This is a genomic window from Paraburkholderia sp. SIMBA_030 (assembly GCF_046535245.1).
Classification (GTDB): Bacteria; Pseudomonadota; Gammaproteobacteria; order Burkholderiales; family Burkholderiaceae; genus Paraburkholderia.
In genome coordinates this window covers 228,301-285,971 of the sequence record NZ_JAWRXB010000009.1, presented here as the reverse complement: position 1 = coordinate 285,971, position 57,671 = coordinate 228,301, and the positions used below count along the sequence as shown (strand labels likewise).

The following is a 57,671-nucleotide window of genomic DNA, read 5'->3' as shown; positions in this document are numbered from 1 at the left end:
GATCCGGGCGCTGGGGCTTCCATTTGGATACTGGGCAACCATGGCGACGCTGCTGATACTGCAACCGTCCATCGCCGCGACGTGGCCGAGGAGTATCGAGCGCGCCGCAGGAAGCATCGTCGGCGGCGTGTTCGACTCAATGCAGACTCTCAAGCTGTCGTCGCTGGAGGCTGATGCTGTCGGGGAAATCGCCCTTATGCATCGACTGTTGACTGAGCGGATGCGTGAGGCGAGGGGTTAGTTGGCGCGGATGAGCATCGAGCCACGCAGGCGGCGTTCGCCACGTGAGCGCATCGCTGTGCGCTATGCACTATGAAGCGCTGGCTTCGTCTTGCGCCGCCGCTTCTTCAAGCGCGGGCAAGGGCAGCACCGACTCAAGCGTGCACAACCCCGCGGCCAGCGCCCGCTTTTCGGCCGGCGACAAGCGCTTGACCCAATACTCGGCCCGCGACGCGACCGAGCGGTCCGCCAGTTCGAACGAGGCCAATATCCGCACCGGCTTGCGCGAACGCGTATAACGCGCGCCCGCGCCGCTGACGTGTTTGTCGAAGCGCGCCTGCACGTCGGTTGCGATGCCGGTGTAGACACTGCCATCCGAGCATTCGAGCAGATACAGATACCACCCCATCGTGTGCTTCAGCCTTTTAACGGATTATGTTCACGCAGCTCGTCCGGATTTCAGACCCCATGTCCACAACAGCCTGGATCACCTTCAGTCGGTCGAGTTCGCGCATGTTCAATGTCACCAGTGTCGCTGGATGCATGGCCGGCTCCGTAGTCCCACGAGGAACCGGCAAGCATAGCGAGGTCGAAACACGACATTTCTATAAAGCTACTACAGTCCAGGTAGGGCTTACGTGCATTTATGTCTAATCTTTTCGAAGGCGATCGCAGGGAGCCGAGGGCTTTTAGGTTGAGGGTAAGCGTGCCCGAAACCGGGTGGGGGTCCGGGGAGGGGAGCCCAAACAATCATGTAAGTCCATGAAAATAAATATTTTTTTCACAATTTAATTGGTCTAGATTCCTCTTTACGTCCAACCAGCAAAGGGGAGTTTGCCATGGAAGCGGCTCCGTCAGGTTTATCTAATAAGGATAACTACTCGTATGACGCACAGGTAGTCTACGCCCGTCAACTCGACAGAGTCCCATTTACTCAACCTTGTGCCGCCATCTAGCTTCGCTTTAACACCGCCGCTAATACCTTTGATTTGCGGCTTCTCCGCCAACCTGCTCATTGACGACTCTTGCCATTAGCTGCACGCGTTCTGTTTCAAGCAGAGATTTTGCATCGATGCGCCCGAACAGATCGAGGAGAGGGGCCACTAGCCCCGTCCACCCTGTCTAGTGGCTGGCGCCAAGGCCCGCGCCATTGTCACCGTGGAAGTACTCATAGAAAAGGATCAGGTCGCGCCAGTGCGGATCGTGCTGGAATTTGGCCGATCCACCATAGACCGGCGTTTGTCCATTCTCATCTCGCAAGAACGTGCCGGTGAGCCGCCGAACAATCTCCTGGGCTACCTCGAACAGTGTCATCTGTGGCCCGGTACCCGTGGGACATTGAACCTTGAACTCGTCGCCGAAAAAGCTGTACAGATTCACCAGCGCCCGAACAATGAGCATATTGACCGGCATCCAGACCGGACCGCGCCAGTTGGAATTTCCATACTTAACCGGATTGGTGTCACTTGAATGACACTGGCCTGCGAACTGAATTACACAGGCGTCTCGCTACCATGAAAAAGTCGGTCGCGATGCCGTTCATCCGAACGGTCGTTAAATCCATTTAGATTCCCTAAATGATCAACCATGCGGTGAGTACGAACAATAAGACTTTGGTCGCACGGTTCGCCGAAGATTTCAGCTCCCTTCGATCGAAAAGCGGCAGCATTTCCGGAGTGGGACGAGGCGATCACAAAAGCAGATCGAGCAGAAAGGGCGACGTCTTGCTGCAACGCAGAATCGCAGATTGGCAGGCCGTACGAGCCGTTCCGGTAGGATCTGTTTCCTGGGACTGTGCGCAACGCTGCGGACTGTGGCAGCCATCTGAGCCGGCACATTTGCGTCGAGCCAGTATGGGACCAAAGGCCCATTGTCAGCGAACAATCCCGTGTCCGATAATGAAATGTGAGAGGCCCGCGAGGCAAAAGATCGCGCGGTTCGGAATTACGCTTCCATATAGGTGACTGACGTCCGTCGTTCTGGCGGTCGAAGGCATGGCTTTCACCTGGCGGAGCGAATTTGGCCGGTCGGCCTACCGTCGCCCCACAACCCGTCCAGTTCGAGGTTCTCGTGAAGAAAATCATTGAACGTTCCTGCTGTGCACCGCCGCGCTTGCGACGACGAGTTGGGCACAAACTGCAAGTGGGCCCACGGCGAACGCGGCATCAGGCGGCAATACGGATGAGATCGTGAAGATGCATCAGCAGGTTGCCGCAGCCAACAAAGCGTATGACCGGAAAGTCGGCGCAGCGAAAAGAGTCTACAACGAGCAGAAAGCGGCTGCGGCAAAGGTCCGCGACGAAGCCATTACTGCGGCCCATAGCGGCGTGGATCAATAGACAAGGATCAAGGTCGTGCGAGGCGCCGTGGCCTCCAATCAGGAATCTCGCGGAGACCGCAAGACCCTGAAGCATGTGGCTTGATATCCGGGCGTGATGATCTCGTTGCGTACGTAACGAGTAAGAGTCGGATGGCGATAAAACCGGTGGCGAGCTTCGGAATTGGCCAAATTGAAAATGAACCTTGGGTGTACTACTCATGCTGCGATGTTTCACTAGCTTGCTGTCGCTGGGCCAGTTCGGTTGCCGCTCAGCGACCCATCATCCATCCATCGAAGGGGAAAAGTCCACAGCTTCAAAAAACGACACTACCCCGTGCCAGGCATGGGCGATGCAAACGACCGATGTTCACGCGGTTGTGAGTTGGAGGGAGTAGCCATGAATCGGTGGAGTGAAAGACTGTCGCAAGCGGTCTGGATATGGTTCCTCGTTGTCGTGATGATGGGTTCGAGCGGGGTGAGCGCCCAGAGTCAACCGCAGCAGCCGACCTTCAAGCCAGAGGAGATCGAGGCGCTGGTTGCACCAATCGCACTCTATCCGGACTCTCTCTTGTCTCAGGTACTGATGGCCTCCACCTATCCACTGGAGATCGTGCATGCCGTGCGCTGGGTCAAGGCCAATCCGAACATCAAAGGCGACGCCGCAGTGAAGGCGGTAGAGGGGCAGTCCTGGGATGTCAGCGTGAAATCGCTGGTCGCGTTTCCGCAGGTACTCGAGCCGATGAACGACAAACTCGACTGGACCCAGAAACTTGGCGACGCCTTCCTCGCGCAGGAAAGCGACGTGCTCGCTGCGGTACAGCGACTGCGCGCGCGCGCTCAGAAATCGGGCAACCTGAAGTCCAATGAGCAACAGAAGGTGATTTCGGAGCCTGCGCCGGCGGGTGGGCAAGCCGCGCAGACCATCGTGCGCATCGAACCGGCGAACCCGGAGGTGATCTACGTGCCGGCCTACAACCCGACCGTTGTGTACGGCGCATGGAGCTATCCGACCTATCCTCCGTACTACTGGCCACCGTCCCCGGCTTACTATCCCGGCGCCGCACTCGCCACCGGATTTGCCTGGGGCGTCGGCCTTGCCGCCGCGGGAGCAATCTTCGGCAATTGCAACTGGGGTGGCGGAGACGTCAATATCAACGTCAACAAGGCCGCCAATATCGATCGCAACTTTGATCGCACCAAAGTTCAAGGCGGCGGCAAGTGGCAGCATGATGCCAGCCATCGTCAGGGCGTCGCCTACCGTGATAACGCGTCCCGCGAGAAGTTCGGCAGTAATGTTTCCGGCGCCGACGCGCGCGGTGACTTCCGCGGCCGCACCGGTGACGCAGGCGACCGGGCCGGCGCCGGCAACCGCGCGGGCGGCGCGAACAATGCGGGAGCGGCAAACCGCGCGGGCGGCGCGAACAATGCGGGAGCGGCAAACCGCGCAGGCGGCGCGAACAATGCGGGAGCGGCAAATCGCGCAGGCGGCGCGAACAATGCCGGCGTGGGCGACCGCGGTGGTGGAGGGGCTACGGCAGGCGTCGGCAATCGTGCTGATGGGGCCAATACGGCAGGTGCCGGCAATCGCGCGGCAGTGTCCGATCGGGCCAGTACCGGAGCCGGGCGCGACAGTGCCTTCCAGGGTGTGGGTGGCGGTGGCGCTTCACAGCGAGACTTCAACCGGGGCCAAGCCAGCGCGCAGTCTTCGGGCTTCAACAGATCGGGCGGCGGGGGCGGGATGCGCTCGGGTGGTGGCGGACGTGGCAGACGCTAGGGAGGCACGAGCATGAAGTCACTACTACGATTTCCTGCGGCTCGGCTCGCCGCGATCGGCGGTTCAGTCGTGGTTGCGCTGGCACTCTGCTTCGGGGCGCCTCCTGCTGCATACGCGCAGACGGACTTCAAGTCGCCGGAAGAGGCGATGACCGCGTTCGGCTATGCTGTTGCCAATAACGACGAGACAGGTTTAAGGGCTTTGCTGGGCGTCGACTTTCGGGAACTCATCCCTCCGGTCGGCGCCGAGATCCGAAGCCGCTTCCTGAAGGCCTGGGACACGTCACATGCGATTAAGGCGACGGACAGCGAACGTGCCAATATCATGGTGGGCAATGATGGCTGGACTCTGCCCATCCCCATCGTGAAATCGGCCAAAGGCTGGCATTTCGACACGCGCGCCGGAGTCGAGGAAATGCGCTTGCGCCGCATTGGACGAAACGAGCTTGCCGTCATCCAGACAATGCTGGCGGTCTACGATGCGCAGCGCGAATACGCCGAGACGGACCATGACGGCAGTGGCGTGCTCGCCTATGCGAAGAAGCTGTCGAGCTCGCCTGGCAAGCAGGACGGCCTGTACTGGCCAACAGGCCCAGATCACAAGCCAAGCCCGCTTGGGGCCGCCTTCGTGACGGCGGGCGCGCGCACCGGGCAGGCAGGCTATTACGGCTACCACTACAAGCTGCTCACGTCGCAGGGCTCTCACGCCCCTGGCGGGGCGTACGACTATGTTGTAAACGGCAAGCTCTTTGGCGGCTTCGCCGTCATTGCCTGGCCTGTTCGCTACGGGGATACCGGCATCAAGAGCTTCATGGTCAGTCACGAAGGGCAGGTCTACGAGCGTGATCTTGGCCCCGACAGCGCGAAGAAAGCGGCGGCGATGCAGTCATTCGACCCCGGCCCCGGGTGGGCGCAGGTGCCACATTGATGCGCGTTCTTCTACTCGCCGCTGCCTGCGGCGTGCTCGTCGCGCTATCGGCATGCCCTTACTACGCGGTCCCGGCCGGCACGGTGGTGATGACACCCGCCAGTTACGACCGCTCGTTTGCCGCCGCGGCAGGCGCCATGCGCGACGAAGGACTGGCCATTACCGCACAGGATCCGGCGAACGGCACTGTCGTTGGAAAATTCGACAGCGTCATCGTGACGGCCGGCGTGCGCCAGCAGGCCGATGGGAGCGTACAGGTGCGGTTCGACTCCAGCGACGCACGCGACCCGACTCTGCTTCAGCGCATCTCGCGCAGCTACGACCGTCGTATGGGACGATGAGCCAGGCCAGGGTAGGGCGAAGCCTCGCGCCAAGCACGCGACGTGCGGTCAATCTAACGTGCCGCTTTCGCGATTTGGATACGTGGTGTTAATCGTGAGCCTGGTCGGTCTGATATCTGGCAACCGCCATGTCCATATTGAAAAACATCCTGTCGTTTCCGAGCGCCTCTCCTAGCGGACAGCGCCGCACCATCGCGAGCACGTCGGGATTGAGACCGACGAGCCAGAGCACAACTCCCTGCTCCTCACGAATTTTCCTTTCCGCTTCCGTCAGCATCTTCAATGCCGTGTATTCGAAGTCGAATACAGCAGAGAGATCGAGCAACACCACTTTCGGTTTGGGCTCGGCAATATGCAGTCTCAGCTTCTCTCCGACGCGCATTGCATTGGCAAAGAAAATGCGTCCCTGCGGCCTCAGCATCAGTAGGCCGGGGAAGGTCTCGTCGGCGGGGTTGTCGGTCGACCGCGGACGGAAGACGTTCGTGCCGGGCTTCCTGCCCAGCACATAAACCGGCGGGTCCGACATCTGATGAGCGAGCGCGACCAGCGACACGATGATCGCGACGACAATCCCTTCGAGCGTGCCGACCACGGCCACGCCGACCAGCGCGACCAGTGCCCAGATGAACTCCGTGCGACGTACCTTGAGGATCTCCCGGAATTCTGCCGGCTTGATCAGTCCGATCGAATAGACGATGACCACTGCTGCCAGTGTCGCTTCCGGCATCAAACCGATGAGCGGTGCCAGAACGAGCATTGTGCCGAGCGCGGCTAGCGAGGTGACCAGTCCGGAAAGTTGGGATCGCCCACCCGAGAGCCGGTTCACGGCGGTCTGCGTCGTTCCGCCGCCAGCGGCCATGGCGCCGAAGAAAGCGCCGCCGAGGTTCGCCAGTCCCGTCGACAGCAATTCCCTGTTCGGCTGTGGAGTCGGCTCGCCGCCTTGCGCAAACGCCCGTCCGGCCGCGATGGATTCGGTAAAGCTCATTAGTGCTATGCCCAGCGCCGGGGGCCAAAGCATCATCACCATCTGCAGATCCGGCGGCGTAAAGGGGGGCAGTCCCGTCGGGACGTGGCCCACCGTCGCCACACCATACGCCGGCAAGGCGAACAGTTTCACGGCGGCAATGCCGGCCGCCACCGCGACCAGGGGGGCGGGCGCACGGGGGAGGAAGCGCTCCATGGCGACCAGCAGAACGATCATGACCGCGCCGACGGCCACTGTTGCCCAGGACGCTTGCGGGATCTCATGAACGATGGCGAGCAGGTTGTGAAACAGCGCGCCTTTGTGAAAATGGATGCCGAGTAGCTTCGGCACCTGGTCCACGACGATGACAATTCCGATGCCGGCCTTGAAACCAATGAGCACCGGTTCGGAAATAAAATTCGCGATGAAGCCCAGCCGCAGAAGTCTCGCTACGATAAGGATCGCCCCTACGAGGCATGTCAGCGTCGCCGAAGCCGTCAGCAGGTTGGCCGGATCATTCGCGGACGCCACGCCGCCGAGTGCCGCCGCGACCAGGATTGCGATCGTGGTCGTCGTACTCACGCTGAGGACACGCGAAGTGCCCAGCAAAGCGTAGATCAACATGGGAACGAAGGCGGTGTATAGCCCGACCTGAACCGGAAGGCCGGCAATGGTCGCATACGCCAGTGCCTTCGGGATCACTACCGCAGCCAGTGTCAGGCCGGCAATGATGTCGGGCCTCAGCCACGCTGCCCTGTAGTCGCCAATCCATTCCGGGAAGGGCAGGCGGACGCTGCCCGTCGACCGCCGTAGTGGAGGTCCATTTCGCTTTCCGCGGCGGGACGACTGTTCCTGTTTCATGGCAACGATGACCTTCGTCTACAGTGAGCTCCCGAGGTCAGAATCGCTCAGCGATGTACTTGAACGGATAATCCGGTTCCTCATAGCCGTCCGTTTTTTGCCGCCTGGGAAGCGTCACTTTCCTGCGGGGCATCGCCGCGTAGGGAATCCTGTGGAGCACATCGCTGATGATGTTGAGCCGCGCGCGGCGCTTGTCATTCGAATTCGCCACGTACCACGGAGCGATCTCGGTGTCCGACGCCTCGAACATTGCGTCGCGCGCACGCGAGTAGTCATACCAGCGGCTATAGGATTTCAGGTCCATATCCGTGAGCTTCCACACCTTGCGACCGTCGTGGATGCGTGCTTCAAGACGGCGGGTCTGTTCCTCGGGGCTGACTTCGAGCCAGTATTTGAGCAGGATGACGCCGGATCCGACGATCGCCCGCTCGACAAGCGGCACGGCCCTGAAGAAATTCTCCACGTCCTCATCGGAGCAGAAACCCATCACTCGCTCGACTCCCGCGCGGTTATACCAGCTGCGGTCGAAGATCACGACTTCTCCTGCGGCTGGCAAGTACGGCAGGTAGCGTTGCACGTACATCTGGCTCTTTTCGCGCTCGCTCGGTGCGGGCAGCGCGACGACGCGAAATACGCGCGGACTCACACGCTCGGTAATCGCCTTGATGGTGCCGCCCTTGCCGGCGCCATCGCGTCCTTCGAAAACAATGCAGATCTTGCTGCCTGTTTGAACCACCCATTCCTGGAGTCTGACCAGCTCGACATGCAACTGGAACAACGCCTTTCGATACTCCTTATAGGACAGCGTCCTGTCTTCCCCGGACGGGTCTTTTTTCGCCTGTGTCTTCGCCATTACCATGTCTCCATGCGCACGTTGACCTGAGTAATTTTCCGAAGATCCCTTACCAATGTAGGCCTCGGCGTGAAGCAATGCCATACAACCTTGGTCCAATATCGTCGCCACATCGACCGCCGTATGCTGCAAGCGTCTGCTCGTAGTCAGCCGATCCGATGGTCGCCATGTCACCAGCATGGTTCGGTTCGATGCGCCACGGTTTCCCATGTATCGCCGGCTGGCCTAGACAGGAAATCCCATTCAGCTTGAGACCGTGCTATGCGGTGCTCAGCACTCGCTGATCGACCTAGTCGGCGTTTGGGAGGAAATTCCAGAGAGTGCGGCCATTGTCGCGCGGGGTTCCAGCATCGAACATTATTCGCTCAAGCCGGCCTTGCCCTGACCGGTGTCAGGCGCTGCCAATATCTGTCGAGCAGCACACCGCGTGCACATGCCATGCAGACACGGCAGCCCGATTGAATCCTGAGCACGTAGGAGTAAGTTCTTCTTCGCATCGTCGCGCTATCGTGCCGGTCGTCTAACAACGAGGCCGTTATGGATACACTCAGGGCTCTGCTCGAATCTCAGCCGTTGTTCACTCTGTTCCTGACTATTGGATTGGGTTATGTCGTGGGCGAGTTCAGCATAAAGGGGGTTTCGCTCGGATCGGGCGCGGTCCTCTTCGTGGGACTGGTGATCGGAGGATTTGCACCCAAATCTTCGCCACCTGCCCTTGTCGGAACCCTTGGTTTACTGCTATTTCTTTATGGCATCGGCATCCAGTACGGGGCCCAGTTCTTTAAGGGCCTCACCAGCGCCGATGGACTCCGCGCCAACGCGGCAGCCGCTCTGGGAGTCGTTGGCGCGGGATTCGTGTCTTTGGCTCTCGTTCCGATGTTTGGCGTCAAACTCGATGAGTCACTCGGGATGTTCGCGGGCTCGGGTACCAGCACAGCGACCTTGCAGGCGATTATCGCGGCTACGAAAAGCGACGGCGCAGCCGTCGGCTACAGCGTAGCCTACCCGTTCGGCGTTGCAGGTCCCATCCTGCTCATTTACATGCTTAGCGCACTGCTAAAAGCGAAGGTCGAGCAGCCGCCAGAAAAGCTCATGGAAACCGCTGAAATTGCGCTGAAAAACAGCGCATTCATCGGTCTCAGGTTTTCCGAGTTGACGGCGCGACTGCCGGCCGGTGTGGCAATCGCGGCCGTGCGTCGCGAACACCACAATCTCCTGGCAGGGGACGACCTCGTCCTGCACACGGATGATGTCCTGCTCGCCACTGCCATGGACCCGGCGGTGCTCAAGGACGCAGCAGCTCTTGTCGGAGAACTGCAGCCGGGAAGGATGACCAGTCACCGGGAGGATCTCGACTATGCGCGCGTGTTTGCGTCGAGCCGGGCCGTGGTGGGGCGCTCGCTTCGGGACATCGACTTCCCTGAAGGCGTGATCTGCTCGATTGCTCATGTACGTAGAGGTGATGCCGACATCTTGCCCAGTTCTGACCTGATCCTCGAGTTCGGCGACCGGGTCGGCCTGCTCGCCAATCGAGCTCACATGAAGGCGATCCGTAGTTTCTTCGGTGACTCTATCAAGGGCACCGCGGAGTTAAGCTTCATCTCCATCGGCGCCGGCGCAGCCGTGGGACTACTAATCGGCTTGATCCCGATCCCTGTTCCGGGGGTCGGCAAGCTGACCCTGGGGCTGGCTGCGCTGCTCCTGGTTGCGCTCTACCTCGGCAAGATTCGCCGCTCTCCACCATTCGTCTGGACCATGCCTCTCTCGGCCAATCTGGTCCTGCGCAATTTCGGCCTTACGATCTTTCTCGCACAGGTGGGGATCGCTTCCGGGCCGAAGTTCTTTGCGACAGTCGGCGCGACCGGAATTTCGTTTCTCCTCTATGGAGTTGCGATTCTTCTCGCATTGGTGCTGATTACAGCGTTCTTCTGTCTGTGGGTTTTCAAGCTGCCGTTTGACGCGACGGTGGGAATCATCAGCGGCGCGACGGGGAATCCGGCCATCCTGGCCTTCGCCAATCGCGTTGCTCCCACAGACAGGCCGGACGTCGGTTACGCAATGATTTTTCCTTCGATGACTATTGTGAAAATCCTGTTCGCGCAGATCGCCGTTGCATTGGTCGGCGGATAGCCGACCAGGTTTTTGGCGAAAAGCCGGACCTCCATGAATCCGGGAGACACGCGATGAAAATTGCCGTATTCAGCGCCAAGCCCTACGATCGCGAATTTCTCAATGCTGCGAACGTTGCCGAGGGCCATCAGCTCAAATACTTCGACGACCCATTGGAACTGGAAACCGTCGACCTTGCCACGGGCAATGACGCCGTCTGTATCTTCGTCAACGACATTGCGGATGCAGAGGTCCTCGACGCACTCAAGCGCGGGGGAACACACCTCGTCGCGCTGCGCTGCACCGGCTTCAATAACGTGGATCTTAAAGCCGCCGACCGTCTTGGGATGAGGGTGGTTCGAGTCGTGGATTACTCGCCCAACTCGGTTGCAGAGCATGCGGTTGCATTGCTGCTGGCGATCAATCGGCGGATCCACCGGGCCTATAACCGAACGCGGGATTCCAATTTTGCGCTGGACGGGCTCATGGGTTTTGATTTTTGCGGCAAGACAGTGGCCGTGGTCGGTACAGGCAAGATCGGCCGTGTCTTCGCCAGGATCATGCTCGGTTTTGGATGCAACGTCATCGGCTACGACAAATTCCCCTCTCCCGAATTCGAGGCGTTAGGTGCCAGCTACGCGCGTCCCCTGGAAATCGGTTCCAGCGCAGACATCATTTCGCTGCACTGTCCGCTGACCCCGGAAACCTTTCACATCATCAATGCCGACAGTCTGGCCAGGGCAAAGCGCGGGGCATTGCTGGTCAATACCAGTCGTGGCGGGCTGGTCGACACCGAAGCGCTAATCGAGGCACTCAAAAGCGGGCAACTGGGAGGGGCGGCGCTCGACGTGTACGAGCAGGAAGCAGAACTTTTTTTTCGCGACCTTTCCAGCACCATCATTACCGACGATGTGCTTCAACGCCTGATCTCGTTCCCGAATGTCATCGTTACTGGTCATCAGGCGTTCTTGACGCGTGAAGCCGTGACGACGATTTGCCAAACGACCCTGCGAAGCGTCACTGAGTTCGAAACGGGCAAGCCTCTTTCGAACGAAATCAGGACATCCTGAACATCACATCAGGCGTTCGTTCGACGATGAGGGTGAATAGGGCATCGCGCATAGGATCACGCCACACAGATGGAGGGGATGACGTCATGGCAACGAGAGGCCGAATCGTGAGGGCGATATGGCTGCTGCTGCTCGCTGTAATCTGCCTGCCGTCACGAGTCGAAGCGGCGGACGGGCAAATCCTGATGATTGCGAAGGCGCGCGGTGCGCTGCGCTGCGGCGTCAGCGAGGGGATTGTCGGCTTTTCCGTACGGGATGCCGCGGGACACTGGTCGGGTATCGATGTCGACTTCTGCCGCGCCGTGGCGGCCGCCGCCCTCGGCGACCCCGCACGGGTCGCATTTATTCCGCTCACGGCGTCAGCGCGTTTTCCGGCGCTTTTGACGGGTGAGGTCGATCTGCTCGCGCGCAACACAACGTGGACCCTGCTTCGTGAAGGGGCTCTCAAGGTCCAGTTTGCAGGTGTTCTGTTTTACGACAGCCAGGCATTCATGGTGCCGGTGCGGGGCGGAGCACAGTCGGTTGCCTCGCTCAAGGGTGCCGCGGTGTGCGTACAGAAGGACACGTCCACCGAAGAACATTTGCTTGCCTTCTCGGCGGCCAACGGGCTCGACATCAAGCCGCTCGTGCTGAAATCCGCGATTGAACTGGAACAGGCATTCTTCGCCGGGCGTTGCAGCGCATACACGGCCGACGCGTCCTACCTGACTGCCATACGCCTGCATGCGCCAAGCGGTGCGTCATCGGTCGTCATCCTTCCGGAGCGGATCTCGAAAGAGCCACTTGGCCCGGTTGTCCGGGGCGGTGGACGCTTCGGGCTTTGCGAAGCGCCGGTCACTATGGAGAGATGTTTGACCGAAACCTCGGTGCGCGCAGTCCGCTGCGGCTCGAACGCGGGACCAACGAATTGTGGACGCATGGCGGGCTGATGTATGCGCCGCCAATGCGCTGAACCCAGCGAGGCTCGTCATGAGCGAACTGCAGGTCTATATTGTCCTCGGCGTGTTCGCGACGGTCATACTGGTGATCGCGTTCAACGTGATCGATATGGCCGTCGCCGCGCTTGTCGGCGTGAGCGTTCTGATCGCGCTGCGGATACTCGACGAACAGGACATGCTGAGCGCAGCCAGAACCGCCACGGGCCCGACAGTCTGTTGTTCGGCGGCATGGTGGTCGCGCGCATCCTGTCGACCACGGGTCTGTTCGACCTGGTCGGCGACCTGTATCTTCGTGTCGTCTTTGCTCGCCAACGTACCGGTTGCGGCGGCGTCCATTGTGATGGTCAAGGGATACCTGGTGGCGGCGGAGTTCGTACCCGACATTGCGTTGTCCGACCAGTTCACCCAGTGGCCGCCAGTCACCATTCCGGTGTTCGTCGGGATGATGTTCGGTGCGACGCTCGGAGGCAACGCCACGCTCATCGGTGCCGCCGCGAACATCGTATCGGCGGGCATCTGCGCACGCGAAGGCAGGCCCGTGACGTTCGTAACGTTTCTGCGCTACGGACTGCCTGTGACACTTGTGCAGCTCGCGGCGTCTGCTCTCTACGTGCTCGTGCTGGCACGGGTCTCGCACTGATACCGGCGGAACCGACCATGGGGCACAGCCGCAGAAATCACACTGTTCGACGAGGCTGCGTCCACTGGGTCGCCGCCCGCTCGAAGTGTGCAGATATCGCTGTCTTCAGTGCGGGGTCAACTGAATGCTCGAAACCGACATGTCGAACGCGGGCGAGCACGAGTGGATCTGTCTTAACCATTCGTCGAGCATTCTCGAGCCAGGCAGCGCTTCGGCTCCCACTTCGCAGGTGGAAACTGATTCTCCAACCATCACGCGCGTGAACGCCGCTCATGCAGTGGGCCCAGAATGGCCATATCAAATGTTGATTCAGCTGGGATCACCTCCCTTCGTATGACGAACTAGCGCCGGCCGCCGTCTCCGCGTGCGCCTCCGCCACCACCACGGGCTGCGCCGCTCCCACGGTTATAGTTCGAGGACTGCGCGCTCGCTTGCCCGCGATTGTAGTCGCGCTGCGGCGCGGTGCCTCCGCCGACGCCCTGGAATGCCGAGTCGCGGCCGCCTCCCGAGTAACCGCCGCCACTTCTGTCAACGGCTTGTGCGTTTGACGAAACGGCACGAGTGGACGTTTGCGCGCGATTGCTCGCCGCCGTACTTCGATCGGACGTCTGTGCGCGATTGCTGGCTGTAGCACCTCGATTGGACTTGTTGGACTGATCGCTGACACCCGCGGTATTCGTTCGGCCTGCGCGGTTGGCCGCGGTCACGTTGTTCTGGCGACCCGTGCGATTTCCGGCTTCCGCCCGGTTGGCGACGCTCGGACGCTCGGTAGCGCCGCCGGTGCGACCTCGATAGTCGCGTCGCGCGTCGGCGCCCTGCATACCCTTGGCGTACTTGTCACGCGTCGCGTTGTCGCGATAGGCGACACCCTGACGATGTCCCGCGTCGTGCTTCCACTTGCCGCCCTCTACCTTGGTACGGTCGAAATTGCGGTCGATGTTGACGGCCTTGTTCACGTTGATGTTGACATCATTGTTATTCCAGTTGCAATTGCCGAAGAGTGCGCCCGCTGCCGCGATGCCGAGCCCCCACGCGAACCCGCTCGCGAGAGCTGCGCCGGGGTAATAGGCCGGATACGGCGGCCAGTAGGTCGGCGGGTAAGCTGGAGCGCTCCAGCCGCCGTAGACGACGGTCGGGTTGTAGGAGGGCACGTAGACGACCTGGGGATTGGATGGCTCGATGCGCACGATGGTTTGCGGCGTCTGGCCGGCCTGGCCACCTTGTGGGCGCTGGCCGCCTTCACTCGGGGCCGGCGCTTCGACAGCCACCTTCTGTTGCGCGTTAGACGTCAGGTGTCCGGCTTTTTGAGCACGCACCCTTAATCGCTGCACAGCGTCAAGCACGTCCTTTTCATTCGCAAGGAACGCATCTCCGAGCCTCTGGGTCCAGTCGAGCTTATCGTTCATTGGTTCCAGCACCTGTGGAAATGCCACCAATGACTTCACGCTGACGTCCCACGGCTGGTCCTGCACCGCTTTCACAGCAGCTTCACCCTTCAGATCCCTGTGCGTTTTCACCCAGCGGGCAGCATGCACGATTTCGAGCGGATAGGTCGACGCCATCAGGATTTGCGATAACAGCGAGTCGGGATAGAGCGCGATCGGCGCGACCAGCGCCTCGATTTCCTCCGGTGGAAATTGCTGGGCCTGAGGCTCGGGCGCTGAGGCTGGGAGTGGCACAGACGCTGCGGCCGCAACAGAGGCTGCAACTGGAGCAGAGGCCGGGGCTGCGGCCGGCGCTGAAGCGGGCTGTGTCTGAGCCTGCTGATCCTGTTGCTTCGATGGGCAGCCCGCCAACAGGACGACGAGGCTGGTGCTTAAGAGTCGTGCAATCCTTCTCGTCATGGCCACTCTCCGTTCGTTCCATCAGGCAGCAATTTGTTCGTAGGCTTCAATCTCACAGAGGCGGATGATCAGGCGGATGAATCCGGTGGCTGGTCGAGCACGGCGACGTTGCACTGTGCGCAGATGATGGAGTACATACTAGATTAGTACTTGCCGTACGATCGGTACAGTTAGATGTTTTGTGATCGAACATTGCCAGGCCGGAAAAGACCGGACGCACAATGCACTCCTTCGAGGTGTTGGCGCGAGCGCGGTGTGTTCAATTAGAGTCGTCTAGATGAAGGAGAGCAACGCGGTGGGTCAACAGGACGTTCGTCTTTCGCGTCGTCTTCCATCTCGCATAAGTTCACACGATCACCTTTACTGAAATAATCCGGCCAACCAATTCGCTTTGCGCACCGGATATCATGCGTGTTTCCGGTAGTGGATGCCATGTTCGCCTCGTTCGTCTGTGAGGATCGGGAATCGGGCAGCGATGTCCATCGCGTGCGCTGGACTGCCAATAACGGGACTGAAGCTCGCAGTTCTTCTGCAGAGGGTCCGGTCAAGCTAAAGCGTCCTCGTCCGTCAAGTTGACGGGCGTAGACTACCTGTGTGTCATACGAGTAGTTATCCTTATTTAGATAACTTTGTCGCCGGCTGTGACCAGTCCAACCATGCCATGTGAAGAAACGTCTCTGGAGTGCGGCACGATGACATGCCGCGTTGCGCCCACAGCCGCGACGCAAGCCCCGACGTCGGCCGGTCGCGCACCTCGAGTCGGGTAATCGAGCGAACAGGGCAACGGCGAATTTTTGCTCAAAAGTCGCGGAAAGATGCGCTCTACTTATCCGATGTTTGAAAGGGCCGCCACAATGTCGACACACTTCTGTCACAGTGCCCGGGATAGCGTATAAGAGCGCAACCTTTTGCCAGATAGGTTGCCGTCCGGCGGCGGGTGCATTCATCGACAGAGAGCGTAACGTTGCCAATGGGACTTTGGTCCAATAGCGGCCGCCGATTATGCGATACACAATGGCCTGCGCAATGTCTGCAATGCGGGTGCACGCGGTCATGCTTCCCGAAGACGTTATCAGCATGCTGGCGACGTCTCTGCCTGATTTTTCCCGGAGCAGCGCATATCGCAATTGCACCAATGATAGAGAACGTAGATGTTCGTTCCAGACCGTTTGCTCAATGTCGGCGTCATTGAAGGCTGGACCGTTTCGCGATGCGGACCCGTTGGCCGTCGGATGAGGAGGTTATGCCATGATTGATGCAACCCGTCAGTATGCATTCAGCCAGGAGCTGGGCACGAAGGTCGCCAGGCTCTTTCAGAAGCGCACGGAGCTGGCGCAGAAGCAATTGAGTCAGCGTGCCTGCAATGCGGCGACGCGTCCGGGTGCGGACGGAGAGGCAATCGTTTCGAGCCGGGTTTGGGCCGCCGCAATGAACCCGTTGAACTGCTACCGCTATGCGGTCGATCTCGCCCAGCGTTCGATCCTTTTTGCGGACACGCTGCGCATGCGCGGGAACAACTTCGTCGATCAGGCGTCCCGCGGGCTCCAGCCTGTGCTGCATTTCGACTACGAAATGCTGCTCGACGGTCGCACCTTCCCCCGCCCCGTCAACTACGCCCTGTTGGGCATCCGGCCGCCAGAGGGCACGAAGATCGACTTGCACAAGCGCCCGTACGTGATCATCGATCCCCGCGCGGGTCACGGTCCCGGCATCGGCGGCTTCAAGGACGACTCGCAAGCGGGGGTTGCGCTGAAGGCGGGGCATCCCGTCTACTTCGTCGTCTTTTTCCGCGACCCTGTGCCCGGCCAGACGCTGCTAGACGTTTGCGCGGCCGAACAACAGTTCGTCAGAAAGGTCTGCGAGCTGCACCCGGACAGCCCGAAGCCGGCGATCGTCGGCAATTGCCAGGGCGGCTGGGCCGCGATGATGGTGGCCACTTCCGACCCGGAACACACTGGTCCGCTCGTCATCAACGGCGCACCCATGTCCTACTGGAGCGGCGCCTGGAGCGAAGGCGAGGGCGACAATCCCATGCGCTATTCCGGCGGCATGCTGGGAGGCACCTGGCTGGCGTCGCTGACGGCCGATCTCGGCAACGGCAAGTTCGACGGTGCGCATCTGGTGCAGAACTTTGAGAACCTCAATCCGGCCAACAGTTTCTGGGACAAGTATTACCACCTGCTAGACAACATCGATACTGAACCGCCGCGCTTCCTCGATTTCGAACGCTGGTGGGGCGGGTACTACCTGATGAACCGCGAAGAGATCGAGTGGATCACGCGCAATCTCTTCGTCGGCAACAAGCTTTGGTCAGGGGAAGTCAGAGGCGCGGGCGGCGCGGCGTTCGATCTTCGCGACATCAAGTCTCCGATCATTCTGTTTGCTTCGCTCGGCGACAACATTACACCGCCGCAGCAGGCATTCAACTGGGTCGCCGACATCTACGGCAGCACTGAAGAAATCAAGGCGCGCGGTCAGGTGATTGTCGGGCTCATGCATCAGAGCGTCGGCCACCTTGGCATTTTCGTCTCCGGCAAGGTGGCGAAGAAGGAGCACGCGCAGATCGCGTCTGTGCTCGAGTCGATCGAAGCGTTTCCGCCCGGACTTTACGGCATGGAGATCACCGAGCGCGAAGGAGCCAACGGCAAGCTCGAATACGAAGTGGAGTTCCGCGAGTATCGGCTAGAAGAAGTCGCCGAGCACTTCAACCGGTTCGAGCGCGTCGATGAGGCGCCTTTCGAGGCCGTCGAGCGTATCTCCGAACTGAATCAGCGCGCCTATGAGTTCTTCGTTCAACCATTTGTGCAGGCCATGTCGAACGAAACGACGGCCACACTGCTGCGAACGTTTCATCCGCTGCGCGCGCAGCGATGGGCATTCTCGGACCTGAACCCCTGGTTCGCATGGCTTGGGCCGGCCGCGGACGCGGTCCGGGCTAATCGCCACGGAGAAGGGGACAACCCGCTGCGGCAGTTCGAGCGGTACGGTTCAGAAATTATCAGTGCGTCGCTCGATTTCTATCGCGCGATGCGCGATGCGGCGACGGAAAGCGGTTTCTTCTCGCTCTACGGCAACATGTCTTCCGTCTATCAGGGCGGGCGCAACGATGCGCGCCAACAGGCTGTCCAGATGAAGGCGGATCCGCGAGAGCTGTCGTTCGTCAAGGATGCGTTGTCATCGATTACGGAGGGCGGCTACACGGAAGCCGTCGCGCGCGTGGCCTGCCTGCTCGCGCGCCACGGCGAGCCGTTGCCGCTGGCGCGGCTTGCGTTGCGGCAGGAGCTGGCGAAGGAATATGCGCAATACCTGCCTCAGCTTCCTGGTGACCAATGGCGGCGCATTCGTGGGGAGCAGGAAATCATTGTGCGCTATGAACCGGATCAGGCACTTGCCACGCTGGCCGTTCTGGTTGATGACCCCGACGACCGCCTGAAGCTCCTGACGCTGGTGGACAAACTGCTCGCCGACACGCGCGTGCAGGGCATGGAGCCGACCGCCGCGCAACTGGGCATGCTTGACAGCATCCGTTCCTCGCTGCCCGTCAAGACGGGACGCGGGACCAGGCCGCCCGCATCCGTACACTGAATTCGTAGGATTTCGGCCGTCAGCCCGGACTCCGGGCGAAGGAGATGTCATGGATCGCGAGCATGAGAAGTATCAGCGGCTGATCGACTTTTGCCGATCGCAGCCTCCGATTGCCACGGCTGTAGCGCATCCGTGCGATCGCAGTTCGCTGGAAGGCTCGATACAGGCCAAGGAACTGGGGCTGATTACACCCATCCTCGTGGGGCCGAGCGCACGCATTCTGGAGGTGGCCGCACTGGAAAACCTGAACATTGCCGATTGCCCTATAGTGGACGTGCCGCATAGTCACGCCGCCGCGGCGAAGGCCGTCGAGTTGGTGCGCGAGGGCAGGGCCGAAGCGCTGATGAAGGGCAGCCTCCATACGGATGAACTGATGGCTGCCGTGGTCAGTCGCGAAGGCGGGCTGCGCACGGCGCGCCGCGTGAGCCACTGCTTTGTGATGGATGTTCCCCGGCACGAAAACGCGCTCATCATCACGGACGCCGCAATCAATATCGCGCCCACGCTCGCGGAGAAGGTCGACATCCTGCAGAACGCAATCGACCTGGGTCATGCGCTGCGCTTGCAGGAAGTACGGGTGGCCATCCTGTCGGCGATGGAAACGGTGAATCCGAGAGTGCCGTCCACCATCGAGGCGGCCGCCTTGTGCAAGATGGTCGACCGCCATCAGATCACGGGCGCGCTGGTCGACGGGCCGCTGGCGCTCGACAACGCGATCGATCTCGACGCTGCGCGCATCAAGAAGATCGATTCGCCCGTGGCCGGGCGCGCCAATGTGCTGATGGTGCCCGATCTGGAGGCGGGCAACATGCTTGCAAAGAGCCTGTCGTTTCTCGCAGGCGCTGACGCGGCCGGCATCGTACTTGGTGCGCGCGTACCGATCATACTGACCAGCCGTGCCGATTCCGTGATAACGAGGCTGGCGTCGTGTGCCGTGGCGTCGCTCGTTGCCGCCAGACGTAGGGAAGAAGCCCGGGTGCTGGGGTGATGCGATGGCTGACGTCATTCTCGTACTCAATGCCGGCTCGTCCAGCATCAAATTCAGCGCATTTGACGCGCGGTCCACAGATCTGACGCTTGTTTTTCGCGGCCAGATTGAAGGGCTCTTTTCCGCACCTCGCTTTACCGCACTCGACCAGGACGGTAAGGAAATCGGCGTCAACGACTGGGGCAATGGCCGCCTCGAACACGAGGACGCAGTTGCGCACATCGGGCAATTCCTGCGCAGCCATCGCGAAGGTAATCGTCTCGTAGCCGTTGGCCATCGCGTCGTGCATGGTGGACAGCGATTTTCGCGGCCCGTGCTCGTGACCCCGGACGTACTCGACGAACTGGACAAGCTCGCCCCGCTCGCGCCGCTGCACCAGCCGCATAACCTGAAGCCGATTCGCGTTATCGCCGGGCAGAATCCGGCCGTACCGCAGGTCGCATGCTTTGACACCGCGTTCCATGCGACGCAGCCGGAGCTTGCGCAGGCGTTCGCGCTGCCCTCGTCGGTGACGGAGCGCGGTGTGCGGCGTTACGGTTTCCACGGCTTGTCGTATGAATATATCGCGCGAACCCTGGCGGAGGTTTCACCCGATGCTGCGAGGGGTCGCACGGTTGTCGCGCATCTTGGCAATGGCGCGAGCATGTGCGCGATGAGCGCCGGGAACAGCATTGCCAGCACGATGGGATTCACGGCCGTGGACGGGCTGCCGATGGGCACGCGTTGCGGAAGTCTCGATCCTGGCGTGATCCTCTATCTGCTCGATGAACTGAAGATGGATACGCGCGGCGTAGAAGACCTGCTGTACAAGCGGTCAGGGCTGCTAGGCGTGTCCGGCATCTCGGGTGACATGCGCACGCTGCTCGGCAGCGCCGATGCGCGCGCCCGATTCGCGGTTGACCTTTACACGTATCGGATCGGCCGCGAACTGGGTTCGCTCGTAGCTGCGTTGCAGGGGCTCGATGCGCTGGTTTTCACGGCGGGCATCGGCGAGCATGCGGCGGAAATCCGGCGGCGCGTCGGCGAGGAGGCGCGCTGGTGCGGCATCGAAATCGACAGCGACGCGAACGAAGCGGGCGGTCCCCGGATCAGCACATCATCGAGCAAGGTTGCCGTGTGGGTCATTCCGACCAATGAAGAACTCATGATCGCTCGCCACACCCGGGAGGTGACGGGCGCTGCGTGAATCGTCTGAAAGGACTGAGGAGAGTTGAGATGAGCCTGAACAATCCACACCCGATCCTGAAAGGGGCGAGAGCGCTCGTGACGGGCATCGCCAACGAATACTCGATCGCTTACGGCTGCGCGAAAGCGTTCCGCGAACTGGGCGCGGATCTGGCGATCACCTATGCCGACGAAAAGGCGAAGCATTATGTCGAGCCACTGGCCAGCAGCCTCGATGCTGCCATCTTCATGCCGCTCAATGCATCGCGGCAGGACGAGCTGGACGCAGTGTTCGAGCGGATCCGCACCGAATGGGGCCAGCTCGACATACTCGTGCATTCGATTGCCTGGGCACCGAAGGCCGATCTGCAGGGTGGGCTGCTCAACTGCTCGGCTGAAGGCTTTGCTGCCGCCATGGACATCTCCTGCCACTCGTTCGTGCGGATGGCGCGACTGGCTGCGCCGCTGATGAAAAATGGCGGATCGATGTTCACGATGAGCTATTACGGCGCTAACAAGGTGGTTCCTAACTACAACGTGATGGGGCCCGTCAAGGCGGCGCTCGAAGCCTGCGCACGCTATCTCGCGTATGAACTCGGGCCGCAACGCATCCGTGTGCATGCGATTTCGCCCGGGCCATTGAAGACGCGCGCTGCATCCGGCCTCAAGGATTTTGACTTGCTCCTGACGGAAGCGGCGGAGCGCGCGCCGCTCGGCGAGCTGGTAGACATCATGGATATCGGATTCACGTGCGCGTTTCTTGCGACGCCGTATGCAAGAAGGTTGTCAGGTGAAACGCTATACGTCGACGGCGGGGTTCACATCATGGGCTGACACCGCCGGATCGCGGAAGTAGTAGGCAAGGATGTGGTCAGTCATATCGGCTTTCGCCAGAGGCAAACCTAAGATCGTACGGGAATGCACACTACCGCTGACGACGTTGCGTCCAGTAGACCTCGTAGTAACCGAACTCGCGGTAATCTCGTTTGGCGCCGGCCCAGCGACGCTTCTCGAAACAGCGCCCGGTGTATCCGTCAAGACCGTCCTCGATGCCACCGATGCCACAGAGGCGCACCTTCTCGTAGCGGATCATGTGTCAGAGATGAAGCTGGACTCCTGACGGTCGAGCCTGCCGTGACGCCAGAGTGGCGTAGTGTCGAATTAGGGCAGAAAGACCCTCATGTACGACTCACGGTCCCGAAGCGCTAGAAACTCACCGCAAAGCCGAACGACACGCCATGCACGTTGTGTCCGAATACGTATCGCACCATCGCGCGCGTGCGCGTGATAACGACAGGATACTTGCTGCTATCGAGTTCAAGGCCGACGCCTAACGACGTTAGGTCGTTGAACCCCAGGACGCCGGCGCTGTCGCCAAAATAGTGCGAGTAGGCGGCTTCCAGCACATAGCGGATCGGCCGGTCCAGGGCGTGCCAGCCGGTAGGCGCTCGCCAGCGTGTCCACAAGCTAACTTGCTGCGCCATGGCCGAACCCTGAACAGCCTCCGACGAACCGCCGAAGCTGCGCAGATAGATGTCGGTGGCACGCAATTCGGCATCGATTTCGTAGTTTTCGCGGTAGTGCTCGTAGTCGAGCATGAGTGAGCCACCATAGCCGTACGCATCCAGCGAGCCGTTTTCGAGGAACTGCAGGTTGCTGTCAGTGACGTGATTGAAAATCGACTGCCCCACCTTCAGATCGCTCGAGACACGTCCAATCGTACCGTTCAGGATCGGGCGGAACACCAGCTCGTCCGTGATCCGGAAATCCCAACCGACACCGACGGTGCCACTGAATGTGTTCCATTTTGTCGGCACCGCACGCTGCTCGGTACCATCCGTGGCGAGAAAGATCGGATCGTAACGGCTGTAGGCAAGCGTCCCTTCAAGGTACAACGGAAAGGATTTACTGATCGTGAATCCGCCGCCAAACTGCGTCTGACCGAAACCGGGATTACCGGTAGCGCCGCTATTGACCGACAGGTTACTGGTAGTAACGTCGGGGACCGTCGTGTAGGTCATGATCGCGAGCACGGCGTCGGCGTGCTGCTTCACATTGCCGCCGACCACGGTGGTGCTCGCCGATTGGCTCGGCGCAGCCTGCGCATTTGCCGGGCGGGGTAACAGGGTGAAGGCCAGAGCGGCGCACGCCCAGGCGCACGCCCATGATGCCCAGCAGGACCAATGCATCCGCGGCGCAGGCATTGTCAAAAGACCTCGCCATTTATCCGCGCGATTGCAAGCTGCCACACAGCATACCGATCGCACATGACACACTCCTCTCAGTCAGGTCGTTTTGTTTGTCTTCCACGAGACGGGAATTCCGTGCCAGCACAACAGCTCAAGACCACGGATCTAGCCGTAACGAAATGCAACGTTCGCAGCGTCTGGAGTCAGCTAAATGAGGCCCGAGCAATTGTATCGCTGAACGAGGCGATCGAACTTTTCTGCACCACTTTACGGCGGCCATTGAAGATGATTCAGCGATCTACCTGACTGCCCGATATCGGTCGCCGACGCCAAAAGCCCGATTGATCGGGTTAGCTGGGCTACCGGAGTAGCCTTTTGTGCGGCGTTGATCTGGGGCACCGCGATAGCCGTGACGACGTGGCCGCTCATGCTCAAGATCCGACAGTACCTTGGCGGTCGGCGAGGGTCGGCCGTGACGGTGATGCTGTTGCTCGAAATCGTCATTATCTGCATTCCGGCGTACGGCACCGTACCGACGCTTGCCGACACACAGGTAGTCTACGCCCGTCAACTTGACAGAGCCCTTCCAACCGCGGGCGCGCCGATCTACCGTCGTGAGGTTGTGCGTTCGGGATCACCACCGGAGCCAGCGTCAGGCCGGCAATGACGTCGGGCCTTAGCCACGCTGCCCTGTAGTCGCCAGCCCACTCCGGGAAGGGCAGGCGGACGCTGCCCGTCGACCGCCGTAGTGGAGGGCACATTTCGCGTTCCCTGGCCGGACGAATGTTCCTGTTTCATGGCATCGATGACCTTCGTCTACAGTGAGCCCCCGAGGTCAGAATCGCTCAGCGATGTACTTGAACGGATAGTTCGGTTCCTCATAGCCGTCCGTTTTTTGCCGCTTGGGAAGCGTCACTTTCTTGCGGGGCATCGCCGCGTAGGGAATCCTGTGAAGCATATCGCTGATGATGTTGAGCCGCGCGCGACGCTTGTCATTCGAATTCGCCACGTACCACGGAGTGATCTCGGTGTCCGACGCCTCGAACATTGCGTCGCGCGCACGCGAGTAGTCATACCAGCGGCTATAGGATTTCAGGTCCATATCCGTGAGCTTCCACACCTTGCGCCCGTCGTGGATGCGTGCTTCAAGACGGCGGGTCTGTTCCTCGGGGCTGACTTCGAGCCAGTATTTGAGCAGGATGACGCCGGATCCGACGATCGCCCGCTCGACAAGCGGCACCGCCTTGAAGAAACTCTCCACGTCCTCATCGGAGCAGAAACCCATCACTCGCTCGACTCCCGCGCGGTTGTACCAGCTGCGGTCGAAGATCACGACTTCTCCTGCGGCCGGCAAGTACGGCAGGTAGCGTTGCACGTACATCTGGCTCTTTTCGCGTTCGCTCGGTGCGGGCAGCGCGACGACGCGAAATATGCGCGGACTCACACGCTCGGTAATCGCCTTGATGGTGCCGCCCTTGCCCGCGCCATCGCGTCCTTCGAAAACAATGCAGATCTTGCTGCCCGTTTGAACCACCCATTCCTGGAGCCTGACCAGCTCGACATGCAACTGGAACAACGCCTTTCGATACTCCTTATAGGACAGCGTCTTGTCTTCCCCGGACTGGTCTTTTTTCGCCTGTGTCTTCGCCATTCCCCTGTCTCCATGCGTACGTTGACCTGAGTAACTTTTCGAAGATCCTCTATTAATTTAGACCCCGGCACCAGGCGGGGCCATACAACCTTGGTCCGATATGGTCATCAAATCGAACGCCGTATGCTGCATGCTCCCGCTCGTGGTCAGCTGATGAAGGCGCTCCCCGTTCGCTATGTCGCATTGCGCGTTTCCAAGCCGCGAGAGGAGGCCTCCTCGCTCAACGGCATTCGCTCGGCACGAGGTGTCGAACGCTACGTGCCGGTTCGGCAGGGTAGTGAGTACGATCACGCGCTAACCGCAATCGGAGAGTTCATGTACGCTAATGGTCTGACGGATGAGGAAGACGCCGAAGCGCGCGAGCCGGTTCTGGATACCGTCGACCGGGTGTCGGAACTGTGTTTTGGTCTGTTCATGGCGCTAACGTTCGTCGGCGCCGTGTCGGCCGTGACAGCAGGCGAAGACGCTGGACGAAAAATGCTCTACACGGCACTTGGCTGCAACCTCGCGTGGGGCCTGGCCGATGCTGTGATGTTTCTCTTACGCACGCTGACCAATCGCGGCAGGCGGCTCACACTCGCGACGACGGTAAGAAGCGAGCTGGACGCGGCCGCTGGAGTTCGCGCCCTTCGCGACGCATTGCCAAGATGGATCAAACCCCTGATCGCCGATACGGAACTGGAACTCATCCGCGCGCGCCTCGCTGCCATCACTGCTTTGCCGCGCCGCCCGCGCCTCGTGCGCAATGACGTCATCGGCGCGGTGGGCATTTTCTTGCTCGTGGTCTTCTCGACGTTTCCGGTTGCATTGCCGTTCATCCTGTTCAGGGACGTCCCGACTGCCTTGATCGTGTCGCGTGCACTCACCCTTGCCATGTTATTTGCCAGTGGAGTGGCGCTAGGCAGCCACGCCGGGTACGGCGGATGGAAAACAGGATGCGCGATGGTGGCGCTCGGCGTCGCGCTGACCATGGCAATCATCGCATTGGGTGGATGATGCATGGTCGGCTCCGCCGGATTGCCCAGCTCCCGCCTGACCCGCACGAGTTGAGCTTCTCCGTCAACGGTCCGTCGTGTAGACGGTTTTGGAGATTCGGTTCATGTATGACTCCATTCCTGAATTCCCGGAATGTTGGCTTCCACTTTTTCCGGCTGGCCTCACACGTCAATGCCAGGACTTTTGCGTGACTCTCGCCCGCTGTAAGACCAAGGTCTGATTTCCCAATTGCCCCACCGTGACAAAATGTAATCGGGAGTGTTGCAGCCGCACCCTGGAAACTGACAACGTGATGGTTCGACATGTCCGGCATGCACTGGGCGTCTGTTATGTGCGGCCAGAAGAGTCGGACCGGGCACGGGCAGCCAGACATAGGGACTGGCGATTCGCATCGTAACCACGCTGGAGGTCGATAATGAACAGACGGAACTTTGTGCAAACGATCGCGATTTCAGCCACCGCTGCGAGTCTGGGTATTGCGGGTTGCACTATGACCTCAGGCGGCGGCAAGAGTCCTGAAACCGACGCTTCGAAGCGGCAAGAGATCGACGCCGCGGTGAATGGTACGTTGTCGCGATTGTTCGCGACGGTCAATGGTTCTAGTGAACTCGTATCAAAGGCCCAAGGAGTGCTGGTTTTCCCGACGGTTCGAAAAGCGGCCTTTATTGCCGGTGCCGAGTACGGCGAGGGCGCGTTGCGTATCAGTGACGCGACAGTCGGTTACTACAGCACGGCTGCCGCTTCGTTTGGATTTCAGGCCGGCGCCCAGTCGACCGCAGTCATATTCCTCTTCATGACGCAATCCGCACTGGACAAGTTCCGCAACGCGGCGGGCTGGTCGGTCGGAGGCGACATAGCGGTCTCGATTGTGAAAGTGGGCGCCAACGGCGCTATAGATACAGTATCAGCGTCCTCGCAGGTAGTGGCGCTGGTATTGACCAACACCGGTCTGATGGCGGATATCTCGCTCGCCGGAACGAAGGTGACCAAGCTTGACCTGTAAATTTGCGAGACCGAATTAATCAACGTTGGCGACGGACGGGGAATCGTTTCGCGAATCTGCTATATGGACGGCAGAGTCCGGGACGATAAACGTCCGTGAATTTCGGCATAACGCTGCGCTGAACATCGCTCCGAAAGCAGATTAGGGTGCTTACCGCTCGTGATAGACCAATGTCCTATATCGCCGTTCCGACTCAGGCAACAGGCTTGATTCAAATGGCTAGTCTGCGCATGCGTCGATCGCCTGCGACGGTTGCATCAAGGTCGCCCGTAAGACGGGCTGGTAAGGAAGCGCTGCTGTCGCCCGAGTGGATCGCGCTGTTTGGCGCCAATCGGACGGAGTGAGCTGAACAGCGGGGAATCACTACGCGCAGGGCCCTCAGCTATCCACGTATGATTGCAGCGTCACAGAGCGCGGGAACGTACCTGACTGCAGATGACCGGGGCACACAACGGACGGCTGCTGCGCGACACGGTGCCGAGAGCGTCGCAGGCGGGGTGGAAAGCTTCCGCGGATCGTGAAGATCCGATCGAACTGCTCATCAAGTCCAATGAAGGCCGCATTCCAGCGCTGATACCGATCCGCTTCGAGCATGTCGGCGTCTCCATTCGCGTTCTATCGTGGCTCCGCAATACTGATGGCGGCCAATCTGGCTAGGGCGCCGACCAGCGGCATCCGCGTGCAGGCTTGCGGCGACGCGCATCTGATGAACTTTGGCGGATTCGCAACGCCCGAGCGCAATATCATCTTTGACATCAACGATCTCGACGAGACGCTGCCGGTGCCTTTCGAGTGGGACCTCAAGCGGCTCGCCGCGAGCGTCGTGATTGCCGCACAGCATCTTGGGCTTCCACGCAGCGACGAGGCACGTGTTTCAAGGGATCTCGTGCGTGAATACCGTGAACGGATGATGGACCATGCGTCGATGCGGGCGCTCGATCTCTGGTACGACCGGATCGACTTGCGGAAGTATGGCAGCTTGTTTCTCTGGAAGACGCGAGACCGGGAATCAAGGACGAACCGCCGCTGATCTACCATCCTGACGCGGATGTGGCCCCTGAACTCGAGTCCGGCTATGCCGACGCAATAGCGTCCTACCGCTCAGATTACCCGCCGAGCGCCGTGACGATCGTGATAAGCGGGTCCCGCGTCACCTCCAGGCACCGAGCGATTCAGTCGTGTATGTGCCGGATAGCTTCTGACATCGCAGACCCGGTGTCACGGACACGCGATAGCGCGAGGGGAAAGTTGAGCGAGCGCGGTCGGATGACGTCCGCCGACCGTGCCGCGATGAAAGCCGAGGTCGGCGATACACACGGCCCTGCGGATAGCGGTGATGCCGCACTCGGCCCTTGCGGCAGTCGTCGCGTTCTCGACCGTCGCGTTGATCGACAACGAGCGGGTACCCTGCATGCACATAAAGAAGCCGGAGTGCACGAATACGTCGCCTCGACGAACGGTCGGCTGGCCCTTTACTTTCTGCCGGGCAATGCCCCGGATCTCGATCTGGACGAAGTGGTCGGGAATCATGCCGGGCGCACTGGCACGGCAAGATGTCTTTGATGCAAGGGAGAAAACCTGCGCGAATGCATCGACAGGCAGACTCACCAGAATCAAGAAACTGCCTCAGCTTGTGCGCTCATTCATCCGTGCTTCACCTGTAGCCTGTATGGGCGACTACCGAGTCATTGCTGCGGTGCGATGCAACCCGCCAGACCTCCGCTCGCTATGAAAAAACACAGTGTGGGTGAGTGCCGTCGATATGAAGTGTAAATTCCGTGACGTCCGCCTTGTGCCATCGAACCACTTGGATAACGTCGTGATAATTAACTGGATACGAAATGAAACTGTCCGCGTCTTCGTTATTTTGCCTATACTGTTACCGTTATTACATTTGCCGGATATTCGAGGCAATTTTCACGAAAGTAACCTAGGTCGTTAAATCCAGTAGCTCAGGCGCCGCGGCAGTGTTGAATCAGCGCGAACTGCGTACGGAGAAACCGATGATCAATCCGATCATGCAGGGCAGAGACCTCGCGATAGACGCAGCCACAACGTCAATAGCCTGGTTCGCGCAACGGCGCTATTTTCTTCAAAGTCTTTTCCCCGACATACGTGCTTTGCGAACTAGTGGCGACACGATTTGCAAACGACACGATTCTCATTTGACGACATCGACGCAGGTCTTACTCCCATCCCTTCATCGTGACATTGGCGTGTCGAGCATGCAGGCCACGGCCGACTCGCTTGAGGATGCTGATTCGACGCCGGAATGGAGAGGGTATGTTGTCACGTGCATGTCATGGTTACGGGGAGGCGGCCGCGGTACGCGCCGGATGCTGGACGCAAGGATTCCCTTGAGGGAGGCGCTTGAAATGATACCGGTCCCGATCGTCACTGTCGACCATCGGAACCAGATCACCTTTGCGAACGCTAGAACGATAGAACTGTTCGGCTACACCAGGGAACAACTGGCCGGCGCGTCGACGGAGATGATATTCCCGATTCGTCGTATGTTTGATGACCATTTGGGAGTCGAAGACCGTGGAGACGCAGGCAGAATCGCCAGCGATTCAACGACACAGGTGCTGATCGCGCGACGGCGTGACGGGGTCGATTTTCCTGCGGAAGCCACTACCACGAAATACAGGGCTCGCGGCCAGGTATTGCGGATCACCGTGATATCGGATCGCAGTGCCTCCCAGGAAGTCGATCGAAACCGGAAGGAACTCGCACATCTGGCACGCGTTTCATCTCTGGGGGAACTCGCCGGATCTCTTGCTCACGAGCTGAAGCAGCCACTCACCGCCATTTTGTTCAACGCGCAAGCGGCACAGAAAATCATGGAGTCGGAGACTGCCGACAAAGCGGAGCTCCGTGGCGCGCTGGAAGATATCGTCACGGATAACCGTCGCGCGAGCGAAGTCATCCAGAAGATCCGGACATTGGCGCGGAAAGGCGATATTGAATTGCAACCGCTGGACGTCGGCGACGTCGTACGCGACATGGCTCTTCTTGTGCACAGCGACGCACTGACTCGCGGCGTGCGCACCAGCTTCGACATTTCCGAAAATCTGGCGATGGTTTGCGGTGACAGGGTTCAACTTCAGCAGGTCGTACTGAACCTGCTGTTGAACGCGTTCGATGCGGTTAAGGAGTGTGCTCCCGCGGAACGTGTGGTCGAGACAACCGTGCGCGAAGAACCCGATGGAGGCGTGCGGATTACGGTGAAAGACAGCGGGCTGGGCCTGACCGTTGACAAGCTGGACAAGATTTTCAGGGCATTTTTCACGACCAAACCTCAAGGGCTCGGGCTGGGTCTTTCCATCAGCCGCACGATCGTCACCGGTCACGGAGGCCGAATATGGGCGGAGAACAACAATGGCAAGGGAGCATCGTTCCACGTAACGCTGCCACAGGGAACCAGCTCACGACAGGGCTGCGGCCCACAGCCACCATGAGCCAGTCCACAACTCGTGTTTTCGTCGTGGACGACGACGAACGGGTAGGAAGCGCACTCGCCCGATTGCTGCGCGCCTCGGGCTATCACGTCGAATGCTTTGACAGTCCCGAAGCCTTTCTGGAGAGAACCGATCTGGCGAGCACACCAGCTTGCCTCGTTCTCGATTTGCAGATGCCCGGCATGACGGGGCTGGAGGTGCAGCACAAGCTTGACCACCTCCTTCCCATCGTGTTTCTGACGGGGCACGGCGACGTCGTCTCGAGTGTGGATGCGATGAAAGCCGGCGCATTCGACTTTCTAATCAAGCCGGTGTGCGAATCGCTCATGCTCGCTGCGATAGATCGTGCGCTTAAGCGCGCATGTATAGAGTTTGCGAAAAGAAGCCAAAGGGCGGAGATCGAGGAACGGGTCAATCATCTCACGCGCCGAGAGCGCGAAGTGATGGCACTCGTATTGACAGGTCGACTGAACAAACAGGTTGCCAGCGATCTGGGCGCAGCCGAAAAGACGATCAAGATTCATCGGGCCCGAGTGATGGAGAAGATGAAGGCGAGATCGATTGTCGAACTCGTTCGGCTCGCGGAAAAGGCCGGTGTGCACGCGGCCGACGACGAGTGATTTCCGCGCGGTCTGATCGACACCTCATAAGATGCCTGCTCGAGCTCAACCGCTGTGGCCAATGCCGCTAGTGGACCAAAGCCCTATATCTCATTTTGCAATCTCCCGCTAGGCTGAAGCTGCAAAAATCTACTGGCGGGAGCGATTGCGTGGTCGCGTCGTAATATGGTCAATCCCAACCAAATCGTTGCTGTGGTCGACGATGACGGATCAGTTTGCCGCGCCATCAGGCGTTTACTGCAGTCGGTCGGTATAGAGGCAGAAACGTTTTCCAGTGGTGAAGAGTTTTTGGACATGCTTTCGGCGATTCCGTCATATCGGCCTTCTTGTGTGATTCTGGATATCCAGATGCCGGGAATTAGCGGCTTGGAAGTCCAGCGTCAGCTTGCGCCGATCGGATTGCCTATCATCATTATTACCGCTCACGACGAGCTTTCCGCTCGGCAGACCGCGCTTGCGTCAGGCGCTGTCGCGTATCTGCGTAAACCATTAAACGGCGCCATCCTGATCAAGGCCGTGGAAATGGCGGTAGGCGGTACGCCGCTGACTTGAAGCACTTTCGTCCTGCTGGGCGCTATGAGACCAAGGTCCGATTGTCTCCCTTTCTCACAGCCACCAAACTGAACTAAGTGAACGCATCAATCGGCAGGCCGCTTGTCTCGCATTGGATGCGCAGCTCAATGACAAGCGGTGCGGGCACGATTTCGGCGCGCGCGCCGTGCGGTGTCCCGCCGTACGCTGCGCAGCAGCGTTCAAAGAAAATGCGGAGCCTACGCGATGAAATCCAGATCCGTTTTACTCTCGATTTTGCTCGGCGTTACAGCATTCGATGCGTCGGCTGCAGACTTCGATGGCAGCAAGCCGCTTGTCTGCGCGACGATGGAAGCGCACACATGCGATCCGGGGATTGTGTGCAACCGGTCCTTGCCGGCGGACATTGGGGCACCCAAGTTCCTTTCCCTCGATTTCCAGAAGAAATCCATCACCGGACCCGCGCGCACGACGCCCATGCTTACGGTCAACAAAGACCCGAATCAGATCGTCATCGAGGGTATGGAGATGGGATATGGGTGGACTCTCGTCGTCGATTCGGGAGACGGATCGATGACGCTGATGATCGTAAACAGCGGAGATGCAGTTGTGCTGTTCGGCAACTGTATTGCTTTGTGATCAGGCGGGTCGTGCGATGAAAACCGTCTTTGTCTTCCCCACCATGCCGCGGCCGGATTCTCGCGGGTCCGCGGCTATATCAGTCCTGTTTCGTCATCCAGTGCGCGCTCTGCGTGGGCGAACGCTGCTGCTCGCCGTTGTCGTTATCGCGTTGCTTGCCGCATGCAAGAAGCAACCCGCCGCGCCCGCAGCAGTCACGCCGGACGTGACTGTCACCACCGTGGTACAGCAGGACACCCCAGTCGACTTCGAATTTACCGCGCAAACCCAGAGTTCTCGCGAGGTCGAAATTCGGGCGCGGGTGGACGGCTTTCTCGACAAACGGATGTACGTCGAGGGGCAGATGGTCAAGGCGGGACAGACGATGTTCCAGATGGACAGGAAGCCGTTCGAGGCCGCGCTCCAGACCGCCATGGGACAACTGACACAGCAACAGGCGCGCCTCCAGGTCGCGAAGGCAAATCTCGCGCGCGTGGAACCGCTAGCTGCGCAGAACGCGTTAAGCAAGAAGGACCTGGACGATGCGATAGGAAACGAGAAGCAGGCCGCTGCAGCAGTGATCGCCGCGCGGGGAGAAGTCGAGACGGCGCAGCTCAACCTCGGATACACCACGATCAAGTCTCCGCTCACGGGTCTGTCGAGCTTTGCACGTCAGCAGGACGGCAGCTACGTCACGGCAACTGCCACCGGTTTGCTGACTTATGTGTATCAACTCGACCCGATGTGGGTGAACTTCAGTATTTCCGAAAACGAGATGTTGAGGTACAGGGACCAGATTGCAGCCGGGCAATTGCGATTCCCCCCAAACAACAATTTCGTGGTCCAGCTGATTCTGGCCGACGGCACGGTGTTTGCCGAGCGGGGTCACATCGACTTTGCGAATCCTGCCTTCAACACCGAAACGGGGACCTTTCTGGTGCGGGCGACCTTCGAGAACCCGAAAGGGACATTGCGTCCGGGCCAATTCGTGAGGGCGCGCGTCTCCGGGGCGATACGGCCCAACTCTATTCTCGTGCCGCAGCGGGCCGTATTGCAGGGCTCGAAGAGCCACTTTGTCTGGGTCGTCGACGACCAGGCGAAGGCGCACCAGCGAGTCGTCGAAGTGGGAGATTGGCACGGCGAAGACTGGTTTGTTTCCGATGGCCTCAAAGCGGGAGAGCGCATCGTGGTGGATGGCGCACTACGTGTCGCAGCGGGGTCCCAGCTCAAGATAGTCAAGAGTCCCGCTCCCGCGGGAGGCGCGGCGCCGCCTGGACAGGCTGCGTCTGAAAGCGCGGCCCCTCCGCCTTCACCGAAGGCACAGGAGCAGGCGGCGCAAGGGACCAGCAAGGGTGCGACCCAATGAAAGGGCGACCGACATGAGCATCTCGCACTATTGCATCGATCGCCCGATTTTCGCGTCGGTCATTTCGATCGTCATTACGCTAGGCGGCGCATTGGCGATGTTCGCCCTGCCGGTCGCGCAATATCCCGACATCACGCCGCCGCAGATCACTATTTCCGCCACGTATCCGGGCGCCAACGCGGAGGTCGTGGCGAACAATGTCGCCGCGCCGATCGAGCAGCAGGTCAATGGCGCGGACAACATGATCTATATGAACTCGTCGAGTTCATCCACCGGCAACCTGACGATCAATGCGTACTTCCAGATCGGTACGAACCCGGAACTGGCTCAGGTCGACGTGCAGAACCGCGTGAACCTAGCCTTGCCGCAGCTGCCGCAATCGGTTCAGGCGCAGGGCATTCAGGTGCAGAAGAAGTCGTCCGCCTTCATGATGGTGATTGCGATCTATTCGCCTTCCGACCGGTACGACCCGGTCTACATCGCGAACTTCGCCAACGTCTACGTGCTCGACGCGATCAAGCGGGTGCCGGGCGCGAACCAGTCCAGCATTTTCGGCAATCCGGATTACGCAATGCGTATCTGGCTGAAGCCCGATCGCATGGCGCAGCTGGGCGTGACAGCGGCCGACGTTCAGCGGGTGGTGGCGAATCAGAATCAGCAATTCGCAGTGGGCAGTATCGGGCAGTCGCCAACAGGCAAAACGGTTGAACAGTCGTTTGCCGTCACGACGACCGGCCGTCTGACCGAGCCGTCCGAGTTCGAAAATATCATCGTGCGCGCGACGAACGGCGGGGCGGCGATCGTGCGGATCAAGGATATCGGACGAGCCGAACTGGGGCAGAAGGACTACTCCATTCGCAGTCGATTCCAGGGCAAACCCGCGACCGTCCTCGCCGTTTATCAGCAGCCGGGCGCCAATGCGCTGGAGGTCTCGAAGAAGGTGCGCGCAACGCTTGCGGAGTTGAAACAGTCGTTTCCGGAAGGGCTGACTTATGAAATCGCAATGGATACGACCGAGTTCACCCGGGTCTCGATTTCCGACGTCATTCACACTTTCTTCGAAGCGCTGGTGCTTGTCGTCATCGTCGTTTTCGTGTTTCTGCAAAGCCTGCGCGCGACGCTGATTCCGATCGTGGCGGTGCCGGTTTCGATTGTCGGCACCTGCATGTTCATGCTTCTGATGGGCTTCTCGATCAACATGCTGACCTTGTTCGGGATGGTGCTCGCCATCGGGATCGTCGTGGACGATGCGATCGTCGTGATCGAGAACGTCGAACGAAACATAATGGTGCACAAGCTGAATCCGAAAGACGCGGCGAAAAAAGCAATGGACGAGGTAGCGGGACCGGTCGTCGCCATCGTGCTCGTGCTGTGCGCGGTGTTCGTGCCGGTGGCGTTTCTCGGCGGCATCACGGGGCAGATGTACAAGCAGTTCGCCATTACGATTGCGATATCGGTGGTGCTGTCCGGGATCGTGGCGCTGACGTTGTCGCCTGCGCTCGCCGCGCTGCTGTTGAAGAGCACCCATCATGAGAAGAAAGGCTTCTTCCGCTGGTTCGACAACAAGTTCGCCCAGATGACGGCGGGCTACTCACGAGCGGTCAAGCTGGTGATCAGGCGATTCATCATCGCCTTGCTGTTCTTCGGCGGCATGATCGTACTCGCGGTACTCATGGTGCGGTCGATTCCCTCGGCATTCCTGCCGCCGGAGGACCAGGGCTATCTGCTCGGCGCGGTCATCATGCCCGACGCGGCGAGCCTCGACCGTACCGGAGAAGTGTCGCGGCAGGTCACCGACTACTTCATGAAACAGGAGGCCGTCGGAAGCATCACGGTGGTCGACGGGTATAGCCTGCTCGATAGCCAGAATAAAAACAACGCGAGTACTTTCTTTGTCGGCTTCAAGAGTTTCGAGGACCGCTACACGTCGGCGAACATCAGGACGCAGAACGCGCGGACGGTTCTGGAAGAGGCGTACCGCCACTTCCAGAACGTGAAAGAGGGCGTGGTGGTTCCCGTCAACCCGCCGTCGATTCCCGGTCTTGGCACGACGGGCGGCACGGAAGTGTGGATTCAGAGCAAGGGCGACGCGAGCATTGCGCAACTCGCGGAGGTGGCGCAACAGTTCGTTCAGCAGGCGAGGCAGCGTCGGGAACTCACCGGCGTGACCATGACCTTCAATGCGTCGTCGCGGCAATTGCTGGTGCAGGTGGATCGCGACAAGTCCGAGACGCTCGGCGTGCCGGTCGAAGACGCGTATAGCACCATGCAGACGATGTTCGGCTCGCTGTATGTGTCGCAGTTCAACCGCTCGAGCCGGCTGTGGCAGGTGATCTTGCAGGCGGAACCTTCGTACCGGTCAAAGCCCGCCGACATCGACCAGATCTACGTGCGCAGCAAGACCGGCACGATGCTGCCGATCTCGTCGGTGGCGAGCTACCAGTTTGTCGTCGGCCCCGATCTGGTCACGCGGTTCAACAATTTCCCGGCGATCAAGATCACGGCGAATGCCGCTCCCGGATTCAGTACCGGGCAGGTGATCTCGACACTGGAAGAACTGGCGACGCAAATGCCGCCCGGCTATGACGTCGCCTGGAGCGGCGAGGCTTACGAGGAACGGCAATCGGGCGGCACGTCGGGGCTCGTCTTCGTGTTCGGCCTGGTGATGGTTTTCCTCATCCTCGCCGCGCAGTATGAGAAGTGGTCATTGCCGATCGGCGTGCTGATGGCGGTCCCGTTCGCGCTCTTCGGCGCACTGCTCGCCATCCTGCTACGCGGACTGAGCAACGATGTGTACTTCCAGATCGGGCTGACCATGCTGGTCGCACTCGCCGCCAAGAACGCGATCCTGATCTTCGAATTTGCTGTGCTGAACCGGGAGACGGGATCGTCCGTGTTCGACGCGACCATGACGGCGGCAGAAGAGCGGTTGCGTCCGATCGTGATGACGTCGCTGGCATTCATTCTCGGCTGCGTGCCGCTTGCCATCGCGACGGGCGCGTCGGCTAACAGCCGCCATTCGATTGGCACCGGGGTGATCGGCGGCATGCTCGGCGCGACGGTCATCGCCGTGTTCTTTATCCCCATGTTCTATTACCTGCTCGAATTGATGTCCTCGCGCTCCCGCGGAGGAAAGCAGACGCCGGACCGGGGGACCGCCGAGGTCGGCTCAGGCTCAACGGCGGCACCCGGGTCCGGCTCGTCGCACCGAGCGCCGTCGGCACCGCAAGAAGGTGAATGACATGCACGGGACGGTACTGGCGCGTTTGCTCGCTTTCGCTGCGCTGCTTGCGCTGGGCGGCTGCCTGCTTGGTCCCGACTACGTGCGGCCCAAGGTGGAAGTGCCTGCCACTTATCGCTTCGCGCAGGGCGAGGCCGCCGAGATTGCCAACGTGACGTGGTGGGAACAGTTTCAGGATCCTGTGCTCGACCAGCTTATTGCAACCGCGCTGCTGGAGAACCGTGATGTCAAGATCGCGGCCGCGCGGGTCGACGAGTTTCAAGGCCAGTTCGTCACGACGCGCTCCGGACTCTTTCCACAAGTGGGCGCGGGCGCGGATGCGTCTCGCCAACGCGCGTCGCAGGCGGCGGGGATACCCATACCGAACGGCATCAGTCCCATCTACAACCAGTTCGACGCGACGTTGTCCGTTGCGTGGGAAATCGATCTTTTCGGCAAGGTTCGCCGCCAGACCGAAGCTGCCCGGGCCAACCTGCTGGCAAGCGAGGAGGGCCGCCGGGCCACGATTCTGACGCTGGTCAGTTCCGTCGCTTCCGCCTACATCAACTTGCGCAATCTCGATCGGCAACTGGAGATTGCCACGGAAACGGTGAAAAGCCGCGACGAATCGGTGCGCGTCTTTACGGCGCGATTCAAGGGCGGCGAGGTGTCGCAAATGGAACTGGCCCAAAGCCAGTCGGAGTACGAGGCCGCGAAAGCCACCATTGCGCAGATCGAAATGCAGATCGCCCAGCAGGAAAACGCGTTGTCCGTGCTGATCGGCAAGAATCCGGGCGCCATTCTGCGCGGTCGCGAACTGTCGGCGATGGGTGAGCCGCCGATTCCGAACGGGCTGCCCTCCGAGTTGCTCGAACGCCGTCCGGATCTGCTGCAGGCCGAGCAGGCACTGGTTGCCGAAAACGCCCTGATCGGTGCGGCAAAGGCGCTTTACTTTCCGTCCATCTCGCTGACGGGGCTGTTCGGTACGGTCAGCGCGCAATTCTCGAATCTGTTCACCGGCCCGGCTCGGGTCTGGTCTTTTGCCGGCAGTGTGACACAGCCCATCTTCACGGCGGGCAATATCTCCGGGCAGGTGCGGCAGGCCGAGGCGCGCCAACAGGAAGCGCTGTTCTCCTACGAAAAATCGATTCAGGTGGCGTTCCAGGAAGTCGAGGACGCGCTCATCTCCGTGCAGAAGACCCACGAGCAGTTGACCGTGGTGGGCAACCAGGTCGAGGCGCTGCACACCTACGCCCGGCTCGCGCGTCAGCGTTACGAAGGCGGTTATACCAGCTACATCGAAGTGCTCGACGCTGAACGAAGCCTCTTCAACGCACAACTGAGCTATACGCAGACGCAGGGGGCCGAGCTGACGTCGTTCGTCAGCCTCTACAAGGCGATGGGCGGCGGCTGGGTTCTCGATGCGGAGAAACGGTCGGTTCCCCCGCCCGCACCATCGACGCCGGCGGACACCGCGCCCGTCGCGCGCGGCGCGGCCCCGACCGGCGAACCGGCGGTCGCCCTGGAGGCGAGATGACACGCCAGGAGATCATCGCGTGCGAGGAGTGCGACCTGCTTCAGCTTGCAGCGCCAGTCACTCCCGGCAGCTCGTTGCGTTGCCGCCGGTGTCACGCCGAGCTGAGAAGGGGACGCACCAACGGCCCCGAATATGCGCTCGCATTTACGCTCGCTTCGGCGGTCCTGATCGTCATCTCGAACGTCTTTCCGATCGTCGGTTTGTCGCTCAACGGCAACCTCGTTCAAACGACGCTGGCCGGCTCGGTCCGCATGCTTTACAGCCACGGCACCTGGCCGCTCGCGGTGCTGGTCTGCCTGACGACGATTCTCATGCCGGTGCTGCAGACCGTGGCGATGCTGTGGCTGCTCGTGCCGTTGCATCTGGGGCGAGTGCCTTGGCGCTCGGCCGAAGGCTTCCGGCTGTTTCAACTGGCGCGGCCATGGGGCATGACCGAGGTTCTGATCCTCGGTCTGCTCGTCGCGCTCGTCAAGCTGGCGCACGTCGCGAAGGTCGTGCCGGGCACGGCGTTGTGGTCGTTCGTCGCGCTGATGCTGCTGCTTGCCGCAGCGTCGGCGGCATTCGATCCGCGTGAGATATGGTCGCGCATCGGCGCCGGAAGAAATACCGGGAACGCCTGGGCGCTGCCTGCGTTGAAGCTCCGGCGCCGTGCGGTGACGGCATCCGCCTATGGGCTCGTGCTGTGCGAAGAGTGCGGGCTGCTGGTCGGGAATCCGGCGCGCTCGGGCCTGCACGAATGCCCGCGCTGCAGATCGCACTTGCATATTCGCAAGCCCGCGAGTCTCTCGCGGACGTGGGCCTATCTGATGGCCGCGATCGTGCTGTATATCCCGGCGAATGTGCTGCCGGTGATGAACACGAGTTCACTCTTCGGCGCGCAGAAAGACACGATCATGAGCGGTGTGGTCTATCTATGGGTATCCGGTTCATGGCCGCTCGCTGTTCTCGTGTTCATCGCGAGCATCATGGTGCCGATGCTCAAGATCCTGGGCCTCGCATATCTGGCGGGCTCCACCCAGCTTCATTCGCAATGGCTTCCTGAGCAGCGCACCAGGATTTACCGCGTGATCGAACTGGTGGGGCGCTGGTCCATGCTCGATATCTATGTGATCACGATGCTCGTCGCGCTGGTGCAATTCAAGGCGCTGGCGACGATCGAGGCCGGCCCGGCAGCGATAGCGTTCGGGGCGGTCGTGGTGCTGACACTGCTGGCGTCGATGTCTTTCGACCCTCGCCTCATCTGGGACGCAGCGGGGAGAAATCATGTCGGGGCCAAATGACGAGCCTGATGTCCCCGAGCTGCCCCCGGCGGACCCGATTCCGCGCTCGCGCTGGCGCATGCAACTGGTGTGGCTCGTGCCGATCGTCGCGGTGCTGATCGGCGGATGGCTGGCGACGAAGGCCATATTGGAGCGCGGCGAGATGATCACCATCAGCTTCAAGACCGGCGAGGGTCTTGAAGCCGGGAAAACCAAGCTCAAGTTCAAGGATGTCGACATCGGCGTGGTCGAAGCGGTGAACCTGTCGCCGGACCACAGGAACGTCGTCGCAAAGGCCGAGGTCGCTCGCGACGTGGCGAATCTGCTCGTCGACAACACGCGGTTCTGGGTGGTTCGCCCGCGCATTTCAGGCGGCACGGTCTCGGGGCTCGGCACGCTTCTGTCTGGCTCGTATATCGACGTCGATGTCGGCAACGCGCGAAAAATGCGTCGCGATTTCGTCGGACTCGAGGACCCGCCAGTCTTTGCGAGCGACGTACCGGGGCACGAGTTCACGTTGAAAGGCTCGGGACTCGGCTCGCTGGACGTGGGTACGCCGGTCTATTTCCGCCGGCTTCGGGTCGGCCAGATCGCCTCCTACCAATTGGACCCGGATGGCCGGGGTGTCACGCTGAAGGTGTTTGTCAATGCACCCTACGACCGCTTCGTGAGAACCGATACGCGCTTCTGGCACGCAAGCGGGGTGGACATGACCGTCGATACCAACGGTGTGCGTGTCGAAACCCAGTCGATCGTCTCCATCATCATCGGTGGGGTGGCGTTCGAGTCGCCGCCGGGGTCGCAGGAAGAGACCAACGCCGCGCCCGACACACAGTTCACGCTGTACGAAACGCGTGCTGACGCGATGAAACAGCATGATCGCATCGTCGATAAATACGTGGTGAATTTCGTGGATTCGGTGCGCGGCTTGACGGTTGGCGCGCCTGTCGATTTCCGCGGCATCGTGATAGGGGAAGTGACGGCAATCTATACGCGCTTCGACCCGGTGCACAATCGTTTCAGCATTCCCGTCGAAATTCAGATCTATCCGGAGCGTTTTACGTCACGCTACCAGAGCGGCCGCGCCGGGGGGCGTATCACCGACGACCCGCACGGAATTGCGAACTATCTGGTGGAACACGGATTCCGCTTCCAGCTCAGGAGCGGCAATCCGCTGACGGGCCAGCTTTACGTCGCGCTCGACTATTTCCCGGATGCGCCCACGGCGACGATAGACTGGAGCAAGTCGCCGCCGGAATTGCCTGCGATACCGCGCACGCTCCAATCGCTACAGGACTCCGTCACGCGGTTGCTGGCCAAGCTCAATACCATTCCGTTCGAGGGGATCGGCAACGATGCGCGCACGACTATACGCACGACGAACGCCCTGATTTCCCAGCTCAATACCGAGGTCGTGCCAAAGGCTCATGACACGCTGACGTCGGCGCAAACCGCGCTCGATTCCGCGAACAGCGCGCTGCAACCGGATTCGTCGTTGCAGCAATCCACGGAAGACGCGATGCGCGAATTGACCCGCACCGCCGCGTCGCTTCGCACGCTCGCCGACTATCTGTCGCGGCATCCGGAAGCGCTGGTTCGCGGCAAGTCGGAGGACAAACCATGAGATACGCAAGGGCCTGCTTCATTCTCGGACTGGTCACCGTGCTGCTCGGCGGATGCAAGTCGCCATCGGCCAGTTTCTTTGCGCTGGGCCCCGACCCGTCGCTCGCCAGTTCCGGCGCGACGAGGCCCGTCTCCGTGGTGATCGGTCCTGTCACGGTGCCGGACATGGTCGACCGGCCGCAGATCGTGACGCGGGTCGGCGACAACGAAGTAGCGGTCAATGAATTCGCCCTTTGGGCGCAGCCGTTGAAAGGCGATATTGCGCGCGTGATTGCCGCTGACCTTGGCGCGCTGCTGAACTCGCAGCAAGTGTCGGTCTTCGACAGAGCTTACGACCCGCTGACGGTATGGCATGTGCGTCTCGATGTGATGGGCTTCGAGTCCGTGCCAGGGCGGGACGTAACCGTCGATGTGCAATGGGCTGTGCGCCCACCTGGGAAGACGCGCTCGGTCGTGGGCCGCTCCGTTGCTCGCGAGATCGTGTCCGGCCCGGGTTTCGATCCGATTGTCGCGGCTCATGATCGCGCGCTGGCGTCGGTCAGCCGTGATATTGCGGCGGCGGTACAGGCGAGCGGCTTTCAGTGACATGGTTGCCTCGGCAGCATTCGTCAAGATTGTGAGGCTCGTGCCGATCGAAGTGGTCGACTGTGGCCTGATGAACGCCTCGACGGGCAAAGGCGGAGGCAATGAACCTACCTGCTGCCCTCCGATGGAGAAATAGGACCTTGGTCCGATTGGCAGATATCTGAACTCCCCACACCATGAAAATAAAATCGGATAGTGCGGCTTGATGCAATCGCGCTCCCATGTGGCATTGCGGCAAGGGCTGCCGCGACTGCTCCGCCGTTCCGCCCAAATCTGCGCGAAAAAGCGCACAACCCGACTTTCGGGTAAGCATGTTGGCGGCGGCGCTAAAAGAGCGCGCGAACCGCACGGTCATTGCCACGGGCTGTGCTCGCCTCGTGCACCCTTCAGGAGTCGCCGAATGGACGCAATGACGAAGTAGTCCCGCAGTCTGGACATTGCCTAGAGCAACTGTCAAGGAGCGACCATCATGGCTGAACTGCTGCTTGGAAATGTGGAAGAAACCGTCTCTGATGAGGAACTCAGCGAGTTCCTGATAAGGTATGGATTTCCTCAGTGCAGTGCGATCCGACGTATTGCCGGTGCAGGCTCGCGGCCGGCGGCGTTGGTGATCTTCAATGACGCGACTGCCGACGGGCTGCGAAAACTGCAGTCGCGTATTCACAACATGTACTGGAAGAACCGCACGATCACGGCGCTGCTTCTTCCTGAGCGTGACGAATCATAGATAGCGGCTGGAGCGGGACATGGGTCTGCTGTCGTGGTTATTGACCGGAAAACGCACACCTGCAGAAGGCGATGTCCAGCAGACGAAGGAAATCGTCGATCGGATCGTCAAGCTCAGTCCGCAATTGCGTCTCGCGCGTGACTACGAGGCACGTATGGCGCCCGCCGTGCACAAAGCGATCGATTATCTGACGCGCCTCGCGGAAGAGGTGCCGGCCGCGTGTGAAGCAGGCGCGGCTGCCTGGACAACGGACCCGTACATTCACGCTTTCTTTGCCGCGCCTGAAGATGTTTGCCCGGTCTTTAGCCACTCGGAGGCGGTGCGCGCCTACTTCCGCGATCACCCTGAGGCGGAGGAAGCCTTCGCCGTACTCGGAATGGCCATCATGGAAAAGCGCATTCTCGGCGTGGCGCAACATGGAGCAACGATCCGGGCCGACGTCTTGCAGACGAGCGTCAGCTTTAGCGATCATCAGGTGCGCGTTTGAGGTGTGTCGGAAGCCGCACTTCGGCGGGAAATTGTTCTGCGGGTCATCGATCAGCTTGCGCTGGAGGGAATCAGCAAAATCGAGGCGGACGGGTCACGGCGTGATTCGCTCGAACAGGAGCGGGCGCTACTCAGGACACGCCTTGCGCTTCTTGAGCGGCAGGGGGCAGGGGTGCGCTCGCTGCTGGGCAGCGAAGCGTCGTGCGGCCCGGCGGAAGTCATGCGCCTGCAGGCGCGGATCGACGAGAATAATCAGGCTCTGACGAGTCTCGGCCTGAAGACCGATGCGCTAGAGCGAGAGCTGGATGTGATTTGCGGCGTGCTGTCGTCACCGGACTCACATTTCTACGTCCTGAAGAAGACATTCCGGCTGGACCGATTGAACGTCATCGTGGAGGAAGCGGGCATCCGCCCGGCAGAAGAAATAGAGTTTCGGATAGCCCGTTTGCCTGCGAGTCCAGATACGATGCGCGCCTATGCGATGGTGCGCTTTCAGCGTAGCAACCTTCTGCCCGTCCGCAACATGTTGACGGAAGCCGGACGGTTGCTGATTTGACGGAAGGCCTCTCATGCCCCGCGCCGGGCACCTCGTGAAACAGGCTTGTAGGTGAAAATACGACACGCCAGGCTCGACTGCCAGGAACGATGTCGAACTACGTCATGAAGCAAATGCAGGAGCAGGCGCTTACGGCGCCTGCAAGGCTATTTGCTGGCCTGAGGTTCGACGGAAATTGCAACAGCCTCGTTGTAGACCACTTCCATCTGATCGCCTTTTTTGATTCGCTTGAGCTGCTCGGGATCCTGCACGACCAGGTCCAGAGAATTGCCTTGCGGGCCCTTCAATGTCACGACGCCAGTGTGAGTGTTGATCGCGGTGACATTGGCCACGACAGTGACCTCTCGGGCAGCGGTACCTCCCGGCTTCGCGCCGAGTGGCGTACGCTCCAGCGTCTGATTTTCCTTGGCGGCCAGAGGAGCACCACCCTTTTTAAGTGTGACGGTAAGCGCCTGTGAGTATTCAGCAGTGACCACATCACCGATCTTGAGCTGGTCGAAGTTGCGCGCTTCTTCACCCACCACGAGCTGCACGACCTTTCCTTTGGCATCCTTAAGCCAGACGGTTCGCGTGGCCGGTTCGATACCCACTACAGTCGAGGTCGTCTTGACCGTTCCAGTCACGGATACCTTGCCGGGCGCGCTCGTGACGGCCACTTGTGGCTCCGTCTGTGCGAAGCCCGTGTTTGTGAGAGCCACGAGCGTCGCCACGATGATGAGTTTGCTGTTTCTCATGCTGCTCTCCTTTTACGCATACGCGCACACTGTTTTGCGGCCTGATTGGCCGCCTTTTCCTTCATGACGGAGGCGCGTCGCGCTGCCTTTACGATGCCGCTCACTTGATCGTGTAGCCACGACCTTCCATGCAAGCGGCATAGGCACGGTTGAAGGTGTCCATAGCGCCTTGCGACTGCGACTGCGCGGATGTCGCCGCAGCGCGCCGGTTTTGCCGGGCGCGCGAGCCGCCGACCATCGTTCCGGCCGTGGCGCCAATCGCCGCGCCTTTTCCTGCGTCACCGGCTATGGCTCCGATCACCGCTCCGCCGGCCGCGCCACGCGCCGCGCCTTGAACGCGTTCGCCTCCGCCCACTGCTGGTCCAGAAGGCGGTGGCGGGGCGTTGGCCACGGCAGTTGGATCGACTCCGGTGTTAGTCTTGGCCCACGAATAACATGCTCCGTCGTCCTCCTGCTGTTTTTGCTGGCTTTGACCCTTGGCGGGATAGGCGACCGGTTTTCCCTGCGCGGCGACGTCAACTGATATCCATGCGGCTAACGTGGCAAAAACGCAGTACTTCGTTAACGTATTCACGACAACTCCTTGCTTGAGCCCACGCTAATGCAGGTCACCGGCCACCTGAATGCGTTGCCGTAACCGACACCGGTCATGGCAATTCTGCCCGGATCTCGCGCTGGGCGATGTGTGTGCAGCACGGCAGGTTGGCTTTTATCATTGCGTTCCCGTCATACCGCGCGCAATCGGACCAAGGTCGTATTTGCCGTCCGGCACCTCGTCAGTCTCTGAGTCGATGATCTAAGACCAAGGTCCGATTGGTATCGCACTGGCGCTCGGCTACGCTTGAGGGTAGAAACGGGCGGGCGACGTTGCCATGCACTGGATCATCGGGCCGCGTGCACCTTTGATGGGGCCCGCACAGGAGACGCCACGTTGACTAACGAACCCAGCGCCACCGATCACCTGGCAACGGATGCGCGCGGGTGGCGCTCAGCCTTTCCTCCCGCACAGTGGCTGCCCACCTATAAGCCGCAATGGCTGGTGAATGACGCGATCGCCGGTGTAACGCTTGCCGCCACAATCCGGCATCTACTGCTATCTCGTCGGCGGACTCTTTTACGCGCTGTTCGGTTCGTCGCGCCAGCTTGCAATCGGCCCGACTTCGGCGATTTCGATGCTGGTCGGCGTCACCGTCGCCGCGATGGCGGGTGGCGAAGCGGCGCGCTGGGCCTCGATCGCCGCACTAACGGCCGTGCTGATAGCTGGCATGTGCGTCATTGCGTGGTTGCTATGTCTCAATTCATTGGTCAATTTCATCAGCGAGACAATACTCCTCGGTTTCAAGGCCGGGGCGGCGCTGACTATCGCCTTGACCCAACTGCCCAAACTCTTCGGAGTGAAAGGAGGCGGAGAGTCTTTCTTCGAGCGAATTGTCGTGCTTGGCGGGCAGATTCCGGACACGAATCTCGCCGTTCTGGCGTTCGGCGTGGTCTGCTTGACGTTGCTGCTGCTCGGCGAAAAATTCCTGCCGGGGCGGCCGGTCGCTCTCGTCGTGGTCGTAGCCTCGATCGTCGTGCTGTCCTTTACGCCGCTGGCCGGGCTTGGCTTCAAGGTGGTGGGCGCGCTGCCTCAAGGGTTGCCCGAGTTCCGCCTGCCGGGGCTGCGGCCACCCGATGTGGATGGCGTCATTCCACTCGCCTTTGCGTGCCTGTTGCTCTCGTATGTCGAGAGCGTCTCAGCCGCGCGCTCGCTCGCCCAGGCCAACGGTTACGAGATCGAAGCCCGCCAGGAACTGCTCGGTCTGGGGGCTGCGAATCTGGCTGCAGGACTATTCCAGGCATATCCGGTCGCCGGCTCTCAGCGCATCTGTACGACGCTGTCGCTGTTTTCGCTGTGCAAGGTGCCAGCGGCAATGCAATTGCTTTTCGGCTCCGCTATTGAGGGAGATAGACCGATGCCCACCCAATCTCGCGTTGCGATACACGTTTTACCGCACTGGTTGATAGGTGTGGCTCTACTGGCCGGAGCAACTGTCGGCTATGCTGGAAACCTGAACTTTCTGAAGGAAACGCCGATCAGTTACATGAGGGAAGCTGACCGGAAAGCACTTAACGACGCCGCGCAGACTGCGCTTGAAACAAAGAAGGATGGCGAAACGTTGGAATGGAACAACGCGGGCACCGGCAACCCCGTATCGATCAAGGGCACGGTGACCCCGCACGATACCTCGCACAAGGGCGATCTAACCTGTCGGACGACGACGCTCGTGGCAATCGCGAAGGGCCAGACGCAAAGCTGGACGCCCACCGTCTGTAAGCACGACAACGGCCCCTGGAAGATACTTAAGCAATGAGTGTCCTGGCGGAGGCGTCCCGTATAACTCAAGCGGCACCGGGGGCGCCACGTCGAGGGCGAGGTCCACAGTGCTCTCCCGTGTTCGTCTTCCCGCCTCGGGGAAAATCAATGAACCGTGTGCGACTGCCAAGTCACGAACTCGCTGCGGAAGTCGGATCCATGGCTGCAATCAATGCGCCGGTCTTCCATTGCGATTGATGCCCAGCCCGCTATTCGTGAATCATTCGGACTGCCGTTCCCGTACTTCAGGCGAATATCCGGGTGACTTCTTTTTGTCATTTTCCATGGCTCCATCCTCTTTTCCTCTTGAAGATCTGGAGTATTCGGAAAATCCAGGAAGGGGTATTGCTGTGAGACCAAGGTCGTATTGTTTCGTACCGCGAGAAGAATCATTGTAGTACAGGAGATACCGATTTGAGAGATGGGAATATTTCTCAATCAAGATTGGCGATCACGATTCATTTATCAACGCACCCGCTCGCAAATGCTGAGGATGGCAAGTGATGCAGCCGGGAGAATTCACTATGGCTCGCGCAGAAAGTAGGATCGTCCTGGCGGTGATTGCTGTATTCGTTACGCTGGGTGGAATGGCGTCGTCGATCCGAGGATCGCTTTACGAGAGCCCGGTTCTTGTTCATATCGGGGTGTTTGCGATGGTGATCGGCGTCGCCTGCTTCGTGCTGCTGCTCCGTCCGGGTAAGTGAGCCGGCCAGTAAAGTGAGAGGACGTAGTGTCGGCCCGTACGACTTGGCGCATCGCGCTCAGTTGTCAGAGCGCTGGATCGAACGGGATCGAAGGATGGACCCGCCAGACTCACGCACCGGGGATTTGCTTCGGAAACACAATGGAGGTCAATAATGAACAGACGGAATTTTGTGCTAAAGGTAGCGGCTGTCAGCGCCGCAGCGAATTTGACGCTCGCGGGCTGCGCCGTGACGCCAGGCAGCGGCAAAAGCCCTGAAACCGATGTCTCGAAGCGCCAGGCGATCGACGCGAGTGTTGACGGTACGTTGACCCGGCTTTTCGCGACGGTCAAGGGCTCGCGCGAACTCGCATCGAAGGCCCAAGGCATCCTTGTGTTCCCGGATGTGAAGAAAGCGGCCTTCATTGCCGGGGCAGAGTATGGCGAAGGCGCATTGCGTGTGGGTGGCACGACAGTTGGCTACTACAGCACGGCGGCTGCTTCATTTGGATTCCAGGCCGGTGCCCAGTCGACGGCAGTCATTTTCATGTTCATGACGCAGGACGTGCTCGACAAGTTCCGCAATGCGGCTGGGTGGTCGGTTGGCAGCGACGTAGCAGTGTCACTCGTGAAAGTGGGTGCGAACGGCACAATCGACACGACATCGGCCTCCTCGCAGGTCGTGGCCCTCGTCTTGACCAATACCGGTCTGATGGCGGACGCTTCGCTCAACGGCGCCAAGGTGACACGGCTGAATCTGTGAAAGTGAAACGCGGCCTTCCCCAGATACGCCAGATTGCCTGACCGGTAATGACGGGCGCGGGGCTGGCCGAGCGCCGTGCGTCCGGTGCGGACGACCTTCGGGCGTGGGCATGCGCGCCGCGCGCTGCGTTCTGGTCATGCGGACTGCGCGATGCGCCTGAACATGCAGCCTTGTCCAACGGCCGTGAACTGTGGAAGGTGGGCTGCATCTGCGCTTTTCTGGGTCTATCGGGCCGTGTCGCGTCTGTTGGCGGCCTCTTTACGTGGAAGCTGCTACGCAAAGCGGGTAGAGATATTGCTTAAGTTCGCCCTTGGCGTCCAGCTAACGTCGACGTTGTTGCGCGGCAAAGGCCATCTGCGTTGCGGTTGCTGCCGCGCCGGCCGGGACCGACGCGCGCGGCCGTCGTCGACGTTATCTCTGCGATTTTCTCGCTGAACGGAAGGCGTGTTCCCCGCCGCAGTCCGTCTCAGCGGTAACGCCGGCCATGAGATGCCAGTGCTCAGCGAAGGCGTCTTACTGGCTCGTACCTCTGTGGGCGACTTCGACCGCGGCGTCTCGCTTCGTTTTCGCTGCCGCTTTCTTGTGGTCATAGACCTTTTTGGCAGCCGCGACTTCCCTGTCGTATTCGCGATTGGCCGCAGCGACTTGCTGGTGCATCCTGACGATCGCATCCGGATGTTCTGCGGCAGTCGATTGGCTCGCTCCAGCATTCCCTTGCGCCCAGACGGACGAAAAGGGGACCAGTGCAACGGAAACGGCCATCACGGCCGCAATCGTGTTTCTCATGGCAAACTCCCGATGTAGTGTCTGCTTCGTTGGCCTGCCGGGGAAGCCGGCGAACTTCCAGCCTACATGCCTTCAGGTAAATCTTGTATCGGACTAAAGTCCAATACCTGCCGGCGCGCATCAGGCTTATTCTTCACCTCATGCAATTTTGCTCGGAGATTGCCATGACGGTTTCAACGGGTATGTCTAGAGGGTTTTGGCCCATTACGTTCGATATTGGACCCACTTCGTACGTTCCCCAGAACTGAAAGGATTCCCGACACGACATTGGCGTGCCTGCGCGCTTCGAAGCGCGGCATCCAGGCGGAAGTGAATGCAAATGAAACTGCTAACGCTTCTCGCGTGACAGTTGCTTTAAGTCATATCGCAAGTTGTTCTGGCGAATGGTCAGGCGATGGGGGCCTGCGTTCAGCGTGAGCAGGTAGCCGGTCGGTAGTCGACTTCTTCGACAGATCGACAGACGCGGTGGCATGGTTCTGTTCCGGCTACCATGGTGGCGGACGTCCCGCGAATTGCCGCCAGCAGAATCTCGAAGTGACATGCGGGAGACAAGTTATGCTGCTCACACCGATTACCGGGCGGGTGTTGTCCCGAGAGTTGCTCGATGTTCTGATCCGTGCCGGGCTCGTCGCCGTTCTGGCCATTTTCTGTTTCCGGATCTTCGTCCCATTCCTCAACCTCATGGTCTGGGCGCTGATCCTCGCGATTACGCTGTATCCGCTCCAGGTGAAACTTCGGCACAGATTCGTCAGTAAGGACGGTCTGATCGCCACGCTGATCGTCCTTGTCGCTTTTGGCATCATCCTCGTGCCGACCTATCTGCTGGGCGTCGCGGTGGCCGATTCGATCGAGCATGCGATGATCATTTTCAAGAGCGGCAGCTTCCGCATTCCACCGCCTGCGGATTCGATCGCCAGTTGGCCGTTGGTAGGCCAGCGCGTGTACGATTTCTGGCTGCAGGCCTCGACCGACTTGACGGGTCTCGCACAGAAGTTCGCTCCACAACTCAAGGACGTCGGTCTCGCTCTGCTCGGAACGGTTACCGGCCTCGGCGCGGGGCTGCTGTTATTCTTCGTGGCCCTGATTGTCGCTGGCATACTGATGGCGCATGGCGAGAAAGGCCACGACAGCGCGGTGCAGATTGCCTCGCGCATCTCCGGACCTGAGAACGGCCCGCAGATCGTCGGACTTTGCACGGCCACCATCCGCGCGGTTGCACAGGGCGTGGTCGGCATCGCGTTCATCCAGATGCTGTTGATCGGCATCGGGTTCGTGGTCATGGGCATTCCCGGCGCGGGCCTGCTTGCGCTCGCCGTGCTGCTGCTCGGCATCATGCAATTGCCTGCCACCCTGATCACCATTCCGGTAATCATCTTCGTGATCGCCACGCAAGGCGTGACCACCATGACGGTCATCTTCTCCGTGTACGTGTTCGTCGCCGGGCTTGCCGATAATGTGCTCAAGCCATTGCTGCTGGGCCGCGGTGTGGCCGTACCCATGCCGGTGGTGCTGATCGGCGCGCTGGGAGGCATGGTGACGGGCGGCGTCATTGGCCTGTTCATCGGTCCGGTGATGCTCTCCGTTGGCTATCAGCTGTTCTGGCGTTGGGTAAAAGACCAGGGGAACCCGGCGCGCCTGAAAGAAGAGACGCACGCCTGATGCTGCCGGAGCCGCTCCGTGTTCCCTGCGGCACTCTACGGGCGTCCGTGCTGGCTGCTGCTGGCAGCTGGATGCATGAGCGGCTGCATGCGGGTAGGACCGGACTTTCATCCGCAACACGAAAGCTGGGCGGAGCACTGGAGCAGCGCATCAATCGAGCAGGTCACGCAGCAGTCGACACAGCCTGATATCCGGCAATGGTGGCAGATCTTCGGGGACCGGAACCTCGAGAGCCTGATCGCGCAAGCCGATGCAAACAACGGGGATGTGAAGGTTGCCGGCCTGCGCGTGCTCGAGGCCCGTGCGCAACTCGGCGTCGCGCTCGCGGGACGCTATCCGCAGGTTCAGCAGGGCAATGCTGACGTGCTTTACTCGGCGCGCAAGCGCTCGGACGGATTCAATCCTCGCTCGGGTGGCTACTGGCAGTACGGTGCAGGCCTGAGTATCGGATGGGAACTCGACTTCTGGGGGCGGTTCAGCCGCGCGATCGAGTCCGCCGACGCCGCGTTTTTTGCTGCGCAAGCCAACCGCGATGTGGCGCTGGTCCTGCTGCACGCGCAGGTCGCCCAGACCTATTTCACGCTGCGCACGGCCGAGGCACGCCTGCGCATCGCGCGCGAGAACGCCCAGTTACAAAAGCGCAGCTACGAGATTGCGCAAAAGCTCTTCAAAAGTGGCGAGACCGATGAACTGGACCTACAGCAGGCAAAGACGCAGTATCTGGGCACACTGAGCAGCGTCCCGGATCTTGAAAGCCAGATCGTGCTGGCGAGTCACGCGCTGGCCGTCCTGATGGGTCGACCTCCGGGCCCGCTGCCAGAACTCGAGGTGCAGTCCGGCAAGGAAGGGGTGGTCCCGCTAGTGGACCATGCCGTGCTGCAGGACGTGCCGGCCAATCTGCTTTTGCGTCGCCCGGACGTTCGCGCCGCAGAGTATCAGATGGCCGCGCAGTCCGCGCTCATCGGCGTGGCGAAAGCCGATCTGTATCCGTCCGTGTCATTGCTGGGTTCTCTTGTGTGGAGCGCGAGTTCGCTTACCGGCTCACCAAACACGCTGGCTTTGGTAGCCGGACCCAGTATCACCTGGAACGTCTTCGATCACGGCAGGATCACCAACAACGTGCGCGTGCAGGACGCCCGACTGCAGCAGTTGACGGTCACCTATCAGAACATCGTGCGCGAAGCAGCCCGCGAGGCCGACGACGACGCCACTGCGTTGATCGCCGCGCTGCAGCGGGACGCGATCCTGAACGACGCGCAAGGGGCCGCAGGGCGCTCGCTCAAGCTCGCCAATGCGATCTATCGGGAAGGATACTCGGACTTCCAGCGGGTCCTCGACGCGCAACGTGCACTGTTCGCGCAACAGGACGCCTACATAGTCAATCGCAGCAATGCGGTGGGTGACCTGATTGCGCTTTACAAGGCGCTCGGCGGAGGCTGGCACTTGGACGAGCCGCTTGTCGATCCCGCGACGCGCCGGCAGATGCAGCAACGCACCGACTGGGGCGACCTGCTGGACGAACCGGGTACATCGTCTGCTACCGCCAGCCCGTCTGGAGATGCGCCGCGATGAACGACAAGCCCAAGCCCACCGTCGCTGCGCCGGCGGAGCCTGCCGCCGACCCGTCGGGCAAAGCGATCAAGTGGGTTGTCTGCCTGATCGTCGTCAGCCTGATCTGGTATCTGCTCGCCGACCGCTTCACGCCTTATACGCAACAGGCGCGCGTTCAGGCTTACGTCGTATCCGTCGCTGCGGAGGCATCGGGGCGAGTGACCCGCGTGCTCGTGCAGAACAACCAGGAAGTCAACGCGGGCGACGTGCTCTTCGAGGTCGACAGCGAACCGTACCGGATCGCTGTCGATCGCGCGCGGGCCGATCTCGAGTCGACGCGCCGGCAGGTCGGCGCCAGCACGGCCGGTATCGATTCGGCACTCGCATCCGTGCGCGCGGCCATTGCGAACGAGGTTAAGGCGCGGCAGGATAGCGAGCGTCTGGAGAGGCTGTATCGCGACGACGAGGGCACCGTTTCTCTACGGCGCCTCGAAGTGGCGCGAGCGACGCACGAACAGGCTGAAAGTCAGGTTGCCGCAGCGCGAGCCGAAGTGGAGCGGGCACGCGAACAGCAGGGCGGCAACGAGGCGGAAAACGCACAATTGCGCAGCGCTGCCGCTGCGCTTGAAAAGGCCGAGCTGGATCTTGCGAACACGCGAATCAAGGCGCGCTCAGGTGGCGTCATCACGGATCTGCGCACGGAAGTCGGCCAGTTCGCGGTGGCGGGCAATCCCGTCATGACGCTGATTGCCGTCCGCGACGTGTGGATCAGTGCGGATATGACTGAAAACAATCTGGGGCATCTGCGGTCTGACACGCCCGTGGCGATTGCACTGGATGCCTTCCCGGGCGAAGTTTTCGAGGGGCGGCTTCGCAGTATCGGATATGGCGTGAGCGTGGGGCAGAGCGCGCCGCCCGGCGGTCTGCCTACCGTCCAGAACAGCCGCGACTGGCTACGCCCCGCGCAACGCTTTCCGGTAATCGTCGAGTTCGAAACGGGTGAGAGGGCGCGCCTTCGGAACGTTCGCGTCGGCGGACAGGCCGAGGTGATGGCGTTTCCAGATCCGGGTAATCCGCTCAATCCACTGGGTCGCTTGTTTCTGCACGTGATGAGCTGGGTCTCATACCTTTACTGAACGCATAACTACTGCATTTATGGACGACCCCCTCCGGCTTCCCAGTCGACGCACGCTCCGCGTTGCTACAGGAACGGCAGTTTGCCTCTCGATCAGCTTCGCGCTCGATCTGCCGATTCCCGTCGTCGCTCCGGTGTTCGCCGTGTTTCTTCTCGCGACGCAGAACCGGCCACTGTCGTTCAAGGCAGGCGTGGCTTTCGCAGTCGTCGTCGCGTTGACGACGGGCAGCGGCTTGCTGATCGTCCCGTTGCTTCGTCATTACGCGTTCGCTGGCGTGATGCTTGTTGGCCTCATGCTTTTCCTCGCGTTTTGCTATGGTTTGCGTGGCGGGAACACGCTGGTGTCGACGTTTCTGGTTGCCGGGCTGACGATGATCTCCGCTGCGGGAACCGCTGATTTCCAGCTGGCCGTGACGGTCGTTGGCGCGTTGGTGAAGGGACTGTTGCTTGCCGTGCTGGTGTCGGCACTGACTCACCTACTGTGTCCAGAACCCGTCAGCACGCCGCAAAAACCTGCCGCTCCGGTCACGTCCGACGGCCAGGCCATGCGCATCGCGCTGCGCGCCATGCTCGTGGTCATGCCGGCATATCTGCTCGCGATGACCGATCCGGCGAGCTACATGCCGATCATCATGAAGTCGGTCAGTCTTGGCAGACAGAGCTGCACCACGACGGCTCGCAGCGCAGCGCGCGATCTGATCGGCTCCACGCTGCTCGGAGGCCTGCTCGCGATCGCGTTCTGGTTTGCGCTGAGGCTCTTTGTGAATCTGTGGATGTTCTTCCTGTGGATGCTGCTGTTCGGCTTGCTGGTGGGACGCAAACTCAACGGTGTCAGCCGCACGCGTTATTCACCGGGTTTCTGGCTGAACAGCCTCGTCACGATGATCATTCTGTTGGGCCAGTCGGTGCAGGATAGCGTGGCCGGAAAGGACGTCTATTCGGCGTTCGTAGTTCGATTGGGACTCTTCGTGGCCGTCACGGTCTACGCATGTCTGATGTTGCTCATTTTCGAGCAACGCCGCCGCGTGCCATGACACCGCGGCAACCTGTTTCGGGGCCCAGCGCAAGCATCGGCGTCCCTGCGCGCACGATCAAGGAGGTACTTTCCAATGCGAAATGCGACAAGCGAAGCAGTCGTTCGCCTGCGGGCACGTGAGATCTTGTGGGAATCAGGCAAGACCCTTTGGTACCTGCGTATGATCCTGGCTGGCCTTCTGGTGCTGTTTATGCTGCTGACAGTTGCGATGTATTACATGGGCAACCCCGTGGAGACGGTGAAGAGAACGCCTTCGCCGATGGGAGAAACCGTGTACTTCTGCGCGATCACGGCGCTGACGATCGGGTACGGCGACGTGGTCCCTACCTCGACGTTTGGCCGGATTGACGCGATCTTGCTTGGCCTGATCGGTATGGTGTTCACCGGGCTGATCGTTGCGGCAGCTGTCCGTGGTGTGCAGGAAGCTGGGCGCCGCGCTAGCGTTCAGAGGTAGTCGCCAGATCTTCCTCCAGGAAACGCAGAATCGCTTCCGTGAGCGCTTCGCGGGGATAAGCGTTCTGAGTGACGAATAGCGAGCCGATCGTGGTATGGGTTCGAGCAATAGGCACGGCCAGTGCCCAGTGATCCGCATTGACGTAGCCGAGGAGCGTGCTTCCGGGCACCAGCTGGTCGTAGAAGATCAGCTGGCTGTCGTTGCGCGCATCGACTTGCGAGAGCTTGTCGTAGCTCGATTTAAGTATTGACGATACGCGTTGCGGTTGAGGGAACGTTACAAGCGAGTAGTACCGCAGCTCGCCGGGAAGCGGATTGTGCGCCATCCAGGCCTGGCGTGTAGCGGGTCGCAGGCTTTGCACGGCGCCGCCGTCCCCCGAGTTGCAGGTTGCTCCCGGAAAGTACCGGAGCAGGTCCGCCTGATATTGTTGCGCGTCGTTGGCGAGCGGCGATCCGCCGACTGCTCCAGCCGCACTGACGACGGCCGCTACCCGGCTGCGGATTTCCGGATACGCAACCACAGCCTCCAGGACGTCCGCTGCCCCCTTCGAGTAACCGATCAGCACGAGCCGCGGGGGGCCGTGAGGCAGTGGCATCTTCATAACCGCATCGCGTATCTGGTGTGCATTGTGGGTGGAACTCGACAACCCGTCGACGTCTAGCAGGAGCCCATCATATCCGGACTGGCGTAGCTGTTTCGTGACGGTACCTGGCGCATTTAGCCACGGCTTGAAGCAGTCGTACCCAATGCCGGGAACAACTGCCGCGATGAGGTGCCGCGTGGACTGGCCCAGTACAACCGGTGCGCCCGTGCCGGCCGGTTCGGTGCCTACGCGCGTGAGTGCGTCTTCGCAAGGGCGAAAATCTGGAAGCGTCGGGCCATGCGCTTCCAGTACGGCGCAGTAGATCTCCCGAAACCGCGCCCGCTTATCCTGCACGCCTGTATTAAATGCAGGAGCGAGCATAAGGGGCGGTGTATCCGTCATGTAGGGAACGAGTGGCTTCGCTGCGCACGCTACGAGGGCAAGGCAGGATGCAAGGGCGACGAATCTGGCTTGCCGCCCGGCGCTAAAGTTACTCGCCGGCATCGCCGCTCTCCTTGCGTGCGGTGGGCTCACGCTGCTCCAGGTATGGCACCCAGTCAAGAATATCCACGTTCGAGAAACTGAGCGGGCGCGTCGCGAAGAACATCACGGCTCGGAGTCCGTCGGTGTAATAACGCCCTCCATCCAGCGTCGTTCGCGGGTGTTCCTGCGATGCCGGTCCTACGCCGTACACGAAGCCGAGTTTAGCCAGACCACCCGAATACATCATGTCCTGGACCAGAAAATTTCTGGCCTCGTCGATATCCTCATGGAGCGTGCCGCCGTCCGCATCCAGGTGCGCGAAGCGGCCCCCGACAGGCCGTCCGACCTGCACCAGATACACTGCATCGCCGTTGAAGCGAACGGGCGCGAGCCACGCTCGCAACGAGGTGGAAGGCGCGCCCGCCCCCGCTTCCTTGCGCAGGACGACGTCGGGCATGCGTCCGAAGACCCGTTGCGCCATGTCGTGTTTGCGCATGTCGCGGCGATAGCTACGGCGCACCATGGCCGCCCCAATGTCTCCAAGCGTGCCGATGACAATCACGTTCAACGGATCAGCTGTCGTTGTCGCGTGCTCATCGGTGGCGCAGCAGGGCATCCGTTCGAGCGCGGCACGCAACGAGACAAGATCGCGATAGTCGGTGAAGACAGCTTCGGGATACTGGAACGGCGTCAGCGTGAAACGCGGGTCGACAACATCGTCCGGCACGGGCAGGAACAGGGAAAAGGGAATCAATGTCCTGTTTCCGAGCAGATCGACATTGACGAGTTTGATCTGTCGGTCGAGATTGGTGAAAAGAATCCCCGTGCGGGTTTCGCCGGGCGGAACGGGACTCCGGAATCCGAGCTTGTTCAGATGACTGTCGATGCTATCGTTCGTCGCTCGACCAAGCAGTGTGTGCATGGACCATGCGACTTCGAGCGGAGAGAAGTAGTTGGGATCGGTGCCGGAATGGAGTAGCCATAACGCCTGAGAACTGCGGTTCTCCACTTCGATCCACACCGGCTGGACGTTGCTTCTGGTGAGGTCGGCACCGAACATGCGCTTGCTGTCGTCGGATCCCAGCACGGCCACGCTGATGCGGGTGTTCTGCTTCGTCGCGCTCACCGCACGCTCGCGCAGCGGCGCATCGTCGATGGCGGCCGGCGCAGTCCAGTTCGCGCAGCTCGAGAAAATGAGCGCCAGCGCGACGCTGCCAGCCAGATTCTTCAATACCCGTTGCAACGGTGGCAACCCGCTCATCGTTTTGCTCCGCGGGGCCGACTGTCGAACGTCGCGGCAGCTTCCCACGGGAAGAATGCGATCCCCGACAGCGAGGTAGGTTGGAGGTCGAATACGAGTACCTGGCGATAGCCGTCGGTGAAGTACGGATCGGTCGTGAGATTCTCGGCCGGCTCACTTTGTGAGGCAGCGCCGACTCCCTTGACGAACCCGATCTTCTGGAGATTCTGGGAATAGGCCATGTCCTCCGTCAGTGCCGTGCGCGCTTCATCGACGTCCGGGTCGATCTTGTGCGTCGTGAACGTCGGTGAGTGAAAGGTCAGGCGCACGCCGATGTCCCGGCTGATCTGGCCTACCCACACGGGCTTGCCGTGATAGCGCATCGGGCTTAACCAGAGTCGCAAGTGATTTCGCTGGTGGATCGTGTCGCGCGCTTTTTGCAGAGCGAGGTCCTGTGCCCGGCCGAACAGGTAAAGATCGCTGACGGGTGCATTGATGTAACGCTCGCCTGAAAGCGCGGAGCTGATCGTCTTCATGATTGCGCCAGACCATTTCTGCTCGGTCGGGCTCCACCCGCGGCGCACCAGTGCGGCAAAAGCGTCGTCCAGTCCACCTACGATGACGAGATTAAGCGGATCGGCCTTTTTTGAACCGTCCTCATTGGTCGCGCAACAGGGAAGCGCTTCGAGCGCGGTGCGAAAAGCGTCGTCGTCCGTATAGTTCATGATCTTTTCGGGTGGATAGATATCGCGCCGAAAAACTGCGCTGACGTGATAGTCGGCATGAAAGCCAGGCACAATCATGAGGAACGAAAACGTCCGCGCCTGTTTGCTCGCCACGAGATCCAGTTGGACGAGCTTCGCACCCTCGCTGAGGTTGGTCAGTACATAGCCGGAGACCGTCTGTCCCGGCCGAACAGGATTGCGGAAGGCGAGCACGCGAAAGCGCTGGTCGAGTCCGGCTTTCCCGCCAGGCACGCTACGGTCGCCGAACGCCTCGGCGGCTTCCGAGGCAGGGAAGAACGATGGGTCGAGACCGGGCGACATCAGGAAGTAGCTGCCTCTGTCGTTGTTCTGCACTTCGATCCATACAGGCTGAATCCCCTTGTCCGCGAGCGGCACGCCATAAACCGCTGCGCTTTCTTCAGCGGAAAGCACCGACGCGGAAACGCGGATTCGGCCGTCGCT

Annotated in this window: 49 protein-coding genes and 3 pseudogenes (2 of these 52 only partly in view); 37 read left to right on the top strand and 15 right to left on the bottom strand. The window is 60.6% G+C overall.

Annotated features, from left to right (window positions below; all coding sequences use genetic code 11):
* Positions 1-130, top strand: a pseudogene (locus tag SB772_RS17925) (FUSC family protein); its annotated part reaches 1,222 nt to the left of the window's first position; the annotation flags it as partial.
* 180 nt (positions 131-310) lie between these two features.
* Here SB772_RS17925 and SB772_RS17920 read toward each other — a convergent pair.
* Positions 311-628 carry a GIY-YIG nuclease family protein gene (locus tag SB772_RS17920; protein WP_410834556.1) on the bottom strand — a complete coding sequence of 106 codons (318 nt, stop codon included), beginning with the start codon at positions 626-628 and terminating at the stop codon, positions 311-313.
* Between the two features lie 566 nt (positions 629-1,194).
* Positions 1,195-1,662 (bottom strand): annotated as a pseudogene (locus SB772_RS17915) (glucosidase); the annotation flags it as partial.
* A 746-nt stretch (positions 1,663-2,408) separates the two neighbouring features.
* Between SB772_RS17915 and SB772_RS17910 the strand changes: the two are divergent.
* From SB772_RS17910 to SB772_RS17895, 4 genes are all read left to right on the top strand, one after another.
* Complete coding sequence (locus tag SB772_RS17910; protein WP_410834555.1) at positions 2,409-2,558, top strand: hypothetical protein; 150 nt, start codon at positions 2,409-2,411, stop codon at positions 2,556-2,558.
* A gap of 378 nt (positions 2,559-2,936) precedes the next feature.
* Positions 2,937-4,313: a DUF3300 domain-containing protein gene (locus tag SB772_RS17905; RefSeq protein WP_410834554.1), complete on the top strand. Its 1,377-nt coding sequence runs from the start codon at positions 2,937-2,939 to the stop codon at positions 4,311-4,313.
* Between the two features lie 12 nt (positions 4,314-4,325).
* A complete protein-coding gene (locus SB772_RS17900; protein ID WP_410834553.1) occupies positions 4,326-5,240 on the top strand; it encodes a DUF2950 domain-containing protein in 915 nt (304 codons plus the stop codon).
* Positions 5,240-5,581: a hypothetical protein gene (locus SB772_RS17895; protein WP_410834552.1), complete on the top strand. Its 342-nt coding sequence runs from the start codon at positions 5,240-5,242 to the stop codon at positions 5,579-5,581. Before SB772_RS17900 ends, SB772_RS17895 begins: the two co-directional genes overlap by 1 nt.
* Before the next feature lie 88 nt (positions 5,582-5,669).
* Here SB772_RS17895 and SB772_RS17890 read toward each other — a convergent pair whose 3' ends face one another.
* Both SB772_RS17890 and ppk2 (SB772_RS17885) read right to left on the bottom strand, forming a co-directional pair.
* Entirely contained in the window at positions 5,670-7,406 is a 1,737-nt protein-coding gene (locus SB772_RS17890; protein WP_410834551.1) for a SulP family inorganic anion transporter, read from the bottom strand.
* Positions 7,407-7,443: 37 nt separating this feature from the next.
* Positions 7,444-8,259 carry a polyphosphate kinase 2 gene (ppk2, locus tag SB772_RS17885; RefSeq protein WP_410834593.1) on the bottom strand — a complete coding sequence of 272 codons (816 nt, stop codon included), beginning with the start codon at positions 8,257-8,259 and terminating at the stop codon, positions 7,444-7,446.
* A gap of 537 nt (positions 8,260-8,796) precedes the next feature.
* Here ppk2 (SB772_RS17885) and SB772_RS17880 point away from each other — a divergent pair.
* From SB772_RS17880 to SB772_RS17865, 4 genes are all read left to right on the top strand, one after another.
* Positions 8,797-10,389 (top strand): aspartate:alanine exchanger family transporter, encoded by a 1,593-nt coding sequence (locus SB772_RS17880; protein ID WP_410834550.1) that lies wholly within the window; start codon positions 8,797-8,799, stop codon positions 10,387-10,389.
* 53 nt (positions 10,390-10,442) lie between these two features.
* The gene (locus tag SB772_RS17875; RefSeq protein WP_410834549.1) at positions 10,443-11,438 is read left to right on the top strand and encodes a 2-hydroxyacid dehydrogenase; all 996 of its coding nucleotides are present in this window, start codon (positions 10,443-10,445) and stop codon (positions 11,436-11,438) included.
* Between the two features lie 86 nt (positions 11,439-11,524).
* Positions 11,525-12,367 carry a transporter substrate-binding domain-containing protein gene (locus SB772_RS17870; RefSeq protein WP_410834548.1) on the top strand — a complete coding sequence of 281 codons (843 nt, stop codon included), beginning with the start codon at positions 11,525-11,527 and terminating at the stop codon, positions 12,365-12,367.
* Positions 12,368-12,407: 40 nt separating this feature from the next.
* Positions 12,408-13,016 carry a hypothetical protein gene (locus SB772_RS17865; RefSeq protein WP_410834547.1) on the top strand — a complete coding sequence of 203 codons (609 nt, stop codon included), beginning with the start codon at positions 12,408-12,410 and terminating at the stop codon, positions 13,014-13,016.
* A 341-nt stretch (positions 13,017-13,357) separates the two neighbouring features.
* Here SB772_RS17865 and SB772_RS17860 read toward each other — a convergent pair whose 3' ends face one another.
* Positions 13,358-14,860: a DUF3300 domain-containing protein gene (locus SB772_RS17860; protein ID WP_410834546.1), complete on the bottom strand. Its 1,503-nt coding sequence runs from the start codon at positions 14,858-14,860 to the stop codon at positions 13,358-13,360.
* A 1,248-nt stretch (positions 14,861-16,108) separates the two neighbouring features.
* Between SB772_RS17860 and SB772_RS17855 the strand changes: the two genes are divergently transcribed.
* The 4 genes from SB772_RS17855 to fabI are packed head-to-tail and all read left to right on the top strand — an operon-like array spanning position 16,109 to position 21,431.
* A complete protein-coding gene (locus SB772_RS17855) occupies positions 16,109-18,445 on the top strand; it encodes a DUF3141 domain-containing protein (RefSeq protein WP_410834545.1) in 2,337 nt (778 codons plus the stop codon).
* A gap of 49 nt (positions 18,446-18,494) precedes the next feature.
* Positions 18,495-19,433 carry a phosphate acetyltransferase gene (locus tag SB772_RS17850; protein WP_410834544.1) on the top strand — a complete coding sequence of 313 codons (939 nt, stop codon included), beginning with the start codon at positions 18,495-18,497 and terminating at the stop codon, positions 19,431-19,433.
* 4 nt (positions 19,434-19,437) lie between these two features.
* Positions 19,438-20,619: an acetate/propionate family kinase gene (locus SB772_RS17845; RefSeq protein WP_410834543.1), complete on the top strand. Its 1,182-nt coding sequence runs from the start codon at positions 19,438-19,440 to the stop codon at positions 20,617-20,619.
* A 29-nt stretch (positions 20,620-20,648) separates the two neighbouring features.
* Positions 20,649-21,431: an enoyl-ACP reductase FabI gene (fabI, locus tag SB772_RS17840; protein WP_410834542.1), complete on the top strand. Its 783-nt coding sequence runs from the start codon at positions 20,649-20,651 to the stop codon at positions 21,429-21,431.
* A gap of 91 nt (positions 21,432-21,522) precedes the next feature.
* Here the strand turns inward: fabI and SB772_RS17835 are convergent, their stop codons facing one another.
* The 3 genes from SB772_RS17835 to ppk2 (SB772_RS17825) form a co-directional block, all read right to left on the bottom strand.
* The gene (locus tag SB772_RS17835; protein WP_410834541.1) at positions 21,523-21,690 is read right to left on the bottom strand and encodes a hypothetical protein; all 168 of its coding nucleotides are present in this window, start codon (positions 21,688-21,690) and stop codon (positions 21,523-21,525) included.
* 112 nt (positions 21,691-21,802) lie between these two features.
* A complete protein-coding gene (locus SB772_RS17830; protein ID WP_410834592.1) occupies positions 21,803-22,801 on the bottom strand; it encodes a hypothetical protein in 999 nt (332 codons plus the stop codon).
* 820 nt (positions 22,802-23,621) lie between these two features.
* On the bottom strand, positions 23,622-24,437 hold the full coding sequence (ppk2, locus tag SB772_RS17825) for a polyphosphate kinase 2 (protein WP_410834540.1): 816 nt from the start codon (positions 24,435-24,437) through the stop codon (positions 23,622-23,624).
* Positions 24,438-24,752: 315 nt separating this feature from the next.
* Here ppk2 (SB772_RS17825) and SB772_RS17820 point away from each other — a divergent pair, with 315 nt between their 5' ends.
* The 3 genes from SB772_RS17820 to SB772_RS17810 all read left to right on the top strand — a co-directional run bounded on the left by SB772_RS17820 (position 24,753) and on the right by SB772_RS17810 (position 27,466).
* Positions 24,753-25,433, top strand: coding sequence for a hypothetical protein (locus SB772_RS17820; RefSeq protein ID WP_410834591.1), 681 nt, complete (start codon positions 24,753-24,755; stop codon positions 25,431-25,433).
* Positions 25,434-25,848: 415 nt separating this feature from the next.
* Positions 25,849-26,436, top strand: coding sequence for a YSC84-related protein (locus SB772_RS17815; protein ID WP_410834539.1), 588 nt, complete (start codon positions 25,849-25,851; stop codon positions 26,434-26,436).
* A gap of 637 nt (positions 26,437-27,073) precedes the next feature.
* Positions 27,074-27,466, top strand: a complete 393-nt coding sequence (locus SB772_RS17810; RefSeq protein ID WP_410834538.1) for a DUF2252 family protein — start codon at positions 27,074-27,076, stop codon at positions 27,464-27,466.
* A 188-nt stretch (positions 27,467-27,654) separates the two neighbouring features.
* Here SB772_RS17810 and SB772_RS17805 read toward each other — a convergent pair whose 3' ends face one another.
* Positions 27,655-27,966, bottom strand: a complete 312-nt coding sequence (locus tag SB772_RS17805) for a hypothetical protein (protein ID WP_410834537.1) — start codon at positions 27,964-27,966, stop codon at positions 27,655-27,657.
* A gap of 473 nt (positions 27,967-28,439) precedes the next feature.
* On the opposite strand from SB772_RS17805, the gene SB772_RS17800 reads away from it, so the two are divergent.
* The 13 genes from SB772_RS17800 (at position 28,440) to SB772_RS17740 (ending at position 43,025) form a co-directional block, all read left to right on the top strand.
* The gene (locus tag SB772_RS17800; protein ID WP_410834536.1) at positions 28,440-29,897 is read left to right on the top strand and encodes a sensor histidine kinase; all 1,458 of its coding nucleotides are present in this window, start codon (positions 28,440-28,442) and stop codon (positions 29,895-29,897) included.
* Positions 29,894-30,517: a response regulator transcription factor gene (locus SB772_RS17795; RefSeq protein WP_410834590.1), complete on the top strand. Its 624-nt coding sequence runs from the start codon at positions 29,894-29,896 to the stop codon at positions 30,515-30,517. Before SB772_RS17800 ends, SB772_RS17795 begins: the two co-directional genes overlap by 4 nt.
* Positions 30,518-30,682: 165 nt before the next feature.
* Complete coding sequence (locus SB772_RS17790; RefSeq protein WP_410834535.1) at positions 30,683-31,069, top strand: response regulator transcription factor; 387 nt, start codon at positions 30,683-30,685, stop codon at positions 31,067-31,069.
* Positions 31,070-31,294: 225 nt separating this feature from the next.
* Positions 31,295-31,687, top strand: coding sequence for a hypothetical protein (locus tag SB772_RS17785; RefSeq protein ID WP_410834534.1), 393 nt, complete (start codon positions 31,295-31,297; stop codon positions 31,685-31,687).
* Positions 31,688-31,703: 16 nt separating this feature from the next.
* A complete protein-coding gene (locus SB772_RS17780) occupies positions 31,704-33,032 on the top strand; it encodes an efflux RND transporter periplasmic adaptor subunit (protein WP_410834533.1) in 1,329 nt (442 codons plus the stop codon).
* A gap of 13 nt (positions 33,033-33,045) precedes the next feature.
* Positions 33,046-36,273, top strand: a complete 3,228-nt coding sequence (locus SB772_RS17775; protein WP_410834532.1) for an efflux RND transporter permease subunit — start codon at positions 33,046-33,048, stop codon at positions 36,271-36,273.
* 1 nt (position 36,274) lies between these two features.
* Positions 36,275-37,789: an efflux transporter outer membrane subunit gene (locus tag SB772_RS17770; RefSeq protein WP_410834531.1), complete on the top strand. Its 1,515-nt coding sequence runs from the start codon at positions 36,275-36,277 to the stop codon at positions 37,787-37,789.
* Positions 37,786-39,069 (top strand): paraquat-inducible protein A, encoded by a 1,284-nt coding sequence (locus SB772_RS17765; RefSeq protein ID WP_410834530.1) that lies wholly within the window; start codon positions 37,786-37,788, stop codon positions 39,067-39,069. Before SB772_RS17770 ends, SB772_RS17765 begins: the two co-directional genes overlap by 4 nt.
* Positions 39,053-40,672 (top strand): intermembrane transport protein PqiB, encoded by a 1,620-nt coding sequence (locus tag SB772_RS17760; protein WP_410834529.1) that lies wholly within the window; start codon positions 39,053-39,055, stop codon positions 40,670-40,672. Before SB772_RS17765 ends, SB772_RS17760 begins: the two co-directional genes overlap by 17 nt.
* The gene (locus tag SB772_RS17755) at positions 40,669-41,256 is read left to right on the top strand and encodes a membrane integrity-associated transporter subunit PqiC (RefSeq protein ID WP_410834528.1); all 588 of its coding nucleotides are present in this window, start codon (positions 40,669-40,671) and stop codon (positions 41,254-41,256) included. Before SB772_RS17760 ends, SB772_RS17755 begins: the two co-directional genes overlap by 4 nt.
* 469 nt (positions 41,257-41,725) lie before the next feature.
* Positions 41,726-41,983 (top strand): RNA-binding protein, encoded by a 258-nt coding sequence (locus SB772_RS17750; RefSeq protein ID WP_410834527.1) that lies wholly within the window; start codon positions 41,726-41,728, stop codon positions 41,981-41,983.
* A 19-nt stretch (positions 41,984-42,002) separates the two neighbouring features.
* Positions 42,003-42,470, top strand: a complete 468-nt coding sequence (locus SB772_RS17745; protein ID WP_410834526.1) for a hypothetical protein — start codon at positions 42,003-42,005, stop codon at positions 42,468-42,470.
* Positions 42,471-42,473: 3 nt separating this feature from the next.
* Positions 42,474-43,025, top strand: coding sequence for a hypothetical protein (locus SB772_RS17740; RefSeq protein WP_410834525.1), 552 nt, complete (start codon positions 42,474-42,476; stop codon positions 43,023-43,025).
* A 146-nt stretch (positions 43,026-43,171) separates the two neighbouring features.
* Here the strand turns inward: SB772_RS17740 and SB772_RS17735 are convergent, their stop codons facing one another.
* Positions 43,172-43,759, bottom strand: a complete 588-nt coding sequence (locus SB772_RS17735; RefSeq protein WP_410834524.1) for a hypothetical protein — start codon at positions 43,757-43,759, stop codon at positions 43,172-43,174.
* A gap of 100 nt (positions 43,760-43,859) precedes the next feature.
* On the bottom strand, positions 43,860-44,333 hold the full coding sequence (locus SB772_RS17730) for a glycine zipper family protein (RefSeq protein WP_410834523.1): 474 nt from the start codon (positions 44,331-44,333) through the stop codon (positions 43,860-43,862).
* A gap of 357 nt (positions 44,334-44,690) precedes the next feature.
* Between SB772_RS17730 and SB772_RS17725 the strand changes: the two are divergent.
* The 3 genes and pseudogenes from SB772_RS17725 to SB772_RS17715 all read left to right on the top strand — a co-directional run.
* A pseudogene (locus SB772_RS17725) lies at positions 44,691-45,612 on the top strand (SulP family inorganic anion transporter); the annotation flags it as partial.
* Positions 45,613-46,636: 1,024 nt separating this feature from the next.
* Positions 46,637-46,816, top strand: coding sequence for a DUF2964 family protein (locus SB772_RS17720; protein WP_410834522.1), 180 nt, complete (start codon positions 46,637-46,639; stop codon positions 46,814-46,816).
* A 153-nt stretch (positions 46,817-46,969) separates the two neighbouring features.
* Positions 46,970-47,557, top strand: coding sequence for a YSC84-related protein (locus tag SB772_RS17715; protein ID WP_410834521.1), 588 nt, complete (start codon positions 46,970-46,972; stop codon positions 47,555-47,557).
* Positions 47,558-48,070: 513 nt separating this feature from the next.
* On the opposite strand, the gene SB772_RS17710 is transcribed toward SB772_RS17715, so the two are convergent.
* Entirely contained in the window at positions 48,071-48,343 is a 273-nt protein-coding gene (locus tag SB772_RS17710) for a hypothetical protein (RefSeq protein ID WP_410834520.1), read from the bottom strand.
* A 555-nt stretch (positions 48,344-48,898) separates the two neighbouring features.
* Between SB772_RS17710 and SB772_RS17705 the strand changes: the two genes are divergently transcribed.
* The 5 genes from SB772_RS17705 to SB772_RS17685 all read left to right on the top strand — a co-directional run bounded on the left by SB772_RS17705 (position 48,899) and on the right by SB772_RS17685 (position 54,178).
* Positions 48,899-50,002, top strand: a complete 1,104-nt coding sequence (locus SB772_RS17705) for an AI-2E family transporter (RefSeq protein ID WP_410834519.1) — start codon at positions 48,899-48,901, stop codon at positions 50,000-50,002.
* A gap of 87 nt (positions 50,003-50,089) precedes the next feature.
* Complete coding sequence (locus SB772_RS17700) at positions 50,090-51,574, top strand: TolC family protein (protein ID WP_410834589.1); 1,485 nt, start codon at positions 50,090-50,092, stop codon at positions 51,572-51,574.
* On the top strand, positions 51,571-52,689 hold the full coding sequence (locus tag SB772_RS17695) for an HlyD family secretion protein (protein ID WP_410834518.1): 1,119 nt from the start codon (positions 51,571-51,573) through the stop codon (positions 52,687-52,689). The genes SB772_RS17700 and SB772_RS17695 overlap by 4 nt, the downstream gene beginning before the upstream one ends.
* 19 nt (positions 52,690-52,708) lie before the next feature.
* Positions 52,709-53,722, top strand: coding sequence for a DUF2955 domain-containing protein (locus tag SB772_RS17690; RefSeq protein WP_410834517.1), 1,014 nt, complete (start codon positions 52,709-52,711; stop codon positions 53,720-53,722).
* Between the two features lie 75 nt (positions 53,723-53,797).
* Positions 53,798-54,178 carry a potassium channel family protein gene (locus SB772_RS17685; RefSeq protein ID WP_410834516.1) on the top strand — a complete coding sequence of 127 codons (381 nt, stop codon included), beginning with the start codon at positions 53,798-53,800 and terminating at the stop codon, positions 54,176-54,178.
* On the opposite strand, the gene SB772_RS17680 is transcribed toward SB772_RS17685, so the two are convergent.
* The 3 genes from SB772_RS17680 to SB772_RS17670 all read right to left on the bottom strand — a co-directional run.
* On the bottom strand, positions 54,162-55,142 hold the full coding sequence (locus SB772_RS17680; protein WP_410834515.1) for a hypothetical protein: 981 nt from the start codon (positions 55,140-55,142) through the stop codon (positions 54,162-54,164). The genes SB772_RS17685 and SB772_RS17680 overlap by 17 nt on opposite strands.
* A 109-nt stretch (positions 55,143-55,251) precedes the next feature.
* A complete protein-coding gene (locus tag SB772_RS17675; RefSeq protein ID WP_410834514.1) occupies positions 55,252-56,505 on the bottom strand; it encodes an LssY C-terminal domain-containing protein in 1,254 nt (417 codons plus the stop codon).
* Positions 56,502-57,671 carry the 3' portion of an LssY C-terminal domain-containing protein gene (locus tag SB772_RS17670; RefSeq protein WP_410834513.1) on the bottom strand. It continues 123 nt past the right edge of the window, so only the last 1,170 of its 1,293 coding nucleotides appear in the window; the start codon falls outside the window, past its right edge; its stop codon occupies positions 56,502-56,504. The genes SB772_RS17675 and SB772_RS17670 overlap by 4 nt, the downstream gene beginning before the upstream one ends.

What these genes read in the sequence shown, in the direction of transcription:
- SB772_RS17775 (WP_410834532.1), top strand. Translation starts at nt 33,046, where the DNA reads ATGAGCATCTCGCACTATTGCATCGATCGCCCGATTTTCGCGTCGGTC.
- SB772_RS17920 (WP_410834556.1), bottom strand. Translation starts at nt 628, where the DNA reads ATGGGGTGGTATCTGTATCTGCTCGAATGCTCGGATGGCAGTGTCTAC.
- SB772_RS17745 (WP_410834526.1), top strand. Translation starts at nt 42,003, where the DNA reads ATGGGTCTGCTGTCGTGGTTATTGACCGGAAAACGCACACCTGCAGAA.
- SB772_RS17820 (WP_410834591.1), top strand. Translation starts at nt 24,753, where the DNA reads ATGTACGCTAATGGTCTGACGGATGAGGAAGACGCCGAAGCGCGCGAG.
- SB772_RS17900 (WP_410834553.1), top strand. Translation starts at nt 4,326, where the DNA reads ATGAAGTCACTACTACGATTTCCTGCGGCTCGGCTCGCCGCGATCGGC.
- SB772_RS17835 (WP_410834541.1), bottom strand. Translation starts at nt 21,690, where the DNA reads ATGATCCGCTACGAGAAGGTGCGCCTCTGTGGCATCGGTGGCATCGAG.
- SB772_RS17715 (WP_410834521.1), top strand. Translation starts at nt 46,970, where the DNA reads ATGAACAGACGGAATTTTGTGCTAAAGGTAGCGGCTGTCAGCGCCGCA.
- SB772_RS17705 (WP_410834519.1), top strand. Translation starts at nt 48,899, where the DNA reads ATGCTGCTCACACCGATTACCGGGCGGGTGTTGTCCCGAGAGTTGCTC.
- SB772_RS17855 (WP_410834545.1), top strand. Translation starts at nt 16,109, where the DNA reads ATGATTGATGCAACCCGTCAGTATGCATTCAGCCAGGAGCTGGGCACG.
- SB772_RS17700 (WP_410834589.1), top strand. Translation starts at nt 50,090, where the DNA reads ATGCGGGTAGGACCGGACTTTCATCCGCAACACGAAAGCTGGGCGGAG.
- SB772_RS17895 (WP_410834552.1), top strand. Translation starts at nt 5,240, where the DNA reads ATGCGCGTTCTTCTACTCGCCGCTGCCTGCGGCGTGCTCGTCGCGCTA.
- SB772_RS17680 (WP_410834515.1), bottom strand. Translation starts at nt 55,142, where the DNA reads ATGCTCGCTCCTGCATTTAATACAGGCGTGCAGGATAAGCGGGCGCGG.
- SB772_RS17795 (WP_410834590.1), top strand. Translation starts at nt 29,894, where the DNA reads ATGAGCCAGTCCACAACTCGTGTTTTCGTCGTGGACGACGACGAACGG.
- SB772_RS17750 (WP_410834527.1), top strand. Translation starts at nt 41,726, where the DNA reads ATGGCTGAACTGCTGCTTGGAAATGTGGAAGAAACCGTCTCTGATGAG.
- SB772_RS17830 (WP_410834592.1), bottom strand. Translation starts at nt 22,801, where the DNA reads ATGCCTGCGCCGCGGATGCATTGGTCCTGCTGGGCATCATGGGCGTGC.
- SB772_RS17790 (WP_410834535.1), top strand. Translation starts at nt 30,683, where the DNA reads ATGGTCAATCCCAACCAAATCGTTGCTGTGGTCGACGATGACGGATCA.
- SB772_RS17735 (WP_410834524.1), bottom strand. Translation starts at nt 43,759, where the DNA reads ATGAGAAACAGCAAACTCATCATCGTGGCGACGCTCGTGGCTCTCACA.
- SB772_RS17865 (WP_410834547.1), top strand. Translation starts at nt 12,408, where the DNA reads ATGAGCGAACTGCAGGTCTATATTGTCCTCGGCGTGTTCGCGACGGTC.
- SB772_RS17765 (WP_410834530.1), top strand. Translation starts at nt 37,786, where the DNA reads ATGACACGCCAGGAGATCATCGCGTGCGAGGAGTGCGACCTGCTTCAG.
- SB772_RS17810 (WP_410834538.1), top strand. Translation starts at nt 27,074, where the DNA reads ATGGCGGCCAATCTGGCTAGGGCGCCGACCAGCGGCATCCGCGTGCAG.
- ppk2 (WP_410834540.1), bottom strand. Translation starts at nt 24,437, where the DNA reads ATGGCGAAGACACAGGCGAAAAAAGACCAGTCCGGGGAAGACAAGACG.
- SB772_RS17690 (WP_410834517.1), top strand. Translation starts at nt 52,709, where the DNA reads ATGGACGACCCCCTCCGGCTTCCCAGTCGACGCACGCTCCGCGTTGCT.
- SB772_RS17685 (WP_410834516.1), top strand. Translation starts at nt 53,798, where the DNA reads ATGCGAAATGCGACAAGCGAAGCAGTCGTTCGCCTGCGGGCACGTGAG.
- SB772_RS17675 (WP_410834514.1), bottom strand. Translation starts at nt 56,505, where the DNA reads ATGAGCGGGTTGCCACCGTTGCAACGGGTATTGAAGAATCTGGCTGGC.
- SB772_RS17890 (WP_410834551.1), bottom strand. Translation starts at nt 7,406, where the DNA reads ATGAAACAGGAACAGTCGTCCCGCCGCGGAAAGCGAAATGGACCTCCA.
- SB772_RS17870 (WP_410834548.1), top strand. Translation starts at nt 11,525, where the DNA reads ATGGCAACGAGAGGCCGAATCGTGAGGGCGATATGGCTGCTGCTGCTC.
- fabI (WP_410834542.1), top strand. Translation starts at nt 20,649, where the DNA reads ATGAGCCTGAACAATCCACACCCGATCCTGAAAGGGGCGAGAGCGCTC.
- SB772_RS17815 (WP_410834539.1), top strand. Translation starts at nt 25,849, where the DNA reads ATGAACAGACGGAACTTTGTGCAAACGATCGCGATTTCAGCCACCGCT.
- SB772_RS17845 (WP_410834543.1), top strand. Translation starts at nt 19,438, where the DNA reads ATGGCTGACGTCATTCTCGTACTCAATGCCGGCTCGTCCAGCATCAAA.
- SB772_RS17905 (WP_410834554.1), top strand. Translation starts at nt 2,937, where the DNA reads ATGAATCGGTGGAGTGAAAGACTGTCGCAAGCGGTCTGGATATGGTTC.
- SB772_RS17800 (WP_410834536.1), top strand. Translation starts at nt 28,440, where the DNA reads ATGATCAATCCGATCATGCAGGGCAGAGACCTCGCGATAGACGCAGCC.
- SB772_RS17875 (WP_410834549.1), top strand. Translation starts at nt 10,443, where the DNA reads ATGAAAATTGCCGTATTCAGCGCCAAGCCCTACGATCGCGAATTTCTC.
- SB772_RS17710 (WP_410834520.1), bottom strand. Translation starts at nt 48,343, where the DNA reads ATGAGAAACACGATTGCGGCCGTGATGGCCGTTTCCGTTGCACTGGTC.
- SB772_RS17880 (WP_410834550.1), top strand. Translation starts at nt 8,797, where the DNA reads ATGGATACACTCAGGGCTCTGCTCGAATCTCAGCCGTTGTTCACTCTG.
- ppk2 (WP_410834593.1), bottom strand. Translation starts at nt 8,259, where the DNA reads ATGGCGAAGACACAGGCGAAAAAAGACCCGTCCGGGGAAGACAGGACG.
- SB772_RS17755 (WP_410834528.1), top strand. Translation starts at nt 40,669, where the DNA reads ATGAGATACGCAAGGGCCTGCTTCATTCTCGGACTGGTCACCGTGCTG.
- SB772_RS17695 (WP_410834518.1), top strand. Translation starts at nt 51,571, where the DNA reads ATGAACGACAAGCCCAAGCCCACCGTCGCTGCGCCGGCGGAGCCTGCC.
- SB772_RS17760 (WP_410834529.1), top strand. Translation starts at nt 39,053, where the DNA reads ATGTCGGGGCCAAATGACGAGCCTGATGTCCCCGAGCTGCCCCCGGCG.
- SB772_RS17785 (WP_410834534.1), top strand. Translation starts at nt 31,295, where the DNA reads ATGAAATCCAGATCCGTTTTACTCTCGATTTTGCTCGGCGTTACAGCA.
- SB772_RS17860 (WP_410834546.1), bottom strand. Translation starts at nt 14,860, where the DNA reads ATGACGAGAAGGATTGCACGACTCTTAAGCACCAGCCTCGTCGTCCTG.
- SB772_RS17805 (WP_410834537.1), bottom strand. Translation starts at nt 27,966, where the DNA reads ATGATTCCCGACCACTTCGTCCAGATCGAGATCCGGGGCATTGCCCGG.
- SB772_RS17850 (WP_410834544.1), top strand. Translation starts at nt 18,495, where the DNA reads ATGGATCGCGAGCATGAGAAGTATCAGCGGCTGATCGACTTTTGCCGA.
- SB772_RS17720 (WP_410834522.1), top strand. Translation starts at nt 46,637, where the DNA reads ATGGCTCGCGCAGAAAGTAGGATCGTCCTGGCGGTGATTGCTGTATTC.
- SB772_RS17780 (WP_410834533.1), top strand. Translation starts at nt 31,704, where the DNA reads ATGAAAACCGTCTTTGTCTTCCCCACCATGCCGCGGCCGGATTCTCGC.
- SB772_RS17770 (WP_410834531.1), top strand. Translation starts at nt 36,275, where the DNA reads ATGCACGGGACGGTACTGGCGCGTTTGCTCGCTTTCGCTGCGCTGCTT.